This is a genomic window from Streptomyces sp. NPDC003035 (assembly GCF_042888285.1).
In the GTDB taxonomy this organism is placed as follows: domain Bacteria; phylum Actinomycetota; class Actinomycetes; order Streptomycetales; family Streptomycetaceae; genus Streptomyces.
In genome coordinates this window covers 683,805-741,475 of record NZ_JBIAPJ010000002.1, presented here as the reverse complement: position 1 = coordinate 741,475, position 57,671 = coordinate 683,805, and the positions used below count along the sequence as shown (strand labels likewise).

Genomic DNA, 57,671 nt, shown 5'->3' with positions numbered 1-57,671 from the left:
CGATGTGCAGGGGCACGGTGAGCTGGGCCAGTTCGGCCGCTCCGTCCCGGCCGCGCCGCAACAGCCGCCCGGCCACGGAGAGTTGGACGATCTGCGTGCTCATCCAGCGACGCCGCAGGAACAGCACGATCTCCGGGGGGTCCGTGATCCCCGGCTCCTCGCCGCGGCTGTCCAGCCAGCGCGTGGCCCGCCACACCCGCTCCTTGGGCAGCACCGCGAGCGCGCCGCGCAGCACCCGGACCCGGATGCGCTGCGGGCGGGCGACCGGGCCGGGCCCTGACGACAGGAGCGTCAGCGAGCGGAACGCGTCCGGGGCCAGCAGAGCCGCCCCACGGGCCACCACCCCGCCGAACGAGTGCCCCAGCAGATGGACGGGCCCGTCCTCGAGCGCCGCCGCCTGGGCGATGACGTCGAGGGCCAGCGCCCGTCGGCTGTAGGCGGAGCGGTGGCGTGGTCCCGGGCTCTCGTGCTGACCCCGCCCGTCGACCGCGACGGCGCGGTAGCCGGCGTCGCTCAGCGGCCCGAGCAGTGCGAGGAAGTCCTCCTTGCTGCCGGTGTATCCGGGCAGCAGCAGCGCCGTACCGAGGGCCTCGCCCTCCGGTGCGGTGTCCAGGACGGCGAAGGCGCCCCGCGCCGTCATCAGCCGGTAGGCACGCGTGCGCGGCGGCGGTGCCAGGAACCGGGGCTTGCTCATAGAGGGACTGTAACCGCTGATCGGAAGGGGTCCGTCGGTGGTACGACGGGGCCAGGCAGCGCACAGCGGCCCGGCCCCTGGGAAGGGACCGGGCCGCTGAGGGCGGTGCGACGACGCGTCAGCTCTCGGGCTGGGCGGCCGCGGCCTTCTTCGTCGTGCGGCGACGCGGGGCCTTGGGGGCCTCGGCCGTCTCGGTGGCCTCCGCCGGAGCGGCGGCCGCCTTCTTCACCGTACGGCGGCGGGGGGCCGCCTTCGGCTCGGAGGCGTCGGGGGCCTCGGCGGCGACGGCCTTCTTTGTCGTACGGCGACGGGGAGCCTTGGGGGCCTCCTCGACGACCGCGGCGACCTCCACGGCCGGGGCCTCGACGGCCGGAGCCTCGGCGGCGGCCTTCTTGGTCGTGCGGCGACGCGGGGCCTTGGGGGCTTCCTCGACGATCTCGGCGATCTCGGCGGCCGCAGGGGCCGTCTCGACGACCGTGGCGGCGGCCTTCTTGGCCGTCCGGCGGCGGGGGGCCTTCTTGGGCTCCTCGACCGTCTCGGTGACCGTCTCCACGACCACCTCGGCGACCGGCGCGACCTGCTCCACCGCCGCGAGGGCGGCGGCAGCGGTCTCGGGGGTCTGGAAGCCGACCGACTCGGCCGCGGGCTTGAGCACACGGGCACGGCGGCGGCGCGGGGCCTTGGGGGCCTCGTCCACCGGCGAGCCCTGCGCGACCACGGAAGCGACGCGAGCCACCGGAGCCGTAGGCGCCACCGGAGCGGCGGGGGCCGCGGGGGCCTCCTTCACCGGGGCGACAGGGGCCTCGACGACCGGGGCGACAGCGGCCTCCACGACCGCGGTGCCCGACGCGCCACCCGTACGGGTACGGCGACGACGACGCGGGGTGCGCGGCTCGGCGGAGGCGTCCTCCGCGACCGGGGTCGCGACGGCGGCCGTCTCCTCCGGAGCGGAACCACCACGCGTACGGCGACGCTGGCGCGGGGCGCGCGTACGGTCCGGGCGCTCCTCGACCGCGGGGGCGGCCGGCTTGCGGCCGCCACGGCCGTTTCGGCCGCCGGGCTCGCCGAGGTCCTCGAGCTCCTCCGCGCCCAGACCCGCACGGGTCCGCTCGGCGCGCGGCAGGACGCCCTTGGTGCCCGCCGGGATGTCCAGCTCCTCGAAGAGGTGCGCGGACGTGGAGTACGTCTCGAGCGGGTCGTGGAAGTCCAGGCCCAGCGCCTTGTTGATCAGCTGCCAGCGCGGGATGTCGTCCCAGTCGACCAGCGTGACCGCCGTACCCTTCGCCCCGGCGCGGCCGGTGCGGCCCACGCGGTGGAGGAAGGTCTTCTCGTCCTCGGGCGTCTGGTAGTTGATGACGTGCGTGACGCCCTCGACGTCGATACCGCGGGCGGCGACGTCGGTGCAGACGAGCACGTCCACCTTGCCGTTGCGGAAGGCGCGCAGCGCCTGCTCGCGGGCGCCCTGGCCGAGGTCGCCGTGGACCGCGCCGGACGCGAAGCCGCGCCGCTCCAGCTGCTCGGCGATGTCGGCCGCCGTGCGCTTCGTACGGCAGAAGATCATCGCGAGACCGCGACCGTTGGCCTGGAGGATGCGCGAGACGAGCTCGGGCTTGTCCATGGAGTGCGCGCGGTAGACGCGCTGCGTGGTGTTCGCGACCGTCGCGCCCGCGTCGTCCGGGGACGTGGCGCTGATGTGCGTCGGCTGCGACATGTAGCGGCGGGCCAGGCCGATGACCGCGCCCGGCATGGTCGCCGAGAACAGCATGGTCTGGCGCTTCGCCGGAAGCATGTTGATGATCTTCTCGACGTCGGGCAGGAAGCCCAGGTCGAGCATCTCGTCGGCCTCGTCGAGGACCAGGGCCTTGACGTGGGACAGGTCGAGCTTGCGCTGGCCGGCCAGGTCGAGCAGGCGGCCCGGGGTGCCGACGATGACGTCGACGCCCTTCTTGAGCGCCTCGACCTGGGGCTCGTACGCCCGGCCGCCGTAGATGGCGAGCACGCGGACGTTACGGACCTTGCCGGCGGTCAGCAGGTCGTTGGTGACCTGGGTGCACAGCTCGCGGGTCGGGACGACGACCAGGGCCTGCGGCGCGTCGGTCAGCTGCTCGGGCTTCGCCCGGCCGGCCTCGACGTCCGCGGGGACGGTGACGCGCTGCAGGAGCGGCAGGCCGAAGCCGAGCGTCTTACCGGTGCCGGTCTTGGCCTGGCCGATGACGTCGGAGCCGGAGAGCGCGACCGGAAGGGTCATCTCCTGGATGGGGAAGGCGGTGATGATGCCGACGGCTTCGAGCGCCTCGGCCGTCTCGGGAAGGATTCCGAGCTCTCGGAAAGTCGTAGTCAGGGTGCTGCCTCTTCTGTGAGACGCGGCGCGAGGCGAACGCTGGGGGTCGTACCGTGCCGATTCATTCCGGCCGGATCGACGAATGGATCACAGCCGGGTGGCGCGGGACCACTGCCGTCGCTCGAGCGTCGTGCCGCTGAGGGTCCCTCCTGCGGGTGCGCGGGGAGGGCTGTCGGGTCGGAGCCAGTCGGGCCACCGACCGGGCATCCTCATTCATGAGCCGGCCCACCGGGTACGTCCGAACGTGCGAAAGCATGTCCGCATACTCAGCAGGCGCTTTACCACTGTACCCCGGATTCGCGCATGTGTGTTGGGAGAATTCGCGATGAGGGCGCGGTCACAGTGACTGACCAGGGCCTTACGGGGGTCGGGGAGCGGGCTATTGTGCGCTTCATGGAGACGCCTGACAACGCCACGCCCGCCGGAGAGAACGCCGCGGAGACCGCCGCGGAGACCGAGGAGCTCACCGGGATCGCCGCCCAGGACTGGGCCACGGCATCCGCCGAGCCGCAGTACCGCGCCGCGGTCGTCGACCTGCTCGGCGCGCTGGCCTACGGCGAGCTGGCGGCCTTCGAGCGGCTCGCCGAGGACGCCAAGCTCGCGCCGACGCTCGCCGACAAGGCGGAGCTGGCGAAGATGGCCTCCGCGGAGTTCCACCACTTCGAGCAGCTGCGGGACCGGCTGGCCGCCGTGGACGCCGAGCCGACGGCCGCGATGGAGCCGTTCGCCAAGGCGCTCGACGACTTCCACCGGCAGACCGCGCCGTCGGACTGGCTGGAAGGCCTGGTCAAGGCGTACGTCGGCGACTCGATCGCCAGTGACTTCTACCGGGAGGTGGCGGCCCGCCTCGACTCCGACACGCGCGGCCTCGTGCTCTCGGTGCTCGACGACACCGGTCACGGCAACTTCGCCGTGGAGAAGGTCCGCGCCGCGATCGACGCCGACCCGCGCGTCGGGGGCCGGCTGGCGCTCTGGGCCCGCCGTCTGATGGGTGAGGCGCTCTCCCAGGCGCAGCGCGTGGTCGCCGAGCGGGACTCGCTCTCCACCATGCTCGTCGGCGGAGTCGACAGCGTGGCCGCCGGCTTCGACCTGGCGGAGGTCGGCCGGATGTTCTCCCGTATCACCGAGGCCCACACCAAGCGCATGGCCGCGCTGGGTCTCGCGGCGTAACGACTGCGGCGCGCGGGGCGTATCCCGTCGCGAGGCGTGTTCCGGTCGGGGCGGCGCTGTTCACGCCGCCGCTGATCGGCGCAGGCGGCGGGAGGCCGGCCGGATCAGCAGCGAGAGCAGGACCGCCGCGACCGCGACCGCGCCGAGCAGCGTGGCGAGGGCGTGGCCGGGGCCCAGGGCCCCATGGGTCACCAGGGCGCCGAACACGGCACCCGACGAGCCCGTGGTGAGGACGACCCCCCGTGCGGGGAGGCGGTCGGGCAGCCGGTGCACGGCGGCCCAGGCCAGGGCGAGTCCGAGCAGGGCGGAGCCGAGGGCTTCCAGGAACACGGGATCACCTCGCGTGCGGTGCGGGGCGGGCAATCGGTCGTAGGCGGTCCTACCCGGGCCGCCCCGGCCGCAATCCTTCCCGGCGCCCCTCACCAGGACATTCGCCCAGGGCGTAGGCACGCGCCGGCCCCTGGACACACGGAAGGCCCGGCGGATCGGATCCGCCGGGCCTTCACCTGTTCGGTCGTACGTCTCAGAGCGCGCCGAAGCCCACCCGGCGGACGGCGGGCTCGCCGATCTCGACGTACGCGATCTTGTCGGCCGGGATCAGGACCTTGCGGCCCTTCTCGTCCTCGAGGCTGAGCAGCTGCGCCTTGCCGGCCAGCGCGTCGGCCACGGCGCGCTCGACCTCCTCGGCGGACTGCCCGCTCTCCAGAACGATCTCCCGGGGTGCGTGCTGCACGCCGATCTTGACCTCCACGGCTATGTCCCTCCGAACGGTCAGCGTTGCGCGTCTCCCGCGCCGTACGCTGCACACATTAGCCCGGTGAGGGGATCCGTACGGCGCACCGGCGGAACGCCAGGAGCGAACAGCGAGGGCCGCTCGGTCGGCGAGGACCGCTCAGTGCCCCTCGGCGACCGGCTGGCCGTCCGTCGGGTGCAGCGGGAAGCCCGCGATACCGCGCCAGGCCAGCGAGGTCAGCAGCGCCACCGCCTTGTCACGGGGGATGGCGGACTCGCTGGAGAGCCAGTAGCGCGCCACGACCTGCGAGACACCGCCCAGGCCCACGGCCAGCAGCATCGACTCGTCCTTCGACAGGCCGGTGTCCTCGGCGATCACGTCCGAGATCGCCTCGGCGCACTGCAGGCTGACCCGGTCCACCCGCTCACGCACGGCCGGCTCGTTGGTCAGGTCGGACTCGAAGACCAGGCGGAACGCGCCGCCCTCGTCCTCGACGTACGCGAAGTACGCGTCCATCGTCGCCGCGACCCGGAGCTTGTTGTCCGTCGTGGACGCCAGCGCGGTGCGCACGGCCTGGAGAAGCGCCTCACAGTGCTGGTCGAGCAGGGCCAGGTAGAGCTCCAGCTTGCCCGGGAAGTGCTGGTAGAGCACCGGCTTGCTGACGCCCGCCCGTTCGGCGATGTCGTCCATCGCGGCGGAGTGGTACCCCTGCGCGACGAACACCTCCTGGGCCGCACCCAGGAGCTGGTTCCGTCGGGCTCGGCGCGGCAGGCGCGTGCCCCGAGGGCGTGCTGCCTCTGTCTGCTCGATGGCTGTCACGCCGCCTCCCAAATATCGATCCATGCGCGCTGTGGCGCCGCGCCGCCATCGTACTTTTGGGTAACCCGGCTGTGCGCGGTGCGGACGCAGAATTTCACGGACCGGACGCCCCGGGCGACAGGCGATTCAATATTAAACCGAACAAATCAGCGGTAGTCGTCTTCGTCCAGAGTGACGACCCGTGTCTGTTCGGACGCGTCCGCCGGGTTCGCGGAGTCCTGTTCGAGATGAGTGGGTTGCTCGTCCTCCTGGTGAAGCACTTCCGTGTGCTGCTCCGCGGCGTCGGCCTCGGGGATTTCCTCGTCGAGCACAGCGTCCTCTTCCTCGGCGAATGTCTCCGGCTCGCTCGGATCGACAGTCATGCGCTTCCTTCCGGCATGCGGGTCCTCTCCGATTGCCCTCTTTCCGAGCGTAGAAGCACTCTTCGCGCGGCGCACCCCTACCTGTGACGCCACCCACACGCGCCGCCGCGTGATCGTCTCGTAATATTGCGGCCATGTCGTCGACCGAGCTGCCGGAGACCCGGACCGCCGCCGCACCGCCCACGGCGCCGGTCCGCGCCGTACGGGTGGCGGACGGCGAGGTGTTGCGCTCCGTCGCCCTGCCCGGGCTCACGCTGACCGTACGGGCCCGGCCGGGCAACCGGCCGGGGCTCCCGCCCGCGCTCTACGTGCACGGCCTCGGCGGCTCCTCGCTGAACTGGTCGGACATGATGCCGCTGCTCGCGGACCAGGTCGACGGCGAGGCCGTCGACCTTCCCGGCTTCGGCGACTCCCCGCCGCCCGACGACGGCAACTACTCGCTCACCGGACACGCCCGCGCCGTCATCCGGCTGCTCGACTCCGGCGGACGCGGCCCGGTCCATCTGATCGGCAACTCGCTCGGCGGCGCCGTCGCCACCCGCGTCGCCGCCGTCCGCCCCGACCTGGTCCGCACGCTCACCCTGGTCTCCCCGGCCCTGCCCGAACTGCGCGCCCAGCGCAACGCCTGGCCGACCGCGCTGCTCGCCCTGCCGGGCGTGGCGCCCCTGTTCTCGAGGCTGACCAAGGACTGGACGCCGGAACAGCGGGTCCGCGGGGTGCTCTCCCTCTGTTACGGAGACCCCGGCCGGGTCACCGACGAGGGCCTGCGCCACGCGGTGGAGGAGATGGAACGGCGCCTGGAACTCCCGTACTTCTGGGACGCCATGGCCCGGTCCTCGCGCGGCATCGTCGACGCGTACACGCTCGGTGGTCAACACGGGTTGTGGCGGCAGGCGGAACGAGTGCTCGCGCCGACGCTGCTCGTCTACGGCGGCCGTGACCAGCTCGTTTCGTACCGGATGGCGCGCAGGGCGGCCGCCGCGTTCCGCGGCTCGCGCCTCCTGACGCTTCCCGACGCCGGACATGTGGCGATGATGGAGTACCCCGAGACGGTCGCCACGGCCGTCCGGGAGCTGATCGAAGCCTGCGAAGAGCGCGGCACAGACAACAGCGGCGGGAGCTGATCCGGGGCGTGGGACGACATAGTCGGAAGGGGCACGCGCCCGCTCCCCCCGCCGATCCGGGGCAGCGGGAAGCGGCCGAGCCGGGGACGGGACGCCGCAGGCGCGCGCCGGGCCAGGATTCCCCGGACGAGTACGCCGAGGGGGCGTACGGACAGCGGAGCCCGTACGGGCAGAGCGGATACGGCCGCCAGGGCGGGGCCGGACCGAGGCACGGGGCAGGACCGCGGCCGGGCGCCGGGCAGACGGGATACACCCAGGGCCCCGGCGCGCTGGGCGGGTACGGGCAGGGTGCGGGCGGCCAGGGCTCCGGCGCGCTGGGCGGGTACGGGCAGGGTGCGGGCGGCCAGGGCTCCGGCGCGCAGGGTGGGTACGGCCAGGGCCCGAGCGCGCAGGGTGGGTACGGACAGGGCTCCACGCAGGACGGCGGTCGGCCCGTCTGGGACACGCCGATGCACGGTACGCCGATGTACACGGCCGCCGCCGAGGCGTCCGTACGGGGCGGGCATCCCGAACACGCCGAGGCGCCGCGGCGGCCCCAGGGGCATGGCGAACGGCAGGGGGCGGGGGCACGCGGGCCGGCGCAGGAGGAGACCGCCGCGCAGGCTCCGTACATCCCGGGGCAGCGGCGCGAGACCGTCCCCGACGAGCTTCCCGAGGAGCCTCCGGCCCGGGCCGGAGGCAAGGGCCGGACGCTCACCGGCATCGCGGCCGCCGCCGTCACCACCGTCCTCGCCGTCGTCGTGGCCGGTCAGGTGGCCGAGCGCGACTCCGGCAGCCCCCTGGCCCACGCGGCCGAGGGCTCCGCCGACCGGTCCGTCGAGGACGGCGGCGCCTCGCGCTCCGACAGCCGGCCGACTCCCGCGCTGCCCGCACCCGCAGTGCCGGTCGCACCGCCCACGTACGAGCAGCTGATGACCCGCCAGTTCCCCATCGACCCCAAGCTCACGGGCTCGGGCGAGTTCGAGGCCGTGGCGGGCTTCGAGAAGGCGCCGGGCAAGGGCCGCAAGGTCCGCTACCGGGTCGACGTCGAGAAGGGGCTCGGACTCGACGCGGCACTCTTCGCGCAGGCCGTGCAGAAGACCCTCAACGACCCGCGGAGCTGGGCCGGTCGGGGCGCGATGACGTTCGAGCGGATCTCCAGCGGGGAGCCGGAGTTCGTGATCACGCTCGCCAGCCCCGGCACCACCGGCGCCTGGTGCGCGAAGTCGGGTCTGGACACCACCATCGACAACGTCTCCTGCGACTCCGCGTCCACGTCCCGGGTGATGATCAACGCGTTCCGCTGGGCTCAGGGCTCGGAGACCTTCGGCGACAAGGCGATGTTCGCCTATCGCCAGATGCTCATCAACCACGAGGTCGGGCACCGGCTCGGACATAGCCACGTGATCTGCCGTACCCCCGGGGCCCTCGCCCCCGTCATGCAGCAGCAGACCAAGTCGCTGGAGGTCGACGGCATCAAGTGCCGCCCCAACCCCTGGGTGCATCCCGGGAGTTGAGGTCCGCCCTCCGGGATCGGCCTTTCGGGTCCAGGCGTTCTCCCTGTCGCCCCGCCTGGCTGGGGCCCCGGCCTGACACAGCGTAGCCGCATCGCCCCGTAGCGCGACGGAACGCCACCGGGGCGGGAAAGTTACGTGCATTCACCCCTTCCGGTGGCGCGACGGACAACCGTCCATCGCGCCACCGGCATATCCGCTTACGTTCTTCCCGCTGCGAGTCGCCGAGCCACGGCGTCCGCGAGGCAAGGGAGATCGGGGGTGTGCTCATGCGGATCGGACTGCTGACCGAGGGTGGATACCCGTACGCCACGGGTGATTCGAGACTCTGGTGCGACCGGCTCGTGCGCGGGCTCGCGCCGCACGAGTTCGACGTGTACGCCCTCAGCCGCAGCGCCCGTCAGGAGGACGCGGGCTGGATCGACCTGCCCCCCCACGTCCAGCGCGTCCGCACGGCCCCGCTCTGGGCGCCCGAGGACGACGGACACACCTACGGGCGGCGCGAACGGCGCTGGTTCGCCGGCCACTTCGGTGCGCTCGTGACCGGCGTCTGCGCCGACGACGAGGAGTCCGGCGCGCGCTCCTTCGCCGACGGGCTCTACGGACTGGCCGAACTCGCCCGCGAGCGCGGCGGGCTCTACGCCGCCCTCCGCTCCGAACTCGCGGTCCGCACCCTGGAGTCCGCCTGCCGCGCCCCCGGCGCACGCCGGGGCGCGGCAGCCGCCACCGTGCCCGACTACCTCGACTTCGTCGACCAGCTGGAGCGCGCCCTGCGCCCGCTGTCGCTCGACTGGTACGAGGACGACGGCCTCGGTGCCGTCGACCTCTGCCACGCCGCGTCGGGCGGATCGGCGGCGCTTCCCGGCCTTTTGGCCAAACGCTTCTTCGGCACTCCGCTGCTGGTCACCGAGTACGGCGTACACCTGCGCGCGCAGTACCTCGCGGCCACCGACGCTCCTCGGTCCGCGCCCGTGCGTGCCCTGCTCGCCGGCTTCCACGGCCGGCTCGCCGCCGAGGTCTACCGGCAGGCCGCGCTCCTCACCCCCGGCAACACGCACGCGCGCCGCTGGCAGGAGAAGTGCGGGGCCGACCGGGCCAAGCTGCGCACGGTCTACCCCGGTATGGAGTCCGAGCGGTTCACCGAGGTCGGCGAGGACGAGGAAAGCGGCGATCCGGCCACCCTCGTCTGGGTCGGCCGCGTCGAACCGGCCAAGGACCTGATCGCCCTGCTGCACGCCTTCGCGGAGGTGCGCAAGGAGCAGCCCGAGGTCCGGCTGCGGATCATCGCGGCCCCGGTGCGCGAGCCCGGCGCCGACGCGTATGTCGCGCACTGCAGGGCGCTCGCGGCGCAGCTCTTCCCGGACGAGGCCGCCGGCGCGCACGCCGTCGGCGAGAACCCGGTCACCTTCGAGGAGATCGGCGGACCGGAGGCGCCGACGCTCGCCGAGGCGTACGCGGCCGGCGCGGTCGTGGTCCTCTCCAGCGTCGTCGAGGGCTTCCCGATCAGCCTGGTCGAGGCGATGTTCTGCGCCCGGGCGACGGTCTCGACGGACGTGGGCGCCGTCGTCGAGGTCATCGGCGGCACCGGGCTCGTCGTACCCCCGCGCAATCCGCGGGCGCTCGCGGACGCGTGCCTCGCGCTCCTGCGCGACCCCGAGCGCCGGTACCGACTGGGCGCCGCGGCCCGCGCCCGCGCGCTCGAACTCTTCACCGTCGAGCAGAACCTCGCGGCATTTCGCGGCATTTACCTGGAACTCCTCTCCCACTCGCCGGTACGCCGCCGCGCCGTCGAAGGCGTCCCCTTCGCCCATCCGGCCGAGGCGTACGTCCCCGGTACCTGGGCGGACCAGCCCGTGAGCGCCGCCGCCGGAGCGGGAGACCCCGATGCCTGAAGGAGGCACCCCCATGCGCGGCTCCGCCGCCCCCACCAGCCCCGGCCCCTGGGACTCCCACTCCGAGGCGCTCCTCGAGACGACGGCGCTGACGGTGGCCGTGACGGTCTCGGTGACGACCGACGGGCTGCCGTCCGCGAAGCCCGTGAAGCCCTCGGAGTGCGCGAAGTCCTCGGAGTCCTCGAAGTCCGCCACGCTGCCGGACGCGTGGCGCGCCGCGGCCCGTCCGGAGCCGGAGCCTCCCGCACAGGCCCGCGCGGGCCACGGGCCGCAGGCCGAGGCGGCGCCGGGCGAGGGGTCCCGCCCCGGAGCGGCCGGGGTGGCCGACGAGGGCATTCCGGTGGCCGGCGTGCCCGGCCCCGGCGACTCGGCGGCGGCAGGGGGCGTCAGCAAGCCGGCCCGGCGAGGGCCGGCCGATCCCGTCAAAGCGCTCATGCACCGGCACCGGGAACTGTGCGAGCGGGCCGTAGACCCCCTGGAGATCGCCGCCGGACTCGAGGCCCACGGCGTCACCGACCGGACCGCGGCGCGGTTCCGGCACCGGGACGTGTTCTCGCTCGCCGAGGAGCTCTACGCGCGCGTGCCGCGGCAGAACGGGGCGCCCGTACGCCCCGCGGCCGGGGACGGCACGCGTACCGGGTGGGCCGGGTGGACGCTGGCCGCCCTCATGCCCGGGGCCGTCGCCGCCCTCACCGTCAGCGGACTCACCCTCACCGAAGGGCCCGTGCGCCTCGCCGTCGGCGTGGCCGGGGCCCTCGGCCTGGCCGCCGCACTGGCCGTCGCCGTCCGGCGCGGCCCCCTGCGTGCCGCCGGCCGCACCGTCCCCGCCGCCCGCGTCTGGACCCTCTGGCTCCTCGCGTACGCGGTCGGCGGGGACGGTCTCCTCGCACAGGTGCTCGCCGGCGGACCCGACGGAGCCTGGGACATCGCGCCCCAGCCCCTCCTGGGTCTCGCCCTCGCCGTCGCCCCCGCCGCCTGGTGCGCCCGCCTCTTCGCCGTCAGGGCCCGCCGCAAGCTCGCCGCCAGCCGCGGCCTGGAGGACTTCGCCGCCGGCACCCGGCCCCTGCTCCTCGCCACCGTGGCCCTCCATGTGGCCGTCCTCGCGGGCCTGTCGGGCCTGACGGGCTTCGCGCCGGGCGCCCTCGCCCTCGGCACCCTCCTCCTGCTCGCCAGGCTCCTCACGGTCCACGGATTCCCCGAGACCGCCGCGAGCGGCCTCGCCGCCGCCTGCGCCGCCGAGGGCCTCGCGCTCGCGAGCGTCCTGGCGGGCCGGCTCCCCGGCTGCGACCTGCTCGCCGTCCCGGTCCGGGCCCTCGTCGACAGCTGGGGCCCCGGCGCCGTACCCACCGTCGTCTGCGGCGCCGCGGCGCTCGGCCTGCTGGCCCACGCCACCGCCGCCCTCTCCCGGGCCTCGGCCCACGCCAACCCCTAGGGGGTGCCATGCCGAACTTTCCGGGCTCGCGTGCCCTGGCACCACGCTTCACCGCGTCACCGTCGGTCGCCGGTTCCCCGCACCAGGCCCCGCTCCCTGATCCCGCCCGGTCGCCACGCGCGCCACGCCGGCGCCCCTCGTCGCGGCAGCCGCTGACGGCGGCGCGGCCCGGCCGGAACGCCGCCCCCCTGAACCCCGGCGCACCCGCGGAGCCGACGCCGCGGGCGTGCCCGCCACGCAGGACCCCATCCCAAGGAGACGAAAGAGACATGACCTCCCAACACCCAGCAACGGCCGGTCGGCGCGAAGGGGCCGCGCGATGAGGGTGCTGCTGCTCGGAGCCAATGGATTCATCGGCCGCTTCGTCGCCGACCGGCTGCTCGCCGACCCGGCCGTGCACCTCACCGCCCTCGGGCGGGGCGACGACGCCGACGTACGGTTCGACCTCGCCGGCGGCAGCCCCGGCGCCCTGACCCGGTTCCTGGACGCCGTCCACCCCGGAGTCGTCGTCAACTGCGCCGGCGCCACGCGCGGCGGCGCCCGGGAACTGACCCGGCACAACACCGTCGCCGTCGCCACCGTCTGCGAGGCCCTGCGCCGCAGCGGCTGCGGCGCCCGGCTCGTCCAGGTCGGCTGCGCCTCGGAGTACGGGCCCTCCCAGCCGGGATCCTCGACCGCCGAGGACGCCGTGCCCCGCCCCGGTGGTCCGTACGGCGTCTCCAAGCTGGCCGCGACCGAGCTGGTCCTCGGGTCCGGACTCGACGCGGTGGTCCTCCGGGTCTTCTCCCCGGTCGGCCCCGGCACCCCGGCAGGCTCCCCGCTCGGCCGCCTCGCCGAGGCCATGCGCCGCGCCATGCAGGCAGGCGACGGCGAGCTCAAGCTCAGCGGGCTCGGCGTGCAGCGCGACTTCGTCGACGTACGGGACGTGGCCCGCGCCGTCCACGCGGCCTCGCTCTCCGCCGCCCAGGGCGTCGTCAACATCGGCACCGGCCGCGCGGTCAGGCTGCGCGACGCCGCCGCCGTCCTGGCCCGTGTCGCCGGATACGCCGGGACCCTGCACGAACTCGACGGCCCGCACGGCCCGCCCCAGCGGACCGGCATGATCGGGGCGCCGCGCACCGAGACCATCGCCGACCAGCTGGCCGCCGCGCCCTACCCGTACCCCGACGGCTGCGGCAGCTGGCAGCAGGCCGACGTCCGCACCGCCCGCGACCGGCTCGGCTGGCGCCCCCGCATCAACCTGGAGGAGTCGCTCGCCGACATCTGGATGGAGGCGGCATGTCGCATCTGACCACGAGCACGACCGGGGCCGTCCAGGAGATGGGGGTCGGCGTCCCGGGCTACGCCCACCCGCTGCTCGCCCCCGTCGAATGGGCCGAACTGACCCGCCCCGGCACCCCCCTGCACTGGGCCGTGCTCAACGTCGCCGACGGGCCGGGGGAGCGCCCCGATCCGCACTGCCTGGAGGCGGCGGGAAAGCTGCGGAACGCCGGGGTCAGGGTCCTCGGCCACCTGGACATGTGCCACGGCTCGCGCGAGTTCGGCGAGCTCGTCTCGGACGCCCACCGCTTCCTCGACTGGTACAGGGTCGACGGCTTCTATCTGGACCGGTGCCCCACCGACCGGGCCGACCTGCCCGAGGTGAGACGCGTCACGGCCACCCTGGAGGCGGTCCTCGGCGGCGAGGCCCACCTCGTCCTCGGCCATGGCACCCATCCGTACCCCGGCTACGCCGAGACCGCGGACCAGCTGGTCACCTTCTCCGGGCCGTGGACGGACTACCGCTGGTCGCAGGTGGCCGAGTGGACCGCCGAGTATCCGCCGGAGAAGTTCGTCCACCTCGTCCACGGGGTGCCGCGCACGCACCTCGACGAGGCGATGCGGATCGCCCGCTGGCAGGGGGCGGGGACGATCTTCTTCACGGACCATGCGGACCGCACCGGACAAACCGACCCATTCCAAACTCTGCCCGGCTACTGGGACGAAATCGTCTCGCGCATTGGACCAGGTGTCTCGGAATGAGAAGGGCCGTGGCAGTGTTACGGGGAGAACAACCGTACTGACATACCGACCAACGGAGCCCCCGTGTCGCTGCCACCCCTGGTCGAGCCGGCTGCCGAGCTCACCGTAGACGAGGTCCGCAGGTACTCCCGCCACCTGATCATCCCGGATGTCGGGATGGACGGGCAGAAGCGGCTGAAGAACGCCAAGGTGCTGTGTGTGGGCGCCGGTGGCCTCGGTTCGCCGGCCCTGATGTACCTGGCCGCGGCCGGTGTGGGCACGCTCGGCATCGTGGAGTTCGACGAGGTCGACGAGTCGAACCTGCAGCGCCAGATCATCCACAGCCAGGCGGACATCGGCCGGTCCAAGGCGGAGTCCGCGAAGGACTCGGTCCTCGGCATCAACCCGTACGTGAACGTGATCCTCCACGAAGAGCGGCTCGAGGCCGAGAACGTGATGGAGATCTTCAGCCAGTACGACCTGATCGTCGACGGCACGGACAACTTCGCCACGCGCTACCTCGTCAACGACGCGTGCGTGCTGCTGAACAAGCCGTACGTCTGGGGCTCGATCTACCGCTTCGACGGCCAGGCCTCCGTCTTCTGGTCCGAGTACGGCCCCTGCTACCGCTGCCTCTACCCGGAGCCCCCGCCGCCGGGCATGGTCCCCTCCTGCGCCGAGGGCGGCGTCCTGGGCGTGCTCTGCGCGTCCATCGGCTCCATCCAGGTCACCGAGGCGATCAAGGTCCTGGCCGGTGTGGGCGACCCGCTGGTCGGCCGGCTGATGATCTACGACGCCCTGGAGATGCAGTACCGCCAGGTGAAGGTCCGCAAGGACCCGAACTGCGCGGTCTGCGGCGAGAACCCGACCGTCACCGAGCTCATCGACTACGAGGCCTTCTGCGGCGTCGTGTCCGAGGAGGCCCAGGAGGCGGCGCTCGGCTCGACGATCACTCCCAAGCAGCTCAAGGAGTGGATCGACGAGGGCGAGAGCATCGACATCATCGACGTCCGGGAGATCAACGAGTACGAGATCGTCTCGATCCCCGGCGCGCGCCTGATCCCGAAGAACGAGTTCCTGATGGGCAACGCCCTCCAGGACCTCCCGCAGGACAAGCGGATCGTCCTGCACTGCAAGACGGGTGTCCGCAGTGCGGAAGTCCTCGCCGTGCTGAAGTCCGCGGGCTTCGCGGACGCGGTGCACGTCGGCGGCGGCGTCATCGGCTGGGTGCACCAGATCGAGCCGGAGAAGCCCGTCTACTAGTGACATGGGAAAGGGCCCGGACCTGACGTCTCAGGTCCGGGCCCTTTCGCGTGTCCTTCGCGTGTCCTCAAGAGCAGCGCGTGCCGTACGCCGGGACCTTGCCGTCCAGGAAGTAGGCGTCGACCGTCCGCGTCACGCAGGACGACGTGCCGTACGCGCCGTGGCCGTCGCCCTCGTTGCTGATCAGGACGCCGACGCCGGTGCCCAGCTCCTTCGCCATCCGCTCGGCACCCTCGTACGGGGTCGCCGGGTCACCGGTCGTACCGACGACCAGGATCGGGCCCGCGCCCGGCGCGCTGACGTCCGGATCGACCCGCTCGCCCTTCACCGGCCACTGCGCGCACCAGCCGGCCGTGTCCCAGGCCAGGAACGCGCCGAAGACCGGCGAGAGCCTGCGGAACTCCGGCAGCAGCGCCTTCGCCTGCGCGGGCGTCGGCCGCTCGGCGGAGTCGGCGCAGGAGATCGCCCGCTGGGAGTGGGACTGCGTGGAGTAGTGCCCGGACTCGTCACGGTCGTTGTACGAGTCGGCCAGGGCCAGCAGCTCCGCGCCGTTGCCGCTCTGGGCCTGCCGCAGGGCGGAGGTCAGCAGGGGCCAGCTGCTCTCGGAATAGAGCGTGACCGCGATGCCGGTGAGCGCCAGGCCGTCGGTCAGCTTTCGGTCGCCGACCGGCAGCGGATTCCGGTCGAGCCGCTCGAGGAGGCGGGCGATCCGGGCCGTTCCCGCCTTCGGGTCCTCGCCGGTGCTCTTCAGATGGCTGTCCAGGGCTCGCTGGAAGCCGATGGTCTGGTTGCGGGCGTGGTCCATGGTGCCGGCGGTGGGGTCGACGACCGCGTCGAGGACGGTCCGGCCGACGCGCGACGGGAACAAGTGGGCGTAGGCGGCGCCGAGTTGGGTGCCGTAGGAGAAGCCGAGGTAGTTCAGCCTGTCGTCGCCGAGGACGTGCCGGACCAGGTCCAGGTCGCGTGCGGTGTTGGTGGTCGTGGTGTGCGGGATCACCGTGCCGGAGCGGCGGGCGCACCCGGCGCCGAAGGCGGCGCCGTCCGCGACGAGCGCGGCCTCCTCCTCCGCCGTGTCGGGCGTGAGGTCCGTACGGGCCTCGGCCTCGGCGGTCTCCTTGTCGTCCCGGCACACGACACCGGCGCTCCGCCGGACGCCGCGCGGGTCGAAGCCGACGAGGTCGTAGCGGCGGTTCAGGCCGCGGTACTCCTGTGCGGCGCGGGGGAGGATGTCGATTCCGGAGGCGCCCGGCCCGCCGAAGTTGAAGAGGAGGGAGCCGATCCGATCGCTCTTGTCGCGGGCCTCCTTGCGGATCAGCGCGACCGGGATCGTCTCGCCGTCGGGCTTCGCGTGGTCGAGCGGGACCCGGACGCTCGCGCAGCGCCAGTCGGCGCCGGGCCTCTCGCCGCCCTCGGGCGCCTCGCAGGGCTTCCACTCCGGTCGCTGCGCGGTGAGCGCCTCGGGCAGTCCGTTCGCGGCGGGTGCCTTGGGATCCGCGGCCGGTGAGGTCGTACGGGGAGTGCCGGTGGTGGCTCCGGTGTCCGTTCCGGTGCTCGTACAGCCGGCGACCAGGAGCCCGGTGACGGCCAGAACCGCCGCCCGTATCCGTATGGACATAGGTGAGTGACCCCCCCCGGTTGCGGACCGAACAACCATCCTAGGCGGGGGCCTTCCGGCTACCGGCACACGGTCCCCGAGGCCGGCACCTTCCCGTCAAGGAAGTACGCGTCGACCAGGTTCTGTACGCAGGTGCTGCCGCCGTTGTACGCGCCGTGGCCCTCGCCCTCGTACGTCAGCTCCACGCCGACGCCCTTGCCGAGCGCGTCCACCATCGCCCGGGTGCCCGCGTACGGAGTCGCCGGGTCGCCCGTCGTGCCGAGCACCAGGATCGGGGCGGAGCCGGGCGCCGAGACGTCGGGGTGGTCCCAGGCGCCCGGGACCGGCCACTGGGAGCAGCCCGCCAGGGGCCAGGCCATGTAGGAGCCGAAGACCGCGGAGGCCTTCCGGAACTCCGGGATCCGTTCCTTGGCCTGGCCGAGGGTGTAGCGCTCCTTGAAGTCCACGCAGTTGATGGCGGTGTTCGCCGCCTGGATGTTGCTGTACCTGCCGTTCTGGTCGCGCCCGTTCATGGAGTCGGAGAGGGCGAGCAGCAGTGCGCCGTCACCGCCCTCGGCCGAGTCCAGACCCTGCTCCAGGTACTGCCAGAACTCCTTGGAGTACAGGGCCTGCGCGATGCCGTTGGTGGCCTGCGTCTGGGTGAGCTTGCGCTCCCCGATCCCGGCGATCGGCTTCTTGTCGAGCTCGTCGAGGAGGCCGGTGATGAACGACTCGATCTCGGCGACCGTCGATCCGGGCAGCGTGCAGGCGTCGCCGCGGGCCACACAGTCCTTCGCGAAGTTGTCGAGGGCGAGCTGGAACCCTCTGGCCTGGCCGAGCGCGCCGGCCTCCGTGCCGGAGTTCGGGTCGACGACCGCGTCGAAGAGGGCGCGGCCGACGTTCTTCGGGAACAAGTGGGCGTAGACGCCGCCCAGTTGCGTGCCGTAGGAGATGCCGAAGTAGTGCAGCTTGTCGTCGCCGAGAACCTGGCGCATCAGGTCCAGGTCGCGGGCGGCGTTCTCGGTGCCGACGTGGGGGAGCACGGCGCCGGACTCCTTCTCGCAGCCGGCGGCGTACTTCTTCTGCGCGTCGGAGAGCGTCCGCTCCTCCGCCGTGTCGTCCGGGGAGAAGTCCAGGGCGTAGTAGGCGTCCAGCTCCTTGTCGGTCAGGCACTGGACGTCCTCGCTGCGGCCGACGCCCCGTGGGTCGAAGGAGACGAGGTCGTAGCGGGCCCTGAGCTTCTCGTAGTCCGCGGCGAAGGAGGGCAGTCCGGTGATGCCGGAGCCGCCGGGACCGCCGAAGTTGTAGATCAGGGAGCCGATCCGCTTGCTCTGGTCGCGGGCTCGGGCACGGATCAGGGCCAGCTCGATGGTCTCGCCGTCCGGCTTCGCGTAGTCGAGCGGCGCGTCCATGAAGGAGCACTCCCAGGTCGCCCCGCCGGGCAGCGGGGAGGGCGGGAGGCCGCCGCCCTCCGCGGCGGACGGGGGCGGGCAGGGGGCCCACTCCAGCCGCTGCGCGGCGAGCCCGGCGAGGTCGGTGGGTGCGTCCGAGCCCTCGCCCTTGTCCCCGCTGTCCGAACATCCGGCGGCGAGCAACACGGTGGTCGCGGTCAGCAGGGCGGCGCGCTGCGCGGCGGAGATCGGCATAGGGCCATGGTGTGTCGTCCGCGTGGCCCCCGCGCGGGCGAGTGGGCCACGCGGGTGGCGCGGACCGCGCCACCCGTCCCTCCTCCAGCGCTCCGCCCTGGTGACGCCCATCAGGGACGATCGCCCCCCGACGGGGTCTAGAGCGCGCCGCGCTTCGTCAGCCAGTTGAAGCAGAGCCAGCCCGGCAGCACCGGCAGCCACAGGGTCAGGAGCCGGTACAGCAGCACCGCCGGGGTCGCCACCTCGATGGGGAGGCCGACCGCGACCAGACCGAGGGTCAGCGCCGTCTCGACCGCGCCCACGCCGCCGGGCGTCGGCGCCGCCGAGCCGAGCGCGTTGCCCGCGAGGAAGACGACCGCCACGCTCGCGTAACTGATGCCTTGGCTGTCATGCCCGAAGGCGCGGATGGAGGCGTCCAGGCAGAGCACGAAGAAGCCGGTCAGGAGCAGCATGCCGCCGATGCCCGTGAGCAGCTTCATCGGCCGCTGGACCACGTCCAGCATGCGCGGCACCACACCGGCGAAGAGCGAGCGCAGCCGCGTGGAGACGAACTTCCGCATGAACGGGATCGCCGTCACCACCAGGACCAGGACCGCCACCGTCAGCAGCCCGGCGATCACCGTCCTCGACGGGGTGAACGACTGCGACTTCTCCGTACCCGTCAGATAGCCGAAGGAGAGCAGCAGCAGGATGTGCGCCCCCAGGCCGAAGAGCTGCGACGCGCCGACGCTCGCCACCGCGAGCCCCGGCCGCACCCCCGAGCGCTGGAGGAAGCGCGTGTTCAGCGCGACACCGCCGACCGCCGCGGGGGCGACGATCTTCACGAACGACCCGGCCACCTGAGCGACCACCGTCCGCCAGAACCCGACCCGCTCCGGTACGAAGCCGAGCAGGCTCATCGCGGCGGCCACGTAGCTCAGCGCCGAGAACAGCACGGCGGCCGCCACCCACCGCCAGTCCGCCGAGCTGATGGTGGACAGGGGGGTCCGGGCGATCTGGGAGAGCAGGAAGTACGCGGCGATGGCGCCGGCGATCAGACTGACGAGCGTGCGGGGCTTGATCCGCTCCAGGCGGACCGGTTCGACCGGTGCCTGCGGCCGGATCAGCAGCACCTGCTGGCGGATCTGGACCAGCAGATCCTCCTCGCGGGCCTCGTCGAGCGCCGAGTCGAGGGCGCGCTTCTCGGCCTGCTTCTCCGCCTTCTCGATCTTCCGGTCGACCTTGCGGTCGGGCTTGAGATCCGTGGTGCCCCCGGCGGCCTCGGCCCGCGCCCGCTTCGCGACCTCCGAGGCCTCGAGGACGGCCTCGCGTTCCCGCTTCGACCGCTCCCGCGCCAGTTTCCGCAGCGTCGCGCGCGTGGAGCGGCTCAGCGCGATCGGCTGGAGGAGCGGAAGACAGTCGGCGATCGCGTCCGGGCCGAGCACGTCCACGGCCCCGGCCACCGCCCGCTCGGCACCCACCCGCAGACCGAGCGTGGTGAGCAGCTGCGCGATGTCCATCCGCAGGATCAGGTCGCCCGCGGCGATCTCACCGCCCCGCAGGTCGGTCAGGATCACCTTGCCGGAACGATCCACCAGAATCGCGTCTCCCGCGAGCCTGCGGTGCGCGATCCGGCGCGACTGGAGCGCCCGCACCTGTTGCCAGGCGCTGCGCATCAGCTCGTCGGTGATCTCCTTGTCGTCCAGCGAGTCCAGGGTCCGGCCGCCCAGGTGCTCGTACACGAGCATCACGGCGTCCGGGCCGAGCTCGGAGGTGGCGATCAGCTTCGGCGCGTTGGCGCCCGCGGCGATCGCCGCGTACGCGAGGAGGGCCTCCTGCTCCAGCGCCTGGCGCAGCGAGACGATCGAGCGGCGGGTGGTGATCGCCCGCAGGGTGATCCTGCGCCACACGCGGTAGAAGAAACCGTGCGCCTGCTGTTCCCGGTCCACCACCGTGACATCGAGCGGAGGCCCGTCCTCCAGCGTGACGATGTAGCGGCGGCCGCGGTCCCCGCTGTCGGCCGAGTCCGGCACCCCGGCGCCCTCGGCGCGCAGCGCCGTCACCGGTTTGAAGCCGACCCGGCGCAGGCCGGCCAGGAGTGTCTGCCCGGTGGGGCGGACGTTGGGGGAGCCGACCGCGTACAGCGTTCCGTACGCGACGGTCCAGCCGATCAGCACGGTGAGGATGATCGAGAACGCCGTGGTGTACCCGGCGACCAGCATCGTGAACGCGTCGAGCAGCAGCACCGTCCACAGGCCCAGCCGCCAGCGCGGCCGGCGGGCCATGCCGACGGCCGTCATGTACGCGATGACCGGCGCGAGGTAGTTGTGCACCGGGTCGGTGAGACCGCCCCCGGACGCCGGCTGCGTCAGCGCGTCCTGGATGGTGCCCGGCGCGCCCTTGGCGACCCAGAGGTCGGTGGCGAGGGTGACGCCGTGGGCGAGCACCGCGGCGAGGACGCCGTCGGCGATCCGCAGTCCGTCGCGTTTGATCAGCCGCTCGATGGCGAAGGCGACCGGTACGAGCAGGACGGCGATGCTGGAGACCAGCCCGGCGATCTTGACGAAGACGTCGGGCGCGCCGCCGGCGCCCTTGTTGATGTCCTGCTCGAGGCCGGAGGTGGTGGCGTGGGCGAAGGCGGCGATGGCGATGACGAGGGCGATCGCGAGGACGCCGACGAGCAGCCGCATCAGGTCGGAGGGGCGGTGCACACGGGCGGCGAGGAGCGGCTCGTCCTGGGAGACGCGTTCGCTGGGCTCTCCGCCGGGCGCGGGCAGGTCGGGGTGCGCCCCCTCCTCGGGAGGCCGAGCGTCGTACCCCATCACCGTGTCCGTCTCTGCTTGTGCCGCGTGCTCGTCGTGCGACGCGTCCCGCTTCTCGAATTGTTGTTCTTCTCGGTCTTCTTGTCGCTCTTGATCTCGTATCACCAGTCACCGCCCGGACGATGGTGGCACGAAGCGGCGCCCGAGGGAGGCATCAGGGCGTTGTCGGTGGGGTGAGGCAGGATGGGGCGGATGAGCGTGGAGGAGCTTCCGGAATACGCGGAGCGGGTCCTTGAAGTCGCGGAGCTGATCCCGCCCGGCCGGGTGATGACGTACGGGGACGTGGCCGAATGGCTGGGCGAGGGAGGCCCGCGGCAGGTCGGCCGGGTGATGGCCCTGTACGGCGGGGCCGTGCCGTGGTGGCGCGTGGTGCGCTCGGACGGCACGCTGCTGCCCGGCCACGAGCTGCGCGCCCTCGGTCACTACCGGGACGAGGGCACGCCTCTGCGCCAGGCCGGGCGCGCTGCCGAGGGTCACGTACCGAAGCTCGACATGCGGCGGGCGCGGTGGGACGGCGCGGACGGGGCGAGCGGTGCGGAGGGCGCGGGCGGCTTCGAGGGCGCGGACGGCGCGGGTGGCTTCGAGGGCGCGGGCGGCGCGGGCCGGGATCCGCGTGCGGGAACTCACACGTGACAGCTTTGCCCATGGCAGGACGGGCCGGACGGCCCGATGACGGCAGGGAGGCCCGTACGGAGTACGACTCGGGCGCCCTCCGTTTCCCGTAACGTCGTCGTTCGCCCCGTACACGTCTCCACCTCTTCGCTCAGGACCGGTCGATCCACGTGAGTTCCTCCTCCACCACCCGGCGTACGCCGTACCAGGGGCGGACCACGGGCGCGTACCGACTGGTGCGTACCGCCCCGACCCAGGTGGATCCCCCTCTGCTGGACGCAGCGCAGCGGGAAGTGGTTGACCACACGGGCGGACCGCTGCTCGTCCTCGCCGGACCCGGCACCGGCAAGACGACGACGCTGGTGGAGGCGGTCGCGGCCCGCGTCGAGAAGGGGACGGACCCGGAGCGGATCCTCGTCCTCACCTTCAGCCGCAAGGCGGCCGTGGAGCTGCGCGACCGGATGGCGGCGCGCCTGGGAGGTTCACGGCCCCCGCAGGCGACCACCTTCCACTCGTACTGCTACGCCCTGATCCGCGCGCACCAGGACGCCGAACTGTTCGCCGAACCGCTGCGGCTGCTGTCCGGGCCGGAGCAGGACCTCGCGGTACGGGAGCTGCTCGCGGGCCAGCTCGACCTGGAGAAGGCGGGGCTCGCGCGGGTGCGGTGGCCCGACGAGCTGCGGGCCTGTCTGACGACGCGGGGCTTCGCCGACGAGGTGCGGGCGGTGCTCGCGCGGTCCCGGGAACTGGGGCTCGGGCCGCGGGCGCTGGCCGAGTTCGCCCAGCGTGTGGGGCGGCCGGACTGGAAGGCGGCGGCCGGATTCCTGGCGGAGTACCTGGACGTCCTGGACCTGCAAGGGGTCCTGGACTACACGGAGCTGGTGCACAGGGCGGTGCTGCTGTCGGAGAGCGTGACGCTCCCCGACTACGACGCGGTCTTCGTGGACGAGTACCAGGACACCGACCCGGCGCAGGTGCGGCTGCTGCGCGCCCTGGCGGGCCCACCGACAGGGGCCGCCCGAAGGGGGTCCGTGAGGGGTGCCGGCCGGGCGACGGGCGGCCGCACGGTGGTCGCCTTCGGCGACCCGGACCAGTCGATCTACGCGTTCCGGGGTGCCGATGTGAACGGCATCCTCGACTTCCCCGACACCTTCCGGCGGCTCGACGGCCGGCCGGCCGACGTCCGGGTCCTGACCAGCTCCCGCCGCTCGGGCGCGGGGCTGCTCGCCGCGACGCGCGAGCTCACCCGGCGGATGCCCCTGCCACGGCTGCCCGGCGACAAGGTCCGCGCCCACCGGGAGCCGGCCGCGACGCGCGAGGGCGGCCGGGTCGAGGTCTACACCTACCCCACGGCCTCCACCGAGTCCGACAACATCGCCGACCTCCTCCGCCGCGCCCATCTGGAGGACGGCGTCCCCTGGCACGACATGGCGGTCCTGGTCCGCGCGACCGGGACCGTCCCGGCCCTCCGCCGCGCCCTCACCTCCGCGGGCGTCCCTCTGGAGACCGACACCGCCGACATCCCCCTCCGCCACGAGCCGGCGGTGGCCCCTCTCCTCCTGGCCCTCCGCGCGACGGCGACCCCGGGCGTTCAGGAGGACCCGGCCGCTCAGGAGGACCCGGGCGGCCAGGAGGAAGGGAGGGCTCCGGAGGCGGCCCCGGAGACCGCCCTGGGTACCGACGGCACCGGCCCCGACCGGCACCCCGAGGGTGCCGAGGAGACCGCCCCTTGGCTCGACACCGAGACCGCCCTCACCCTGCTCGCCTCGCCCCTCGCCGCCATGGACCCCGCCGATCTGCGCCGCCTCGGCCGCGCGCTGCGCGACGAGGAGCGCGCCGGCGGGAACAAGGTGCCGCCGCCCTCCGACGTACTCCTCGCCCGCGCGCTCGCCGAGCCCGAGCGGCTCGTCGCGCACGACCAGTCGTACGCGCGCGGTGCCAGGCGTCTCGGTGAGCTGCTCCGGCAGGCCCGCAACCGTCTCGCCGCGGGAGGCACCGCCGAAGAGGCCCTCTGGCTGCTCTGGAACGGCACCCCCTGGCCCGGCCGGCTGGAGCGCGCCGCCCTTCGCGGCGGCCCGGCCGGGCGCAACGCCGACCGCGACCTCGACGCCGTCTGCGCCCTCTTCGACGCCGCCGCCCGCGCCGAGGACCGGGTCGGCGGCCGTGGCGTGCTGAACTTCCTCGAAGAGCTCGACGCCCAGGACATCGCCGCCGACACCCTCTCCAAGCGCCAGGCCCGCCCGGACGCCGTCCGCCTCATGACCGCCCACCGCTCCAAGGGCCTCGAATGGAGCCTCGTCGTCGTCGCCGGCGTCCAGGAAGGGCTCTGGCCCGACCTGCGCCGCCGCGGCTCCCTCCTCGAGGCCGACCGCATCGGCCGTGACGGGCTCGCCGAGCCTCTGACCCCCGGCGCCCTCCTCGCCGAGGAGCGCCGGCTCTTCTACGTCGCCGCCACCCGCGCCCGCGACCGCCTCGTCGTGACCGCCGTCAAGACCCCCGCCGACGACGGCGACCAGCCCTCCCGCTTCCTCACCGAGCTCGGCACCGAGCCCAAGGACGTCTCGGGCCGCCCCCGCCGCCCCCTCGCCGTCGCCGCGCTCGTCGCCGAACTGCGGGCCACCACCGTCGACCCCGCCGCCTCCGACGCGCTCCGTGACGCCGCCGCCGAGCGCCTCGCCCAGCTCGCCGCCCTCACCGACGACGAAGGCCAGCCGCTGGTCCCGGCCGCCCACCCCGACCGCTGGTGGGGCCTGTTCGAGCCCACCCGCAGCCGGGTACCGCTCCGCGACCGCGACCACCCCGTCGTCCTGTCCGGCTCCGCCCTCGACCAGCTCGCCAACACCTGCTCCCTCCAGTGGTTCCTCGGCCGCGAGGTCAAGGCCGACGCCCCGGCCTCCGCCGCCCAGGGCTTCGGAAACGTGGTGCACGTCCTCGCCGACGAGGTCGCCTCCGGCCGTACCCCCGCCGATCTCGACGTCCTCATGGCCCGCCTCGACTCGGTCTGGGACGGGCTCGCCTTCGACGCACCCTGGAAGTCCGCCCAGGAGAAGGAGCACGCGCGCGTGGCGCTGGAACGCTTCCTGCGCTGGCACGTCATGGACCGCGGTGGCCGTACCCCCGCGGCCAGCGAGCACGCCTTCGACGTCACTCTGGAGGCGGGCGAGTACGAGGTGCGGATCCGCGGCTCCATGGACCGGGTCGAGGCCGACGAACACGGCCGCGCCTACGTCGTCGACTTCAAGACCGGCAAGTCGGCCCCGACCCGGGACGAGGTCGCGCACCACCCCCAGCTCGCCGTCTACCAGCTCGCGGTACGCGAAGGAGCCCTGGACGAGGTCTTCGACGGCCGCCGCCCCGAACCCGGTGGCGCCGAACTCGTACAGCTGCGCCAGCCCGCTCCCAAGAAGGAGGGCGGCGAGGCCCTCCCGAAGGTCCAGGCCCAGGAGCCCCTGGCGGGGGAGTGGGTCGGCGACCTGCTGGCCACCGCGGCCGGCCGGGTCCTCGACGAGCGCTTCGCCCCCACCACCGGCCAGCACTGCACCCACTGCACCTTCCGGGCCTCGTGCAGCGCGCAGCCGGAGGGCCGCCACATCGTCGAGTGACGCGTCACCGCGCGACGTGACGCGGTGTGACGTGGCCGAGATCACGTTTACGCCGTGCATCCATGAGAGCCTCACAGCAGTCGGACACTCCCGGGGGCAAGAGAACCTATCGAGGAGTGCGAAGAAGATGGCGGCCAACCGCAAGATCTGGGTCGCGGCGATGGTCTGTGCGGCCACCGTCGTCGGCGTGACGGGCTGTTCCAAGGGCGACGACACCAAGGCCGAGGGCGACAAGAAGCCGGTGGCGTCCGCCACCACCTCCCAGGCCCCGGTCGACCCCTTCAAGGGGCTCGACGCCGACGCGATCGCGGACCGGGCCGTCCAGGCCATGAAGGGCGCGACGTCGCTGCACATGGTCGGCGACAGCAAGGCCGACGGCGAGCAGATGAAGATGGACCTCGCCCTGGACAACAAGGGCGCCTGCACCGGCAAGATGACCGTCCAGGGAGCCAACGCGGACCTCCTGCAGGCCGACAAGGTCATGTACATGAAGGGTGACGAGAAGTTCTGGCAGGTCACCGCCGGTGAGGACGGCGCCTCCGCCGAGGAGGGCAAGGCCATGGCCGAGCTCCTCAAGGGCCGCTGGATGAAGATGTCAGGCGGGAACGCCGGCGAGCTGGCCGACCTGTGCGATCTCAATGCCCTGATCAAGGACATGGACAAGGACAAGTCCGACCGGAAGGGCATGACCAAGGGCGCCGACGCCGACGTGGACGGCAAGCCCGCTGTCACCCTGATCAAGAAGAAGAGCACCGGCGAGACGATCACCATGTACGTCGCCAAGGAAGGCGAGCCCTTCATTCTCAAGGTGGTGGAGGCGGGCGGCGACGAGCCGGGCACGATGGCCCTCTCCGACTTCAACAAGCCGGTCACGGCCACCGCGCCGCCGGCCGACCAGGTGGTGGACCCGGAGAAGCTGGGCTAGGGATCCTGACCGGCACCTCCTGATCGACACCTCCCGTACGGCCCGGGCGCCACGCGCGTGTCCGGGCCGTACGGCCGTGTCCCGCGCGTCCGTGCCGTGCGGTAGCGGGAGCGGGCCCCCCGGGGCCACCCTGGTGGACAGGGGAATCCGCGAGGAGGCTCGCATGGCGTCCCATCGAAAGCTCCGTATCGCGACCACCGTGTGCGCGGCCGTGGTCGCCGGCGCAGGACTCACCGGCTGGACCGGGACGGAATCCGCGGCGCGGGACGTACCGGCGGCCGTGGCCGCCGCCCCGATGGCCGCCGCCCCTACACCCTCGCCCGATCCCTTCGAGGACCTGACCGCCGACCAGATCGGCGACCGCGCCGTCACCGCCACCCAGTCCGCGACCTCCCTCCGGATGACCGGCCGGGTCATGTCGGACGGGCAGCCGCTGGACATGGACCTCGCGCTCAACGACAAGCGGGAGTGCACCGGGCGAATGAAGATCGGCGGCGGCACGGCGGAGCTGCGGCAGGCCGACAAGCTCACGTACCTGAAGGGCGACGAGCGGTTCTGGCGGGCGTCCATGACCTCCCAGGGGATGCCGGGGCCCCGGATCGACGCCACGATCGAGCTCCTCAAGGGACGCTGGCTGAAGATCACGCCCGGCCAGGCGGGCAGCAGCGATCTGGGCGCCGTCTGCGACCTCAAGGAACTCCTCGCCGACCTGGACGAGGACAAGGACGAGCGCAAGGGCCTGACCCGGGGACCGGACGCCGAGGTCGAGGGAACCCCCGTCGCGACCCTGGTCAAGAAGAAGACCGGCGAGGAGACGACCACGGTGTCGGTCGCGCGGGAGGGCAAGCCCTACATCCTCAAGATGGTGAAGACGGGGGGCGACGAGCCCGGCACCATGACCTTCTCCGACTACGACAAGCCCGTGAAGGTCGTCGTACCGCCCGCCGACGAGACGGTGGACATCGCCAAGCTCGACCAGGGCACCAGGACCTGACCGAAACGGCGGTCGGCGTTGTCGGTGGTCCCCGTTAGCCTCTTTGGGGTGACCGCACGCATCACCGACCCCGAGCAGCTCAAGGAGCTCCTCGGCATCCCGTTCACCCCGGAGCAGACGGCCTGCATCATCGCGCCGCCCGCCCCGCAGGTCATCGTGGCCGGAGCCGGATCCGGCAAGACGACGGTGATGGCCGCCCGGGTGGTCTGGCTGGTCGGCACGGGCCAGGTCGCGCCCGAGCAGGTCCTCGGTCTCACCTTCACCAACAAGGCCGCCGGCGAGCTCGCCGAGCGCGTCCGCACGGCCCTCGTCCACGCCGGGGTGACGGACCCGGACGTCATCGATCCGGACGACCCCCCGGGCGAGCCGCGCATCTCCACGTACCACGCCTTCGCCGGACAGCTGCTGACCGACCACGGCCTGCGCATCGGTCTGGAGCCCACCTCCCGCCTCCTCGCCGACGCCACCCGCTACCAGCTCGCCGCGCGCGTCCTGCGCGAGGCGCCCGGGCCGTACCCCGCCCTGACCAGGTCCTTCCCGACGCTCGTCAGCGACCTCCTCGCGCTCGACGCCGAGCTCGCCGAGCATCTCGTACGGCCCGAGGAGCTGAGGGCGTACGACTCCGAGCTCCTCGACGCGCTCTCCCGCGCCAAGCTCTCCAACGCCGACCTGCGCAAGGTCCCCGAGACGGCCGCCGCCCGCCGCGAGCTGCTCGACCTCGTCGTCCGCTACCGCGCGGCCAAGCGCTCCCGCGATCTGCTCGACTTCGGCGACCAGATCGCCCTCTCCGCCGAACTCGCCACCACCCGTCCCGAGGTCGGTGCCATCCTCCGGGACGAGTTCCGGGTGGTCCTCCTCGATGAGTACCAGGACACCTCCGTCGCCCAGCGGCTGCTGCTGTCCGGCCTGTTCGGTTCGGGCACCGGCCACGCCGTGACCGCGGTCGGCGACCCCTGCCAGGCGATCTACGGCTGGCGCGGCGCGTCCGTCGCCAACCTGGACGACTTCCCCACGCACTTCCCGTACGAGGACGGCCGCCCCGCCACCCGTCACGCGCTCTCCGAGAACCGGCGCAGCGGCGGCCGCCTCCTCGACCTGGCCAACGGGCTCGCCACCCCTCTCAGGGCCATGCACGCGGGCGTGGAGGCGCTGCGCCCGGCACCCGGCGCGGAGCGGGACGGATCGGTGCGGATCGCGCTGCTGCCCACCCACGCCGAGGAGATCGACTGGCTCGCCGACTCCCTCGCCCACCTGGTCCGCACGGGCAAGGAGCCCGGCGAGATCGCGGTCCTGTGCCGGACGGCGACCGACTTCCCCGCCATCCAGGCCGCCCTGGTCGCCCGTGACGTGCCCGTCGAGGTCGTCGGTCTCTCGGGGCTGCTCCACCTGCCCGAGATCGCCGATCTGGTCGCGGTCTGCGAGGTGCTCCAGGACCCCGGCGCCAACGCCTCCCTGGTCCGTCTCCTGACCGGACCCCGCTGGCGCATCGGCCCGCGCGACCTGGCCCTCCTCGGCCGCCGCGCCCGGCTCCTCGTGCACCGCGAACGGGGCGGCGGCACCGACGCCGACGAGCGCCTCGCCGCCGCCGTCGAGGGCGTCGACCCGGCCGAGGTCATCTCGCTCGCCGACGCGCTCGACACCTTCCTCGACTCCGGCGGCGAGGACGACGGCCTGCCGTTCTCCGCCGAGGCCCGGGTACGCTTCGCCCGGCTCGCCGCCGAGCTGCGCAGCCTGCGTTCCTCGCTCGCCGACCCTTTGATGGACGTCCTGCACCGGGTCCTGGCCACCACCGGCCTGGAGGTCGAACTCTCCGCGTCCCCGCACGCGCTCGCCGCCCGCCGCCGCGAGACCCTGTCGAACTTCCTCGACATAGCGGCCGGCTTCGCCTCCCTGGACGGCGAGGCGACCCTGCTGGCGTTCCTCGGCTTCCTGCGCACGGCCGCGCAGTACGAGAAGGGCCTCGACAACGCGCTCCCGGGCGGCGAGAACACGGTCAAGGTCCTCACCGCGCACAAGTCCAAGGGGCTGGAGTGGGACGTCGTGGCGGTGCCCGGCCTGGTCGCCGCCCAGTTCCCGAGCACCAGGTCACGCGAGTCGTGGACCTCCCAGCCGCAGGTGCTCCCGCACGCGCTGCGCGGTGACGCGGCGACCCTGCCGGAGATCACCACATGGGACGCCAAGTCCCTCACCTCCTTCAAGGAGGCGATGCGCGACCACCAGCACACCGAGGAGCTCCGCCTCGGCTACGTGACCTTCACCCGCCCCCGCTCCCTCCTCCTGGGCTCCGCCCACTGGTGGGGCCCGGCCCAGAAAAAGCCCCGCGGCCCGTCGGCGTTCCTGGACGCCCTCTACGACCAATGCGCGGCGGGCTTCGGCGAGATCGAGGCCTGGGCGGAGGAACCGGAGAAGGACGCGGAAAACCCGTCGCTCCAGGAACGGACGACGGACCGGGCCTGGCCGCTGCCGCTCGACGAGACGTCCCTCCGTCGTCGCCGAAGGGCGGCGGAGCAGGTGATGTCGGCGTTGCGGGCATCTGTTCCGCTGGGGCGATCGGGGTCCCCCCGGACGGAGTCCGGGGGAGGGTGGGCACAACCCACGGACGCGCTGCCCGCGCAAGGGCCCGCACCCCAGGACCCTGAGGACCTCTGGCCCGAGGAGCCCGTCTGGGACGAGGACCCCGTCTGGGATGAGCACCCCCTCTGGGACGAGCAGCCCCCGACCGGCGAGGTCCCGGCGCCCCGGGAGCCCGAGGGCGGCGCCCACGACCCCCTCACCCCTGAGGAACGGAAAACCCTCGCCTCCTGGGACCGCGACCTCACCACCCTCACCACCGAACTCCGCCGCTCCCGCGCCACCACCCGCGACGTCCTCCTGCCCGCCTACCTCTCCGCCTCCCAGGTCCTCCGCCTCGCCGCCGACCCCGACGGCTTCGCCAAGGACCTGGCCCGTCCCATGCCCCGCCCCCCACAGCCGGCGGCCCGTCGCGGCACCCGGTTCCACGCGTGGGTGGAGTCGCGGTTCGAGGAGCTCCCGCTCCCCATGCTCGGACCCGACGAACTCCCCGGCGGCGAGGACTTCGCCGGCGAACCGGAGATCGTCGACGAACGCGACCTCGACGCGCTCAAGGACGCCTTCGCCCGCACCCCGTACGCCCACCGCGCCCCGTACCGCGTCGAGGTCCCCGTCCACCTCTCGCTCGCGGGACGGGTCGTCCGCGGCAGGATCGACGCCGTCTACCGGGACCCGGAATCCGGCGCGTACGAGATCGTCGACTGGAAGACCAGCCACCTGCGCACCGCCGACCCCCTCCAGCTCGCGATCTACCGCCTCGCCTGGGCCGAGCAGCACGGCCTCGACCCCGACGAGGTGGCGGCCGCCTTCGTCTACGTACGGACGGGAGAGGTCGTACGACCCCGCCGTCTGCCCGGCCGCGACGAGCTGGAGGCCGTCCTGCTGGGCAGGCCCGTCCCGGCCGGAGCGGCCCAGGACAGTCCGACCCCGGACAGACCGGCTCCGGGCAATCCGACCCCGGACAGACCGGCTCCGGACGCCGGATAGGCTCAGGAGCATGAGCGAGACCCCGGACAACGCCGTCCAGACCGTCAGTACCCAGGCCGTGCGCACGTACATCCAGCAGCACCGCGCCGCCTTCCTCGACGATCTCGCCCAGTGGCTGCGCATCCCCTCCGTGTCCGCGCAGCCCGCCCACGCCGAGGACGTACGGCGCAGCGCCCGGTGGCTCGCCGACAAGCTGTCCGCCACGGGCTTCACGACGGTCGAGATCTGGGAGACGGAGGGCGCGCCCGCGGTCTTCGCGGAGTGGCCCTCCGGCGACCCGGACGCCCCGACCGTGCTCGTCTACGGCCACCACGACGTCCAGCCCGCCGCCCGCGAGGACGGCTGGCACACCGACCCGTTCGAGCCGCACGTCACCGACGGCCGGATGTACGCGCGCGGTGCCGCCGACGACAAGGGCCAGGTCTTCTTCCACACCCTCGGTGTCCGGGCCCACCTCGCCGCGACCGGACGCACCGCCCCCGCCGTCAACCTCAAGCTGATCGTCGAGGGCGAGGAGGAGTCCGGCTCCCCGCACTTCCGGGCCCTCGTCGAGGCCCACGCGGACCGGCTCGCCGCGGACGCCGTGATCGTCTCCGACACCGGCATGTGGTCCGAGGACACCCCGACCGTCTGCACCGGCATGCGCGGCGTCGCGGACTGCGAGATCGAGCTGTACGGCCCGGACCAGGACATCCACTCCGGTTCCTTCGGCGGTGCCGTGCCCAATCCGGCCACCGTCGCCGGTCGTCTGGTCGCCGCCCTGCACGACGACGACGAGCGCGTCGCCATCCCCGGCTTCTACGACGGTGTCACCGAGCTCTCCGACGCCGAGCGCGCCCTCATCGCCGAGCTCCCGTTCGACGAGGCGGCCTGGCTGGCCACCGCGCAGTCCCACGGCACCCTCGGCGAGGCCGGCTTCTCCACCCTGGAGCGCGTCTGGGCCCGCCCGACCGCCGAGGTCAACGGCATCGGCGGCGGCTACCAGGGCCCCGGCGGCAAGACGATCGTCCCCGCCTCCGCCCAGCTGAAGCTCTCCTTCCGGCTCGTGGCGGGACAGGATCCGGCCAAGATCGAACTCGCCGTACGCGACTGGCTCGCCGCGCGTATCCCCGCCGGCATCCGGTACGAGATCGTCTTCGGCGCCCCGACCCGGCCCTGCCTCACCCCGCTCGACCACCCGGCCCTCGAGGCGGTCGCGGCGGCGATGAGCCGCGCCTTCGACGGCGCCAAGGTCCGCTACACCCGCGAGGGCGGCTCGGGCCCCGCCGCCGACCTCCAGGACGTCCTGGGCGCACCGGTGCTGTTCCTCGGCATCTCGGTGCCGTCGGACGGCTGGCACGCCCCGAACGAGAAGATCGAGCTCGATCTCCTCCTCAAGGGCGTCGAGACCACTGCCCACCTGTGGAGCGACCTGCCCGCCGCCCTCCACACCGCCGCGCGATGAACCCACACAACGATCCGGGGGAGTTGGAAGTACCTGTGTCCACCTTGAACAGCCAGTTCGCGGACCGGCCGATCTCGCTCACCGCCCCGAGCGACATCGACCGTGCCGCCCACCACCGTCTCGACGAGGCATGGCTCGCGGCGGCCTGGAGCCACCCCACGACCCGCGTCTTCGTGGTCTCCGGCGGTCAGGTGCTGATCGACGAGCCCGCGGACGACGCCGAGGGCCGCACCGAGCTCGTCATGACCCCGGCCTTCGAGGCCCCGGTCACCGAGACCCACCGGTACTTCCTGGGCACGGACGCCGACGGCGTCTCCTACTTCGCCCTGCAGAAGGACTCCCTGCCCGGCCGCATGGACCAGTCCGCCCGGCCGGCGGGGCTGCGCGAGGCGGGCATGCTGCTCTCGCCCCGCGAGGCCGGCCTCATGGCGCACGCCGTGGCCCTGGAGAACTGGCAGCGGCTCCACCGCTTCTGCTCCCGCTGCGGCGAGCGCACGGTGATCGCGGCCGCCGGTCACATCCGTCGCTGCCAGGCCTGTGGCGCCGAGCACTACCCGCGGACCGACCCGGCGGTCATCATGGTCGTCACGGACGAGGAGGACCGCATCCTGCTCGGTCGGCAGGTCCACTGGCCCGAAGGCCGCTTCTCGACCCTCGCCGGCTTCGTCGAGCCCGGTGAGTCGATCGAGCAGGCGGTGATCCGGGAGGTCTTCGAGGAGGCCGGTGTCACGGTCGGCGAGGTCGAGTACGTCGCAAGCCAGCCCTGGCCCTTCCCGTCCAGCCTGATGCTGGGCTTCATGGCCCGCGCCACCTCGTCCGAGATCAACGTGGACGGCGAGGAGATCCACGAGGCCCGCTGGTTCTCCCGCGAGGACCTGACCACCGCCTTCGAGACGGGTGAGGTGCTCCCGCCGTACGGCATCTCGATCGCCTCCCGGCTGATCGAGCTCTGGTACGGCAAGCCGCTGCCCAAGCCGGGCGACGTCGCCTGACACGGAACAGCCCCCGCCCGGCATCGCCGGACGGGGGCTGTTTTCGGCCAGGCGGGATCAGACGCCGACCTTCTGCTTGACCTGCGCGAGCGACGGGTTCGTCAGCGTCGTGCCGTCGGCGAACAGCACCGTCGGAACGGTCTGGTTGCCCCCGTTGGCCTTCTCCACGAACGCGGCCGACTCCGGGTCCTGCTCGATGTTGATCTCCGTGTACGCGATGCCCTCGCGGTCCATCTGGCTCTTCAGCCGACGGCAGTAGCCGCACCACGTGGTGCTGTACATCGTCACAGTGCCCTGCATGGCCTGGCGCTCCTCTGTTCGCGGGTGGGTGCCGAGGGAAAGAACGTACGCGCCGCCGCCACCATTCCCATATTCGTACGACCGGCGGCCCCGCCCTGTGGACAACCCGCCGCACCGACCCCCGCGAACCTGGCAGCATGGCGGGGTGACAGCAGCAACGCACTCCACTCTCTTCCCGCAGGTCCCCGAGTCGGCCGACGCGGTGCTCGACGGGCTCGACCCCGAGCAGCGCGAGGTCGCCCTGGCCCTGCACGGCCCGGTGTGCGTGCTGGCGGGAGCCGGCACGGGCAAGACGCGGGCCATCACGCACCGCATCGCGTACGGAGTGCGGGCGGGCATACTCCAGCCCGGCAGCATCCTGGCCGTCACGTTCACCAACCGGGCCGCCGGAGAGATGCGCGGCCGTCTGCGGGAGCTCGGCGCGGGCGGCGTCCAGGCCCGCACCTTCCACTCCGCCGCCCTGCGCCAGCTCCAGTACTTCTGGCCGAAAGTCGTCGGTGGTGATCTTCCCCGGCTCCTGGAGCGCAAGATCCAGCTCGTCGCCGAGTCCGCCGCGCGCTGCCGCGTCCGGCTCGACCGCAACGAGCTGCGTGACGTCACCGGGGAGATCGAGTGGGCCAAGGTCACCCAGACCGTGCCCGCCGACTATCCGGCGGCCGTCGCCAAGTCCGTCCGGGAGGCTCCCCGCGACCCGGCCGAGATCGGCCAGATCTATGCGATGTACGAGCAGCTCAAGCGCGACCGCTCGGTGATCGACTTCGAGGACGTGCTCCTGCTCACGGTCGGCATCCTCCAGGACCGGCACGACATCGCCGACCAGATCCGCCGCCAGTACCAGCACTTCGTGGTGGACGAGTACCAGGACGTCTCCCCGCTCCAGCAGCGGCTCCTCGACCTCTGGCTCGGCGACCGCGACAGCCTCTGCGTCGTGGGCGACGCCAGCCAGACCATCTACTCCTTCACCGGCGCCACCCCCGACCACCTGCTGAACTTCCGCACCCGGCACCCCGACGCCACGGTGGTCAAGCTCGTCCGCGACTACCGCTCCACCCCGCAGGTCGTCCACCTCGCCAACGGACTGCTCAGCCAGGCCCGCGGCCGGGCCGCCGAGCACCGCCTGGAGCTGATCTCCCAGCGCGACCCGGGACCCGAGCCCGCCTACACCGAGTACGCCGACGAACCGGCCGAGGCCGAGGGCACCGCCCGCCGCATCCGCGATCTGATCGCCGCCGGCGTCCCGGCCGGCGAGATCGCCGTGCTCTACCGCATCAACGCCCAGTCCGAGGTCTACGAGCAGGCCCTCGCCGACGCCGGCGTGCCCTACCAGCTGCGCGGCGCCGAGCGCTTCTTCGAGCGCCAGGAGGTACGGGAGGCGGGCATCGCCCTGCGCGGCGCCGCCCGCGCCGGAGGGAACGACTCCCTCCTCGACGACGCCGACGACCTGCCCTCCCAGGTCCGCGCCGTGCTCTCCACCAAGGGCTGGACCACCGAACCGCCCGCCGGCTCGGGTGCCGTCCGCGACCGCTGGGAGTCCCTCGCCGCGCTGGTCCGCCTCGCCGAGGACTTCGCCCGGGCCAAGCCCGGCGCCGGCCTCTCCGACCTGGTCGCCGAGCTCGACGAGCGGGCCGCCGCCCAGCACGCCCCGACCGTGCAGGGCGTCACCCTCGCCTCCCTGCACGCGGCCAAGGGCCTGGAGTGGGACGCCGTCTTCCTGGTCGGTCTCACCGAGGGCATGATGCCGATCACCTACGCCAAGACCGACGAGCAGGTCGAGGAGGAGCGGCGCCTGCTGTACGTCGGCGTCACCCGCGCCCGGCTCCACCTCTCGCTCTCCTGGGCGCTCTCCCGCTCCCCGGGCGGCCGCGCCTCCCGGCGCCCCACCCGTTTCCTCAAGGGGTTGCGCCCCGGCTCCGGCGGCCTCGGCGCGGCCGGAGCGGGCGGCGGCGGCTCCGTCGAGCGGGGCGGCGGCGGCCGGCGCAAGCGCCGGGGACCGGTGCAGTGCCGCGTCTGCGGCGCGACGCTCACCGAAGCCGGTGAGATGAAGCTGATGCGCTGCGAGGACTGCCCCTCCGACATGGACGAGGCGCTCTACGAGCGGCTGCGCGAGTGGCGCTCAGACCAGGCCAAGCAGCTCGGACAGCCCGCGTACTGCGTGTTCACCGACAAGACGCTGATGGCGATCGCCGAGTGCGTGCCGTCCAGCGACGGGGAGCTCGCCGGCATCTCGGGGGTCGGCGCCCGCAAGCTCGACCGCTTCGGTGCCGACGTCCTGGCCATCTGCGCGGGCGAAGAGCCAGGTGAGGAGCCTGGAGGAGAGGACGAGGAGGACTGAGGAAAACTCGTCGAAAAAATAGTTTGCGCACCCCCCGTCAAGCCCCATAGGTTCTTAACCACGGAAACAGCGGCTTCTTCGAAGCCCTGTCTTCGTGCTGTACTTGTCCAAATGAAGATGAGGGTCCGGCTCACCCCGAGCCCTCCGAGACGCCGAGAGGAGGCGATTCCCGTGATCAGCAACATCAACAGCACCAACGTCAGCTTCGTCAGCACCGACAAAATGACCGATCGCTCCGTCGTCTCCACCTGCTCGCTCGGCCTCTCCGGCTCGGCGTTCATTGGCAGCGGCCTTCCCGGCACCGGTCTGTCCGGCGCCGGCGTGGCTCACGTCGCCGCCCTGCGGCCGGCGGCCGCCCCGGCGGGTCTTCCCGTCATGGAGCGCAATGAGCGACCGACCAAGGCACTGGAAGCAGGAGTAGCAGCAGTCAAGGCCGCCCAGGCCTATGGCTTTGCGGCGACCGGTGCCGAAACCAAGCAGCAGACGACGCAGCACCACACGATGTGGGCCTTCCGTGGGCTCGAACCCTGGAGTGATCCAGCCTGATCTCGATCAGGCCGGCGCCTTCAGGGCCGCGGAACCCCACCCGGGATCCGCGGCCCTTCTGTTTGTCCCCGAACGGGGATGACGGAGCGAAGGGGCCTCGGGACCAAGCGACACCCGGTACCAGCCGAAACCCCGGCCAACAGGCCGGAACGACCAGACGAGGAAAGCCACCCGTGCAACTCGAAGCGCACGCCCCGTCCGTACCGCCTTCCGAAACGATCCCCCCGCCCGGCCTCACGGAGGACTCCACCTTGACCCCCCTCACCGCGCTCACCGCGCTCGACGACGCCATCGAGAACCTCGGCGTACCCGTCCCCTGCCGCTCGTACGACCCGGAGGTCTTCTTCGCCGAGTCCCCGGCCGACGTCGAGTACGCCAAGTCCCTCTGCCGTACCTGCCCGCTGATGGAGGCATGCCTCGCCGGCGCGCAGGAGCGGCGTGAGCCGTGGGGCGTCTGGGGCGGCGAGCTGTTCGTCCAGGGTGTGGTCGTGGCCCGCAAGCGGCCGCGTGGTCGCCCGCGCAAGAACCCGGTCGCGGCATGAACGTCACCGGAACCATCGACCGACCCCTCACGCACGATCCCCAGAAGCAGGCCCCGATGACCTCTTCCACGAGCGAGCCCTCCGGCTCCGCGACCCCAGACGTTTCCATCACCGGCGCGAACGCCTCGCGTCAGAACAGGACCCGTGAGATGCAACTCATCCCAGAAGCCCTGGCTCGTGCTCATATGCACGACCGCCTGCGGGAAGCCGACGCGGAACGCCAGGCCGTGCGCCTGGTCGCCGCCCGGCGGATGCAGCGGCGCGCCGAGCGCGTCTCCCTGCGCGCCCGCCGTGCACTGGCCATGGCCGTCATGCACTGACCCGGACAAACTCGCGGGGGCTGGTCCGAACGGACCGGCCCCCGCGGTGCGTTGCGGCGCGGCCGCGCCGCCGCCGGACTATCGTCGTGAGGGTGAACGACGCCCGGCCCCCCGAGGAGCCCATCGTCTGCGCCCGCTGCGGCAGGACCGCCGAGGAACCCCCGGTGACCTGGACCTTCTCCGTGGAGAACGGCGCCCGCCGCTACCTCTGCGAGGCCTGCTCCCGTGAGAACCTTCGCTCCATCGAGGGCCGCCTCGACCCCTCCTGGTGGTGATCCCCTCTAGGCTTCGTCCTCCGCGACGAAGCCGGGCAGCCACTCCTCCAGTTCGTTGCGCAGCCGCACCGTCGCGTTCAGCTGACAGAGCACGCCGATGGTGCTCAGGGTCACGCGGTGTATCAGCAGGTACGACGGCGGCAGGTTCAGCTGCTTGCCCAGCTGGTGCGCGGGGGAGCGGAGGTCGGCGATGCGGGCGGCCTGGGTCCTGATCCAGCCCCGGGTGAACGTGAAGACCTCGGCCTCGGCCGGCTCGATGATCGGCAGCAGGTACGCGAGCACCGCGTCCGGGTCGAGGTCGATGGACTCCTTGACGAACCCCTCCTCGCGCAGCAGCTCGTAGACCGTCTCGGCGTCGCCCTCCAGGGTCAGCCGCAGACAGGTGCCGATCGTCTCCGGCAGCCCGCCCGGCAGCCGGTCCACGGTGCCGAAGTCCAGCACCCCGAGGCGCCAGCTCTCCGGGCCCGCCGCGTCCTCATCGTCGTTCCCGCCCGGAAGCAGCCGGAAGTTGCCGGGGTGCGGATCGGCGTGCAGCAGTCCCGTGCGGGCGGGGCCGGAGAAGAGGAAGCGCGCCAGCAACTGGCCGGCCCGGTCCCGCTGCTCCTCCGTGCCGCCCTCGATCACTTCGGACAGCGGGATGCCGTCGATCCACTCCGTCACCAGGACCTGGTCGCTCTGGTGCACGACCTGAGGAACCACCACATCGGGATCGTCCGCGAACACCTCGGCGTGCTCCCGCTGGGCCTGGGCCTCCAGGCCGTAGTCCAGCTCCTCCGAGACCCGGTCGCGCAACTCGGTGATCAGCGGCTTGATGTCCATGCCGGGGATCAGCGGACCGAGCAGCCGGGCGAACCGGCTCAGCTGCGTCAGATCCGAGAGGAGCGCCTCGCCCGCCCCTGGGTACTGCACCTTCACCGCGACCTCACGGCCGTCGTGCCACACCGCCCGGTGCACCTGGCCGATGGAGGCCGCCGCCGAGGGCTTGTCCTCGAACTCCAGGAACAGCTCCCGCCACTCCTCGCCGAGCCGCTCCTCCAGGACCCCGTGCACCGTGCGGGTCGGCATCGGCGGCGCCGCCTCCTGGAGCTTGGTGAGCGCCGCCCGGTACGGGCCCGCCACCTCCTCCGGCAGCGCCGACTCGAAGACGGACAGCGCCTGCCCGAGCTTCATCGCCCCGCCCTTGAGTTCCCCCAGCACCTTGAACAGCTGCTCGGCCGTGCGCTGTTGCAGCTCGCGCGCGACGATCTCGGCGGACTTGCCACCGATCCGCTTGCCCAGACCCCAAGTGGCCCGTCCTGCGAAGCCCAGGGGCAACGCGGCCAACCTGGCGGTCCGGGTGACCGCCTTCCGGGGTAGATCAGACATAAGCCCCTCCAAATCCCAGACTGCCGTGCCGCACAGGGCGGTTACCCCGCCATTGTGTCCTGCGGGGTCGAAGCCTCCACGTCGCGCTCCCCCTCTGCGCGACGAACCGCGCCGCACGGACACGCCGGATGCGGCCCCATCCGCTCCGCCCGCCACTCCAGAAGCGGCAGCGAGGCCTCGAAACGGCCGCCCGTGCTGGCCGGCAACTCCCCGTCCAGAAAAGCCAGAGCATGGGCCGCGGCCAATCCGGCCACCGCCGTCGCGAGACCCAGATCACAGGCCGGCAGGGCGTCGGGCGCACCCGAGCGCCACTGCGCCAGCATGCGCGGCCACACCGGATCCCGGTCCGTCCGCGCCTCCTGCACGCACCCCGCGCACGCCGTCCCACCCGGCAGCACCAACGGCCCGACGAAGCCCGTGGCCTCCAGCACCCCCGCGTAGAGATGGGGAGTGCCCGTGGTGATCCAGCTCTCGGCGAGGACCGGATCGGGGAGGTAGGCGGCGAGGCCGTCCCTCGGTGTCACCACGACGAGTGAGAGTGCCGGCTCCCGCCCGCCCTCACCCGGCTCGCGCCCTGCCGCCCGTGGTGCGCGTCCGCCCGGGGCCGAGCGCCCCACGAGCCGCCGCGCCGCCACGGCCCGGCGCTCGCCCACCGCCTCGGTCGGCAGCCCGCCCGGCGCCACCTCCCAGGGCTCCACCGATCCCGAGTCCAGCACCTCCACCCGGCCCACCCCGGACGCCGAGAGCAGAGCGGCGACCGAGGCGCCGACCCGTCCCGCGCCCCGGACCTGGACACGCAGCGCCCGCCGGGCGGCCAGCCGCCGCAGCGCGCCGTCCGGCTCCTGGTGGATCACGGAGAGTGAGGCGAGATCCGCGCGGAGCGGGTCGAGCGCGCCGTCCTCGGGTGTGGCGGCACCGGCCTTCCCGGGCCGCCCGGCCGAGCCGTCCGCGATCAGCCCCGCCTGTGCCAGTCTCCCGAGCAGCCGCTCGAGGAGTCCGTCCGGCAGTCCCAGCGCACGGGCCTCGCCCCGCAGCCGTTCCATCCCGCGGGTGCCGTCGAGCAGACCCAGCAGGCTGCCGGTGGCCATGTCGACCGGGCCCACGACCACCGCATGCGCGGGAGTGGCCCCGAACTGCACGCTCTGCAGATTTCGCCAGGCGCGCCGCAACGCCGGTTTCAGCATCGGATGCATTTCCGTCCCCCGTGATCTTGATCGGTCGCCTTCTTCGCGCTCGGCCGTTCCCCTCCGGCCGTTGTCAGATTGCCCGGGTTCCGAGGTGGTCGCCGAAAGTTGTCCACAGGGGCGGGGTATTCATCATTCAAATGGTGCACGGTGTGACGGGATCGCGGCAGAACCGTCCCGGAGGCGGGACTTCCCGTGCTGACAGCGGGTAACGTCGGGGCCGTGCCCGCCGACCCACAGCGCAGCGTGACAAGCAGCCCGCCCCGCGGCTCGGGGACGAGTGCGGTCGAGGTCCGCAGAAGCTCCCGGCGGAGCAGAACCGTCTCCGCCTACCGCGAGGGCGACCGGACCATCGTGCTCATCCCGGCCCGGATGTCCGAGGCCGAGGAGCAGCGCTGGGTGACGGTCATGCTGGACAAGCTGGCCGCGCAGGAGAGCAAGCGGCGCCTCGGTGACAGCGAACTCACCGAGCGGGCCGAGCGGTTGTCGGAGCAGTACTTCGGCGGCCGGGCGCGGCCCACGTCCGTACGCTGGGTGACCAACCAGAACACCCGCTGGGGCTCGTGCACTCCGTCGGAAGGCAGCATCCGCCTCTCGCACCGGCTCCAGGGAATGCCCGAGTACGTCGTCGACTACGTCCTCGTCCACGAACTGGCCCACCTCCTGGTGCCGGGGCACGGCCCCCGCTTCTGGCGGCTCCTGGAGGCGTACCCGCGCACCGAACGGGCCCGGGGGTACCTCGAGGGCGTGGTCGCGGCGGACCGGCTGCCCCATCTGCCCGCAGCCCGCGGCGAGTAGCCACGCTCCTCGTCAAATCTGTACCGAATGCGTACCAGCTTGGCTCAATGTCAGGTTCAGCCGTTAGCCTGGCGCGACGGATTCACCTTTCGGGATGGGGGACGGTCGTTACGCATGGCCAGGGAATTCCAACGCGGCCACAAGGCCAAGATCAGTGATCTGACACCGGGGACCGATCTGTACGTAGGTGTGCAGATCGCCGCGCCCGGGCTGACCTTCGACATCAGCTGTTTCGGTCTCGACGCCAACGAGCAGCTCTCGGACGACCGGTACTTCATCTTCTTCAACCAGCCGAAGTCGCCGGAGGAGTCCATTCAGCTCCTCGGCGCGCAGTCGGGCGACACGGAGTCCTTCCGCGTCACGCTGGACCGCATCCCGGCGAACATCCACAAGCTGTCGTTCACCGCGACCATCGACGGTGCCGGGCAGATGTCGCAGATCGGCCCCGGCTACATCCGCATCGTGGCGGGCGGTGAAGAGGTCGTCCGCTACCCCTTCACGGGCTCCGAGTTCTCCACCGAGCGGGCCGTCATGCTCGGCGACTTCTACCTCAAGGACGTCTGGCGGTTCGCGGCCATCGGGCAGGGCTTCGACGGCGGCCTGGACGCGCTGCTGAAGAACTTCGGCGGCGAGGTCGCCGAGGAGCAGCCCGCGGCCCAGGCCCCGCAGGCGGCCCAGGGCTTCGCCCCACCGGCGTTCGGTGCGCCCGCCGCGCCGGCTCCGGCGCCCGCGCCGCAGGCCCCGGCCCAGCCGGTGCACGCGGCTCCCACCATGGCCGCGCCCATGGCGCCGCCCGCTCCGGCTCCGGCCCCCGCTCCCGGCCCGTACGGCCAGCCGCAGCCTCCGCAGCAGCCGCAGTTCGGTCAGGTCCCGGGCCAGGCCCAGCCCTACGGTCAGCCCGCGCCGGCGCCGTACGGCCAGCCCGCGCCGGCCGCGTACGGTCAGCCCGCGTTCGGCCAGCAGGCCCCCGGTATGCCTCCGGGCATGCCCCCGGGCCAGATGGGCGTCCCCCAAGGGGTGCCTCAGGGCGTTCCGGCCACCGGTGCCGGGCTCGCCGCCGCGCTCGCGCCGTACAAGGAGACCGCGACCGGCGCCCGCTGGACCCCGCAGAATCAGCAGCTCATGCGGGTCGACCTGGCCATGGGCGGCGTTCCCGTCCTCGCCCGCCAGGGCAGCATGGTCATGTACCAGGGCAAGGTCGAATTCGCCCACAAGGGCGCCGGTTTCACCGGCCGGATCGTCGGCAACGCCACCGGCCAGGAGATGCAGCTGATGCGCTGCACGGGCCGCGGCCAGGTCTTCCTCGCGGAAGAGGGCGCCCACCTCCACCCGATCGAGCTCCAGGGCGACGGCATCTGCGTCTCCGCCGAGAACGTGCTCGCCTTCGACGAGTCCCTGCAGTACGAGGTCCGGCGGATCGAGGGCCACGGCATCCCCGGCGGCGCCCTGTTCACCATGCAGTTCCAGGGCACCGGCACGGTCGTCGTCAAGACGCACGGCACGCCGGTCGTCCTGCCCGTCACGCCGACCACCTTCGCCGACTGCAACGCCGTCATCGCCTGGTCGTCCGCGTCCCAGGTGATCCTCTCCACCCAGGTCCGGCTGCGCCGCAACGCGTACCCGGGGCACAGCGGAGAGACGGTCAACCTGCAGTTCCGGGGAGCTCCCGGCAACTTCATCGTCGTCCAGCCGTACGAGGTCTGAGGGAGCCCGAACAATGAACCAGCAACTCGCGGGCTTCGCCCCGACCCCGATGGCGGCCCGGATGGAGAACCACGGGCGCACGATGCTCAAGGTCGCCATGGCCTCCGGCCAGGACCTCTACGCGCGCACCGGCTCGATGGTCGCCTACGAGGGCTTCGTCACCTACGAGCCCAATCCGCCCGCCGCACGCCAGGTCGCCCAGCAGTGGGTCACCGGCGAGGGCGCGCCCATCATGAAGTGCTCCGGAGACGGACTGCTCTACCTCGCCGACTACGGCGCGGACGTCGTCGTGATCAACCTGCAGAACGACTCGCTCTCGGTCAACGGCACCAACCTGCTGGCCTTCGACGCCCACCTCCAGTGGGGCGTCGAGAAGGTCAAGGGCCTCGCCAAGTTCGCCGGACAGGGCCTGTTCAACGTCGAGATCGCCGGAACCGGCTGGGTCGCCCTGACCTCGCGCGGCACGCCGATCGTCGTCGACTGCGGCCGGGGCGAGGACGAGACGTACGTCGACCCCGACGCGCTCGTCGCCTGGTCACCGGCGCTCAAGGTCAAGGGCAAGCGCAGCTTCAAGGCCTCCTCCCTGATCGGGCGGGGCAGCGGCGAGGCGTTCCAGATGGCCTTCTCCGGCCAGGGCATCGTCGTCGTACAGCCGAGCGAGGACAGCACCGACCGCCTGCGGATCCGGGGCTGAGGGGGAGCGAGAACACACCATGCAGAGCCCGCTTTTCAACTACGCCGAGCAGCAGAGCCAGGAACGGTACGTCATCCAGAACCCGCAGCTGCTGCGGGTCGCCCTCACCGGCTCGGACGACGTCCTCGCCCGCAAGGGCGCCATGGTCGCCTACCAGGGGCTCGTCGATTTCGACGGCGAGTACCAGACGCCCAGCCAGCGCCGCGCCCAGGCCCGCACCGGTGAGGGCCTCGACCTGATGCGCTGCTCCGGCCAGGGCACGGTCTACTTCGCCAACCTCGCCCAGTACATCCACGTCGTGGAGGTCGAGCAGGAGGGCATGACCGTCGACAGCTCCTACGTCCTGGCGCTGGACTCGACGCTGCACACCGAGGTCATCGCCGTGGACAGCCAGTACGGCATCTCCGGCTCCGGCAAGTACCAGCTCAACATCTCCGGCCGCGGCAAGGTCGCCCTGATGACCTCCGGTCAGCCGCTGATGATGCACGTCACGCCGGACAAGTACGTCAACGTCGACGCGGACGCGATCGTCGCCTGGTCCACCGGGCTGCGGGTGCAGATGCAGTCGCAGACGCACAGCACGAACATCCGCCGCCGCCGTGGCACCACGGGCGAGGGCTGGGAGCTCAGCTTCCTCGGACAGGGCTTCGCCCTCGTCCAGCCCAGCGAGGTCATGCCGCCGCAGAACGCGGCCATCGGCCAGGGCCTCGCGGCCCAGTTCGGCGCCGGTCAGCAGGGTTCGCACGCCCAGAACCAGAACAACGCCTGGAACTGAGCCCGTTCACGTGTAAGGGGCGGTCGCCAATGGCGACCGCCCCTTACACGTGCCGTGCCGTGCTACAGCCGGGCGCGGGTGCCTTCGAGCAGCCGCACCACCGAGGCGTCGGCCACGGAGGCCACCTCGTCGTACGCGAACCAGCGCAGGTCCAGCGACTCCTCGCTGATGGCCTCCACCGAGCCGACCGGTGCGAGCGCCGCGTACTGCACGTCCAGATGCCAGTGACACGGCGCCGGGATCGGATGCCGGTCGAGACGCACCGGGCCGCCGGGCAGCAGCGTCAGACCGGGGATGCCGGACTCCTCCGTCGCCTCCCGCAGCGCCGCCTCCGCCAGGGTCGTGTCACCCGGCTCGCAGTGGCCGCCCATCTGCAGCCACATACCGAGCTTCTTGTGCAGCGTCAGCAGGACCCTGCCGCGCTCCGGATCGACGACCAGCGCGCTGGCCGTCAGGTGTCCGGCGCCGCACGCCTTCCACATGCCGTCCTCGTGCGCGGCCAGGTGGTCGAGATAGGTCTGACGCAGCTCTTCCTGGTTCTCGTACGCCTTCAGTACGAGAACCGCGTCGTCGTGCAGGCTCACTTGTCGGTGTCGTCCTCGTCGTCCCTGGCGCCCTCGGCGTCCCCTGCGTCCTCGGCGTGCTCCCGCTTGCCGGCCGCCTCGCCCAGCATCTTGTCGATCTCCGAGAAGTCGAGCTGCTCGCGGTGGACGAAGCCGTCCGGGTCGTCCAGGTCGGACGCCGTCGGCAGCATGTCCGGGTGCTCCCACAGGTCGTCACGGCCGTCGACCCCGCGCGCGTCCGTGAGCGAGGCCCACAACCGCGCGGCGTCCCGCAGCCGGCGCGGACGCAGCTCGAGACCGATCAGCGTCGCGAAGGTCTGCTCGGCGGGACCGCCGCTCGCCCGCCGCCTGCGCAGCGTCTCGCGCAGCGCGTCCGCCGAGGTCAGCCGGGACTTCGCGGCCTCGTGGACCACCGCGTCCACCCAGCCCTCGACCAGCGCGAGCGCCGTCTCCAGACGGGCCAGGGCGGCCTTCTGCTCCGGCGTGTCCTCGGGCTGGAACATGCCCTGCTGCAGAGCCTCCTGCAACTGCTCGGGATGCGTCGGGTCCAGCTGACCCACCGCCTCCTCCAGCTTCGAGGTGTCGACCTTGATCCCTCGGGCGTAGCCCTCGACCGCACCGAACAGATGCGAGCGCAGCCACGGCACGTGCGCGAAGAGCCGCTGATGGGCGGCCTCGCGCAGGGCCAGGTACAGCCGCACCTCGTCCTTCGGGACACCGAGGTCCTTGCCGAACGTCTCGATGTTCAGCGGGAGCAGCGCCGCCTTGCCGGCCGGTCCGAGCGGCAGACCGACATCGGTCGAACCGACGACCTCGCCCGCGAGCGCGCCGACGGCCTGCCCGATCTGCTGACCGAACATGGCGCCGCCCATGGAGCGCATCATGCCGATCAGCGGGCCCGCCATGGCCTGCATCTCCTCGGGCAGCACGTCGCCCATCGCCGCGCCGACCCGCTCGGCGACCGGGTCGACCAGCTGCTGCCAGGCCGGCAGCGTCGCCTCGACCCACTCCGCGCGGCTCCACGCCACGGCCGTGTGCGCGCCGGAGGGCAGCGAGGTCACACCGTCCAGCCACAGGTCGGCCAGGCGCACGGCCTCCTCGACCGCGGCCTTCTCCGCCGGACCCACACTGGCGTCCTTGGTGCCGTCGGACGTGCCCTGCGCGACCACCTGACGGGCGATCTGCTTGGCCATGTCCCAGTTCACGGGACCGCCCTCGTAGGAGAGCATCTGGCCGAGCTGCTGGAAGGCGGCGCCCAGGTCGTTGGGGTTCAGCGAGCCGAACATCGCGGCGAACGGATTGTCCGCGCCGCCGGGACCGCCCATGCCCGGCAGACCGCCGAAGCCGAACGGATTGGCCCCGAACGGGTTCGCGCCGCCCTGGTCGCCGGACCCCTGGCCACCTGCGGGGTCCTTCTTCTTGCCTTCGTCGCCGTTCTCCGGCTCCTCCGGCGGAAGGCCGAATCCGAATGGGGAGTCACTCACAGGTTTCCTCGGCTCGTAGGGCCGCCGGCTTCCTGCCGACGGCGACTGCCCGCTACACACCACCAGCGTAGACATCCGGGCCGGATATGGGCTCGGTGCTCCGCCGGGCCGTGGCCTGCGGCAGGATGGACGCCACCTGGTACGTACGCGTCATTCGTGTACGTACTGAAGACAACCGCTGGAGACGCCCGGTGAGTTCCCCAGATCCTCAGGTTCGCGCAGCGCGAAACATCTCGACCCGCTCCACGGGGCGCGGCCCCGTGGTCGCCGTCACCGGTGCCGCTTCCGGGGTCGGCGACCTGCTGACCAGGCGCCTCGCCGCCTCGGAGGAGATCAAGCAGGTCATCGCGATCGACGAGCGCCGGGGCGAGGTCTCGGAGGCGCAGTGGCACATCCTCGACGTCCGCGACCCGGCGATCGCCGAGAAGCTGCGGGGCGCCGACGTGGTCGTGCACCTCGCCGTCGACCTCGACCTCGAGTCCGACGCCGCCGCCCGAACGGCCTACAACGTCCGCGGCGCGCAGACCGTCCTCACGGCGGCCGCGGCCGCCGGTGTGCACCGGGTGGTGCTCATCACCTCCGCGATGGTCTACGGCGCCCTGCCCGACAACGACATCCCGCTCTCCGAGGACGCCGAGCTGCGGGCGACCGCCGAGGCCACCGGCGTCGGCGACCTGCTGGAGATCGAGCGGCTCGCCCGGCGCGCTCCCCGCGCCCATCCGGGCCTGCACGTCACCGTCGTCAGGCCCGCCGTCCTGGTCGGCGGTACGGACACGGCACTGACCCGCTACTTCGAGTCCCCCCGGCTGCTCGTGGTCGCCGGCTCCCGTCCCACCTGGCAGTTCTGCCATGTCGAGGACCTGGTCAGCGCACTGGAGTACGCGGCCCTGGAGAAGGTCGACGGAGAGTTCGCCGTCGGCTGCGACGGATGGCTGGAGCAGGAGGAGGTCGAGGAGCTCTCCGGGATCCGGCGCATGGAGCTGCCCTCCGCGGTCGCCCTCGGCGCCGCGGCCCGGCTGCACCGGATCGGGCTCACCCCGTCCCCGGCGGGAGACCTGGCGTACACGATGCACCCGTGGGTGGTCAGCGTCGGACGGCTGCACGACGCGGGCTGGCGGCCGGCGTGGACCAACGAGGAGGTGCTCGCCGCGCTCCTGGAGGAGGTCGAGGGCCGGCACACGGTCGCGGGCCGCCGGCTCGGCCGCAAGGACGCGACGGCGGCGGGTGCGGCGGGCGCGACGGTGGCGCTGCTCGGCACGGCGGCGCTGGTCCGGCGGGCCCGGCGCCGACGGGGACTGTAGGACCCTCCTACGGAGGGTCCGTCCCACCGGTCGAAAGCGCTATTCCGCGATGTCCGTGCCGTGCGGCACCATGGCCCCATGGCACGAACCAACGACCACCCCGGCGAGCAGGTCGCAGCCGATCCGATCAAGCTGCTCGCGATCCGTGAGACGCCGCTCTCGGTCGACGAGGTCTTCCGGGCGGTCGGCGACGACGCGGCCGGGGGCACGACCCTCTTCGTGGGCACCGTGCGCAATCACGACGGTGGTGCGGACGTCGACGCGCTGGGGTACTCCTGCCACCCGTCCGCCGAGGCCGAGCTGCGCCGGGTCGCCGAGAAGGTCGTCGCCGACTATCCGGTCCGCGCGCTGGCCGCCGTCCACCGGGTGGGCGATCTCCAGGTCGGCGATCTCGCGGTCGTCGTCGCGGTCTCCTGCCCCCACCGCGGCGAGGCCTTCGAGGCCTGCCGCAAGCTCATCGACGACCTCAAGCACGAGGTCCCCATCTGGAAGCACCAGACTTTCTCCGACGGCACCGAGGAGTGGGTGGGGGCCTGCTGAAGGGCTGCTGAATGCCTGATGAGCGGCGGTCGGCAAGCCGACGCGCCGACGTCGTGTAGTCGAACGCCCCGATTTGCGTAACCGGGCCCCCGGCAGCAGCGTTGAAGCTGCAGATCGTTAGTCTGCTGATCGGCCGGGTTCCGGTCGGTTGCGGTCGCTCATTGGGGAGGTCGGGATGGCAGCGCTCGCCTGGTTGCTGATTCCGCTTTTCGCAGTCGTCGGCGCGGCGATATGGGGAAGCTGGGCCCAGCGGAACAAGACCATCGGGGACGTGGCGGAGCTCGCCGGCTACGCACGCTTCCGTGACGCCATGGAGCGTTCCCATTCCGGTATGGACGCCGCCGGTCAGGAGATGACCGCCGCGGCCTCGGCCTCCTCCGTACGCAGCAGCCACGTCTCCGGCTGACCTCCCACCGCCGGCCGCCTCGTACGGACCCGCCCCACAGGTGCACTCATGGACCGGTCCCGTACTGTCGTTCCATGCCACGCCGCACTGCGACGATGCTCGCCTCCACCCTGGTCCTGATCACCCTGCTCTGTGTGGGCGTCCTGGTTCCGGTGCCGTACGCGGAGATGAGCCCCGGCCCCACGGTCAACACCCTGGGGGAGGCCGACGGGGAGCCCGTCCTCCGGATCTCGGGGCACCAGACGTACCCCACCGACGGGCATCTCAACATGACGACCGTCCGCGTCACCAGTGCGGACTACCGGATGAACCTGGTCGAGGCCGTCTACGGCTGGCTCGCCCACGACAACGTGGTCGTCCCCAAGGAGACCCTCTACCCGGACGGCAAGACCGAGGAGCAGTCGAGCCAGGAGAACGCCGAGGAGTTCAGCCAGTCGCAGGAGAGCGCCAAGGTGGCCGCCCTCACCGAGCTGAACATCCCGGTGACCAGCCGGGTCGTCGTCGCCACCGTGGTGAAGGACAGCCCCGCCCAGGGCAAGCTGCACGCCGGGGACGTCATCAAGGCCGTCGACGGCGTCCCCATGAAGGACCCGGGTGACGTCGCCAAGCAGGTGACCAGGCACAAGCCGGGCGAGAAGGTCGAGTTCACGATCGTCCCGGCCAAGGAGGCGGCCGCGGCCGAGAAGGCCCGCAGGGAGCCCACCGCCACCCAGAAGGTCACGATCACCACCGCGGAGTCCAAGGAGGGCGACCGGGCGATCGTCGGCATCCAGGCCGGCACCGACCACGTCTTCCCGTTCACCATCGACATCAAGCTCGCCGACGTCGGCGGGCCCAGCGCCGGTCTGATGTTCGCGCTCGGCATCGTCGACAAGCTGACGCCCGGCAGCCTCACCGACGGCAAGTTCATCGCCGGGACCGGGACCATCGACGACAAGGGCGAGGTCGGCCCGATCGGCGGCATCGAGATGAAGCTGGTCGGCGCGCGTGACGCGGGCGCCCAGTACTTCCTCACCCCGGCCGACAACTGCGAGGCCGCCGCCTCCGACATCCCCGACGGTCTCACCCTCATCAAGGTGAACACCATCGACGATGCGACGAAGTCGCTGGAGAAGCTCCGCAAGGGCGACAGCAAGAACCTGCCGAGCTGCTCGAAGAGCTAGGACGACGAGGAAGGGGCGCCCCGGTCACCGACCGGGGCGCCCCTTATTTTCGTACGTCTCAGGACTCGAACGTCGCCGCCAGGGCGTCCGCAAGACCCGGCACCAGGTCCGACCCGGTCAGCACCTCGTTGGGGGAGTCCTTCTCGCGCAGCCGGATGGCCGCCTCGCGGGCTCCGTTACGGAGGACGGCCACGGTCATGCGGACCTCCTGGCGGTCGGGGTGCCGGGCCACCCACTTCGCCAGACCGGCTTCGTCCAGGCCTTCCGGCACGGACGCCTCGGCCGACGGCGGCAGCATCAGCCGCTCCACCGTCATCGCGCAGCCGGCCACCGCGTCGGGCCAGGCGATGGTGCCGAGGAACTCGTCGAGGGGCTTCCCCTTGGGCAGCTCCTCCTGCTCGATGGGGGTGAAGGCGGCGGCTTCCGTGCCTTCGAGGCCGAGCTGGGAGGCGAGTCCCGGCTCCTGGGCGCGCAGTCGGGCCGTGTCGACGAGGGCGAAGAGCCGGGCCGGGCGGTCCCAGCCGAGGCCGGAGGCGTACTCGTCGATCTCGAGCACCGCGCGGGTGAGGGGGCTCGCGGCCATGGGGGTGCCGGAGGGGGAAACGTTGGACATGACCCATATCCTGCCTCCTTCGCACCCGAAGACGGGAACTAGGTAAAGCTTCAGTAAGTTGCACCAGTGGGCTCTACGATCGCGGGGCCTGCTTATCGACGCATCAACCTCGAGGGGCGCACGTTGGCTTTCCAGATGCCGGACCGCGGAGGCGGCGGAGGCCCGTCCGGGCCAAGGATCAGAGTCGGCCGGCCGTCCCGGCGGGCCCGCACGCTGCTCATGACCCTGGGCGTGCTGGCCGTTCTGGCCATGGTGTTCGTCATGTTCGCCGGGTTCTGGACGGACTGGCTCTGGTACCGCTCGGTCCATTACTCGTCCGTGTTCACCACCACCCTGTGGACCAAGATCAGCCTGTTCGCCGTCTTCGGCCTGCTCATGGGGCTCGCCGTCGGCCTGAACATCTGGCTGGCGCACCGGCTGAGGCCGCCGCTGAGCGCGATGTCGCTCGAACAGCAGAGCCTCGACCGGTACCGGATGGGCCTGGCCCCCTACAAGAAGTGGGTGCTCCTCGCGATCACCGCTCTGGTGGGCCTGATCGCCGGTGCCTCGGCCTCCGGCCAGTGGCGGACCTGGCTGATGTGGGTGAACGGCGTGCCGTTCGGCCAGAAGGACCCGCAGTTCCAGCTGGATGTGGCGTTCTACGCCTTCGACCTGCCCTGGTACCGCTTCCTGCTCGCCTTCGGCTTCGCCGCCACCATCCTGTCGCTGATCGCCGCCGCGCTGACGCACTACCTGTACGGCGGACTGCGCATCACCAGCCCGGGTGCGCGCGCCACCGCCGCGGCGACGGGCCACCTGTCGGTGCTGCTCGGCGTCTTCGTCACGCTGAAGGCCGTGGCGTACTGGCTCGACCGGTACGGCCTCGCCGTGAAGTCCAGCGACTTCAAGGCGGCCGGCAACTGGACGGGTCTGCGGTACGTCGACGCCAACGCCTACCTGCCGGCGAAGACGATCCTCTTCTGCATCGCCGTGATCTGCGCCGTGCTGTTCTTCGCGACGCTGTGGCGCCGCACCTGGCAGCTGCCGGTGATCGGCTTCGGGCTCATGGTCCTCTCGGCGATCCTGATCGGCGGCCTGTACCCGGCCATCGTGCAGAAGTTCCAGGTCCAGCCGAACGAGCAGGCCAAGGAAGCGCCGTACATCCAGAAGAACATCGACGCGACCCGCAAGGCGTACGACATCGACGCCACCGAGCCGGAGAACTACTCGGGCAAGTCCACGGTCAAGGCCAAGGACCAGCTCCGCACGGACTCCGACACGGCGGCCAGCTACCGGCTGATCGACCCGAACATCGTCTCGCCGACGTTCCAGCAGCTGGAGCAGAAGCGGAAGTACTACCAGTTCCCGACCACCCTGGACGTCGACCGCTACAAGGGCCAGGACACCGTCGTCGGCCTGCGTGAGCTCAACATCAAGGGCATCCCGAAGCGGAACTGGATCAACGACCACTTCACGTACACCCACGGCTATGGCGCGATCATGGCCGCGGGCACGCAGACGGACGCCAACGGCTCCCCGGTCTTCACCGAGTCCGGCCTGCCGACCACGGGGCAGCTCGGGCCGTACCAGCAGCGGATCTACTACGGCGAGAAGACCGATCAGTACTCGATCGTCGGCGGCCCGCAGAAGGAGCTGGACTACGAGGAGAACGGCGAGAAGACCACCAGCTACGAGGGTAAGAGCGGGGTCAACCTCTCCAACACCTTCAACCGCGCCGCCTACGCGGTCGCGTTCAGCGAGCCGCAGATCCTCTACTCGGGAGCCATCGGCGAGGGTTCGCGGATCCTCTACAACCGCACCCCCAAGGAGCGCGTCGAGGCGGTCGCACCCTGGCTGACCATCGACGGCGACGCCTACCCGGCGGTCGTCGACAACAAGATCCAGTGGATCGTCGACGCGTACACGACCACCAACGGCTACCCGTACGCCTCGCGCACCACGCTGGGCGAGAGCACGGCCGACGCGCTGACGGTCGGGAACCAGCAGCGCGCGGTGGTCGCCCAGCAGAACCAGGTCAACTACATCCGGAACTCGGTGAAGGCCACCGTCGACGCCTACGACGGCACGGTCACGCTGTACCAGTGGGACACGGAGGACCCGGTCCTCAAGACCTGGATGAAGGCGTTCCCGGACACGGTGCAGCCGCGTGAGGCGATCAAGGACAGCCTCATGCAGCACCTGCGCTACCCGCAGGACATGTTCAAGGTCCAGCGCGAGCTGCTCACCCGGTACCACGTGAAGGACCCGGCGCAGTTCTACAGCGGCTCGGACGCCTGGCAGGTGCCGGACGACCCGACCAACGCGGACCGCAGCGCCGTCCCGCCGTACTACCTGAGCATGAAGATGCCCGGGGACAAGCAGCAGCAGTTCTCGCTGACGACGACGTTCACCCCGAACGGCCGGCCCAACCTGGGCGGTTTCATGGCGGTCGACGCGGACGCCGGCAGCAAGGACTACGGCCGCATAAGGCTGTTGCGCGTCACCTCCGACGTCCCAGGGCCGGAGCAGGTGCAGAACAAGCTCAACAGCCTTCCGTCGGTGGCGACCTTCGTCCGGGACATGAAGGGCGCCGACTCCGACATCCGGTACGGCAACCTGCTGACGGTGCCGCTCGACGGCGGCTTCCTGTACGTCGAGCCGGTGTACGCCCAGGGCCGCAACGCGCACTACCCGCTGCTGAAGAAGGTCGCGGTGTCGTACGTGGACGCGGACCAGCCGGAAGGTGACACGACCAAGGACACCACGGTGTTCGAGGACAACCTCACCGAGGCGCTCAACGCGGTCTTCGGGGTGGAGGGCACCACGCCGCCCCAGCAGCCGGAGCAGCCCGGCACCAAGCCGCCGACGACGCCGACGACCAACGACGCGGCGCTGAAGAAGGCCATCGCCGACGCGCAGAAGGCGTACGACGACGGTGAGGCGGCTCTGCAGAAGGGTGACTGGACCGCCTACGGCAAGGCCCAGGAGGCTCTGCAGAAGGCGCTCCAGGAGGCCGCGGAAGCCGGCGCGAAGCTGACCCCGGCGGACCAGAAGCCGGGCGAGCAGAAGCCGGGGGCGACACCGTCGACCAGCCCGAGCCCGTCGACCGGCGCGAGCCCACCGAGCGGCTGACCGACCTGGTCAGGCACCACCCCCGCGTCGTGATACCTTGAGGACACAACGACGCGGGGTGGAGCAGCTCGGTAGCTCGCTGGGCTCATAACCCAGAGGTCGCAGGTTCAAATCCTGTCCCCGCTACTGAAGACAAGGGCCCGGATCCATCAGGATCCGGGCCCTTGTCGTGTTCGGTGGGACTGTGTCGGGCCTCGAAGCGCCGTGTGGTGGGGGCGAGTTGGGGCCAGACGTGTTTGACTTATCTCTCTGTGGGCATGTCGACAAAACGCTGAAGTGACCTCACTGGCTGCGGTATACCAGGTGTACGCGCGTTGCGGGTGGTGCGACGATGGAATTTATGGGGGACAGGGCAACTCTGTTGGAGACAGGGCGGTTTGTGCAGCGGCATGTCAAGAGTGCCGCAGATGACATCATCGAGGCCGCGGTGGCCGTCGATGCGGCCGTCGACACCACCGCCGAGAACGAGACCGAGACAGAGGCACGCCACCGGCGTGCCGCCGAGCGCGGCGACGCCGCGTCGATGAGCGTGCTGGGCGCGCTGCTGCTGCGCCGCGGTGACCTCGACGGCGCGGAGCCGTACCTGCGCGGCGCCACCGCGGAGGGGGACCGCGCGGCCGCCAACAACCTGGGTGTCCTGCTGCACCAGCGCGGATACGCCGACGAGGCGGCCGGCTGGTGGCGGGTCGCCGCCGTCGCGGGCTCCGCGCCCGCCGCCCACGCGCTCGGCCGCCACCACCGCGAGCGCGGTGACGAGCCCGCCGCCGAGTACTGGCTGCGCCAGGCCGCCGAGCAGGGCCACGCCCTGGGCGCCTACGCCCTCGCCGATCTCCTGGAGCACCGCAGCGACGTCGGTGCCGAGCGGTGGCTGCGCGCCGCCGCCGAGCGGGGCCACCGGGAGGCCGCGTACCGGCTCGCGCTCGCCCTGGAGCGGCGCGCCCAGGAGGCGACCAGGGGCCCGTCCGCCTCCGGCCTCTCGGCACGCGACGCGCTCGCCCACGACACCGCGCAGGCCGGGACGGCCAAGGCCGACGCCACGAAGACCCCCACCGCCAAGGCGAACACCGCCAAGGCCGGCACGGCGCAGGCCGGCACAGGTGCGGTCCGTGCCGCCGCCGTCGCGCCCTCCGGTGAACTCGCCGAGGCGGAGCAGTGGTTCCGCCAGGCCGCCGCGCGCGGGCACCGGCGTGCCGCGCTGCACCTCGGGGCGATCCTGGAGCAGCGGGGCGAGCTCAAGGAGGCCGGGCGCTGGTACCTGAGCTCGGCCAAGGAGGGCGAGGCCAAGGCCGCCTGCGCGCTCGGTTTCCTGCTGCGTGACGCGGGCGACGAGGAGAGCGCCGCGGTGTGGTGGCTGCGCGCCGCCCAGGACGGCGACGGCAACGCCGCCAACGCGCTCGGCGCCCTGCACGCGGCCCGGGGCGAGCAGCAGACCGCCGAGCGCTGGTACCGCGCCGCCATGGACGCGGGCGATGTGAACGGGGCGTACAACCTCGGGCTGCTCTGCGCCGCCCAGGACCGCGTCCAGCAGGCGGAGCAGTGGTATCGCCGTGCCGCCTACGCGGGTCACCGCGAGGCCGCCAACGCGCTCGCCGTGCTCCTGCTCCAGGCCGGGGACACGGGGGGCGCCGAGCCCTGGTTCTCCAAGGCCGCGGAGGCCGGCAGCGTCGACGCCGCCTTCAATCTCGGCATCCTCTACGCGGGTCGCGACGACGACCGTACGGCGCTGAGCTGGTACGAGCGCGCGGCGGCCGCGGGGCACACCGAGGCCGCCCTCCAGGTCGGCATCGCCAGCCTGCGCGACGGCGACGAGCAGACCGCCGAGCGGTATCTGCGGTGCGCGGCGGGCGGCGGCAGCGCCGAGGCCGCGTTCCGGCTCGCCACCGTCCTCGACGCGCGCCGGCCGGAGCCCGGCCCGCCCGCGCTCGGGGCCCCGCGCGAGGAGAAGACCGAGTGCGAGGAGTGGTACGAGCGGGCCGCCCAGCAGGGCCACCGGCGTGCCCAGGTGCGGGTGGGCATGCTCGCCGCCGCGCGCGGTGACGTGGCGGACGCGGCCCACTGGTACCGCGAGGCCGCCGAGGCCGGCAGCCGCAACGGCGCGTTCAACCTCGGCCTCCTCCTCGCCCGCGAGGGCAGCGAGCGGGAGGCCGCCCTGTGGTGGACCCGCGCCGCCCGCGCCGGACACGGGCGCGCCGCGCTGCGGCTCGCGCTGCTCGCGGCCCGGCGGGGGGAGCTGTCGGAGGGGCGGCGCTGGTGCACGCGGGCCGTGGAGCTCGGGCCCGCGGAGGTGGCCGAGCGGGCTGCCCGGCTGAGCGAGGCACTGCACCAGGAGCTCACCGCTTAAGCGATTTGCGCTGGTCGAGGGCGTCCCGTAAGGTTGGGTTCACCGACGCGGGGTGGAGCAGCTCGGTAGCTCGCTGGGCTCATAACCCAGAGGTCGCAGGTTCAAATCCTGTCCCCGCTACTCAGTAGCAACGAAGGCCCGGGTCCAGTCACTGGATCCGGGCCTTCGTCGTATGTCCGCCGGCGCCGTCCCCCGTACGCGCCCGCAGCGTGCGAAAGAGCCCCCACCGTCCGGTGGGGGCTCTTTCATGGGGCGCGGGGAGGTCTCAGGCCGTGGTCGCGCAGTTCGGGCAGATGCCGCGGTAGGTGACCTCGACGTCCGAGATCGTGAAGCCGAAGCGCTCCGTGTCCGGGAGGTCCGCCAGCGGGTTGCCGGAGGGGTGGACGTCACGGATCGCGCCGCAGCTCCCGCAGACCAGGTGCTGGTGCGGGCGGTGGGCGTTCGGGTCGTACCGCTTGGCGCGGCCGTCCGTCGCGACTTCCATGACCTCGCCCAGCGTGACCATCTCGCCCAGCGTGTTGTAGACGGTCGCCCGGGAGATCTCGGGGAGCCTCCGCACGGCGCGGGCGTGGACCTCGTCGGCGGTCAGATGGACGTGATCTCCGTCGAGGACCTCGGCCACGACGCGCCGCTGCGCGGTCATGCGCCAGCCGCGGCCGCGCAGTCGTTCCAACAGGTCACTCATGGGGGTCAGCCTAACAGTGAGGGGCCGACGTCCCGAACTCGTGTGACTTTGGAAGCTTGCTTGACTTAGACAATGTCCATTGTAGGATCGAGTTCGGAAGCCAAGGACAGGGCTTGCAGGAAGCAACGCAGGAGGCGCACGTGACGCAGGGACCGCTCACCACGGAGGCCGGGGCGCCGGTCGCCGACAACCAGAACAGCGAGACGGCGGGCGTCGGCGGGCCCGTCCTCGTCCAGGACCAGCTCCTCCTGGAGAAGCTCGCCCACTTCAACCGCGAGCGCATCCCGGAGCGCGTGGTCCACGCCCGTGGCGCCGGCGCGTACGGCACCTTCACGCTCACCCGTGACGTCTCGCAGTGGACCCGCGCCGCGTTCCTCTCCGAGGTCGGCAAGCAGACCGAGACGTTCCTGCGCTTCTCCACCGTCGCGGGCAACCTCGGTGCGGCCGACGCGGTGCGCGACCCGCGGGGCTGGGCGCTGAAGTTCTACACCGAAGAGGGCAATTACGACCTCGTCGGCAACAACACCCCGGTGTTCTTCATCAGGGACGCCATCAAGTTCCCCGACTTCATCCACACCCAGAAGCGCGACCCGTACACCGGCTCGCAGGAGGCGGACAACGTCTGGGACTTCTGGAGCCTCTCGCCCGAGTCGACCCACCAGGTGACCTGGCTCTTCGGTGACCGCGGCATCCCCGCCTCGTACCGCCACATGGACGGCTTCGGCTCGCACACCTTCCAGTGGAACAACGAGGCCGGCGAGGTCTTCTGGGTCAAGTACCACTTCAAGACCGACCAGGGCATCAAGAACCTCACCCAGGCCGAGGCCAACAAGCTCGCCGGTGAGGACCCCGACTCGCACCAGCGCGACCTGCGGGAGGCCATCGAGCGCGGTGACTTCCCGACCTGGACCGTGCAGGTGCAGATCATGCCGGCGGCCGAGGCGGCGACCTACCGCTTCAACCCGTTCGATCTCACCAAGGTGTGGCCGCACGCGGACTACCCGCCGATCGAGATCGGCAAGCTGGAGCTCAACCGCAACCCGGAGAACATCTTCGCCGAGGTCGAGCAGTCGATCTTCAGCCCCGCGCACTTCGTGCCGGGCATCGGCCCGTCCCCGGACAAGATGCTCCAGGGCC

Annotated in this window: 47 protein-coding genes and 2 tRNA genes (2 of these 49 cut by a window edge); 33 read left to right on the top strand and 16 right to left on the bottom strand. The window is 72.2% G+C overall.

Going from position 1 to position 57,671, the window contains the following annotated elements:
- A protein-coding gene (locus ACFYV5_RS09500) for an alpha/beta hydrolase (protein ID WP_355105879.1) crosses the window boundary here: on the bottom strand, positions 1-694 show its 5' portion. It extends 167 nt beyond the left edge of the window; 694 of the gene's 861 nt are visible here — the first part of the coding sequence; the start codon lies at positions 692-694; the stop codon falls past the left edge of the window.
- Between the two features lie 118 nt (positions 695-812).
- Positions 813-2,942 carry a DEAD/DEAH box helicase gene (locus ACFYV5_RS09495; protein ID WP_389166268.1) on the bottom strand — a complete coding sequence of 710 codons (2,130 nt, stop codon included), beginning with the start codon at positions 2,940-2,942 and terminating at the stop codon, positions 813-815.
- 486 nt (positions 2,943-3,428) lie between these two features.
- On the opposite strand from ACFYV5_RS09495, the gene ACFYV5_RS09490 reads away from it, so the two are divergent.
- Entirely contained in the window at positions 3,429-4,205 is a 777-nt protein-coding gene (locus ACFYV5_RS09490) for a ferritin-like fold-containing protein (RefSeq protein ID WP_389166265.1), read from the top strand.
- A gap of 60 nt (positions 4,206-4,265) precedes the next feature.
- Here ACFYV5_RS09490 and ACFYV5_RS09485 read toward each other — a convergent pair whose 3' ends face one another.
- The 4 genes from ACFYV5_RS09485 to ACFYV5_RS09470 form a co-directional block, all read right to left on the bottom strand.
- Positions 4,266-4,535 carry a hypothetical protein gene (locus tag ACFYV5_RS09485; RefSeq protein WP_355105885.1) on the bottom strand — a complete coding sequence of 90 codons (270 nt, stop codon included), beginning with the start codon at positions 4,533-4,535 and terminating at the stop codon, positions 4,266-4,268.
- A 193-nt stretch (positions 4,536-4,728) separates the two neighbouring features.
- Positions 4,729-4,956 carry a DUF3107 domain-containing protein gene (locus tag ACFYV5_RS09480; RefSeq protein WP_355105887.1) on the bottom strand — a complete coding sequence of 76 codons (228 nt, stop codon included), beginning with the start codon at positions 4,954-4,956 and terminating at the stop codon, positions 4,729-4,731.
- Positions 4,957-5,097: 141 nt separating this feature from the next.
- Positions 5,098-5,757 carry a TetR/AcrR family transcriptional regulator gene (locus ACFYV5_RS09475; RefSeq protein ID WP_355105889.1) on the bottom strand — a complete coding sequence of 220 codons (660 nt, stop codon included), beginning with the start codon at positions 5,755-5,757 and terminating at the stop codon, positions 5,098-5,100.
- Between the two features lie 146 nt (positions 5,758-5,903).
- Complete coding sequence (locus ACFYV5_RS09470; RefSeq protein WP_389166261.1) at positions 5,904-6,119, bottom strand: hypothetical protein; 216 nt, start codon at positions 6,117-6,119, stop codon at positions 5,904-5,906.
- Between the two features lie 134 nt (positions 6,120-6,253).
- Between ACFYV5_RS09470 and ACFYV5_RS09465 the strand changes: the two genes are divergently transcribed.
- The 7 genes from ACFYV5_RS09465 (at position 6,254) to moeZ (ending at position 15,324) form a co-directional block, all read left to right on the top strand.
- Positions 6,254-7,243 carry an alpha/beta fold hydrolase gene (locus ACFYV5_RS09465; RefSeq protein ID WP_389166258.1) on the top strand — a complete coding sequence of 330 codons (990 nt, stop codon included), beginning with the start codon at positions 6,254-6,256 and terminating at the stop codon, positions 7,241-7,243.
- 8 nt (positions 7,244-7,251) lie between these two features.
- Positions 7,252-8,739 (top strand): DUF3152 domain-containing protein, encoded by a 1,488-nt coding sequence (locus ACFYV5_RS09460; protein ID WP_389166256.1) that lies wholly within the window; start codon positions 7,252-7,254, stop codon positions 8,737-8,739.
- Between the two features lie 266 nt (positions 8,740-9,005).
- A complete protein-coding gene (locus ACFYV5_RS09455; RefSeq protein WP_389166253.1) occupies positions 9,006-10,628 on the top strand; it encodes a DUF3492 domain-containing protein in 1,623 nt (540 codons plus the stop codon).
- A 13-nt stretch (positions 10,629-10,641) separates the two neighbouring features.
- Positions 10,642-12,060 carry a hypothetical protein gene (locus ACFYV5_RS09450; protein WP_389166250.1) on the top strand — a complete coding sequence of 473 codons (1,419 nt, stop codon included), beginning with the start codon at positions 10,642-10,644 and terminating at the stop codon, positions 12,058-12,060.
- Positions 12,061-12,379: 319 nt separating this feature from the next.
- The gene (locus ACFYV5_RS09445) at positions 12,380-13,351 is read left to right on the top strand and encodes an NAD-dependent epimerase/dehydratase family protein (protein ID WP_389166248.1); all 972 of its coding nucleotides are present in this window, start codon (positions 12,380-12,382) and stop codon (positions 13,349-13,351) included.
- Positions 13,339-14,082, top strand: a complete 744-nt coding sequence (locus ACFYV5_RS09440) for a spherulation-specific family 4 protein (protein WP_355105903.1) — start codon at positions 13,339-13,341, stop codon at positions 14,080-14,082. The genes ACFYV5_RS09445 and ACFYV5_RS09440 overlap by 13 nt, the downstream gene beginning before the upstream one ends.
- A gap of 63 nt (positions 14,083-14,145) precedes the next feature.
- Complete coding sequence (gene moeZ / locus ACFYV5_RS09435) at positions 14,146-15,324, top strand: adenylyltransferase/sulfurtransferase MoeZ (RefSeq protein ID WP_355105905.1); 1,179 nt, start codon at positions 14,146-14,148, stop codon at positions 15,322-15,324.
- A 67-nt stretch (positions 15,325-15,391) separates the two neighbouring features.
- On the opposite strand, the gene ACFYV5_RS09430 is transcribed toward moeZ, so the two are convergent.
- From ACFYV5_RS09430 to ACFYV5_RS09420, 3 genes are all read right to left on the bottom strand, one after another.
- Positions 15,392-16,939, bottom strand: a complete 1,548-nt coding sequence (locus ACFYV5_RS09430; protein ID WP_389166243.1) for an alpha/beta hydrolase — start codon at positions 16,937-16,939, stop codon at positions 15,392-15,394.
- A gap of 59 nt (positions 16,940-16,998) precedes the next feature.
- Positions 16,999-18,564 (bottom strand): alpha/beta hydrolase, encoded by a 1,566-nt coding sequence (locus tag ACFYV5_RS09425; protein ID WP_389166240.1) that lies wholly within the window; start codon positions 18,562-18,564, stop codon positions 16,999-17,001.
- 137 nt (positions 18,565-18,701) lie between these two features.
- Positions 18,702-21,365 carry a flippase-like domain-containing protein gene (locus tag ACFYV5_RS09420; protein WP_389166237.1) on the bottom strand — a complete coding sequence of 888 codons (2,664 nt, stop codon included), beginning with the start codon at positions 21,363-21,365 and terminating at the stop codon, positions 18,702-18,704.
- Between the two features lie 183 nt (positions 21,366-21,548).
- Here ACFYV5_RS09420 and ACFYV5_RS09415 point away from each other — a divergent pair, with 183 nt between their 5' ends.
- The 7 genes from ACFYV5_RS09415 (at position 21,549) to nudC (ending at position 33,492) form a co-directional block, all read left to right on the top strand.
- Positions 21,549-21,998: an MGMT family protein gene (locus ACFYV5_RS09415; protein ID WP_389166234.1), complete on the top strand. Its 450-nt coding sequence runs from the start codon at positions 21,549-21,551 to the stop codon at positions 21,996-21,998.
- A gap of 149 nt (positions 21,999-22,147) precedes the next feature.
- Positions 22,148-25,579 carry an ATP-dependent helicase gene (locus tag ACFYV5_RS09410; protein ID WP_389166231.1) on the top strand — a complete coding sequence of 1,144 codons (3,432 nt, stop codon included), beginning with the start codon at positions 22,148-22,150 and terminating at the stop codon, positions 25,577-25,579.
- A 127-nt stretch (positions 25,580-25,706) separates the two neighbouring features.
- A complete protein-coding gene (locus ACFYV5_RS09405) occupies positions 25,707-26,504 on the top strand; it encodes a hypothetical protein (protein WP_389166229.1) in 798 nt (265 codons plus the stop codon).
- 163 nt (positions 26,505-26,667) lie between these two features.
- Entirely contained in the window at positions 26,668-27,498 is an 831-nt protein-coding gene (locus tag ACFYV5_RS09400) for a hypothetical protein (RefSeq protein WP_389166227.1), read from the top strand.
- Positions 27,499-27,546: 48 nt separating this feature from the next.
- Complete coding sequence (locus ACFYV5_RS09395) at positions 27,547-31,056, top strand: UvrD-helicase domain-containing protein (protein WP_389166223.1); 3,510 nt, start codon at positions 27,547-27,549, stop codon at positions 31,054-31,056.
- Between the two features lie 10 nt (positions 31,057-31,066).
- Positions 31,067-32,500, top strand: coding sequence for a dipeptidase (locus tag ACFYV5_RS09390; RefSeq protein WP_389166220.1), 1,434 nt, complete (start codon positions 31,067-31,069; stop codon positions 32,498-32,500).
- A gap of 35 nt (positions 32,501-32,535) precedes the next feature.
- A complete protein-coding gene (gene nudC, locus ACFYV5_RS09385) occupies positions 32,536-33,492 on the top strand; it encodes an NAD(+) diphosphatase (RefSeq protein ID WP_355108295.1) in 957 nt (318 codons plus the stop codon).
- A gap of 57 nt (positions 33,493-33,549) precedes the next feature.
- Here the strand turns inward: nudC and ACFYV5_RS09380 are convergent, their stop codons facing one another.
- Positions 33,550-33,792 carry a mycoredoxin gene (locus ACFYV5_RS09380; RefSeq protein WP_355108293.1) on the bottom strand — a complete coding sequence of 81 codons (243 nt, stop codon included), beginning with the start codon at positions 33,790-33,792 and terminating at the stop codon, positions 33,550-33,552.
- Positions 33,793-33,994: 202 nt separating this feature from the next.
- On the opposite strand from ACFYV5_RS09380, the gene ACFYV5_RS09375 reads away from it, so the two are divergent.
- From ACFYV5_RS09375 to ACFYV5_RS09355, 5 genes are all read left to right on the top strand, one after another.
- Positions 33,995-36,124 carry an ATP-dependent DNA helicase UvrD2 gene (locus tag ACFYV5_RS09375; protein ID WP_389166392.1) on the top strand — a complete coding sequence of 710 codons (2,130 nt, stop codon included), beginning with the start codon at positions 33,995-33,997 and terminating at the stop codon, positions 36,122-36,124.
- Positions 36,125-36,307: 183 nt separating this feature from the next.
- Positions 36,308-36,670: a hypothetical protein gene (locus tag ACFYV5_RS09370; RefSeq protein WP_389166389.1), complete on the top strand. Its 363-nt coding sequence runs from the start codon at positions 36,308-36,310 to the stop codon at positions 36,668-36,670.
- Between the two features lie 173 nt (positions 36,671-36,843).
- A complete protein-coding gene (locus ACFYV5_RS09365; RefSeq protein ID WP_260228985.1) occupies positions 36,844-37,212 on the top strand; it encodes a WhiB family transcriptional regulator in 369 nt (122 codons plus the stop codon).
- A complete protein-coding gene (locus ACFYV5_RS09360) occupies positions 37,209-37,532 on the top strand; it encodes a hypothetical protein (RefSeq protein ID WP_329116269.1) in 324 nt (107 codons plus the stop codon). Before ACFYV5_RS09365 ends, ACFYV5_RS09360 begins: the two co-directional genes overlap by 4 nt.
- A gap of 92 nt (positions 37,533-37,624) precedes the next feature.
- On the top strand, positions 37,625-37,807 hold the full coding sequence (locus ACFYV5_RS09355; RefSeq protein ID WP_389166214.1) for a hypothetical protein: 183 nt from the start codon (positions 37,625-37,627) through the stop codon (positions 37,805-37,807).
- A 6-nt stretch (positions 37,808-37,813) separates the two neighbouring features.
- On the opposite strand, the gene ACFYV5_RS09350 is transcribed toward ACFYV5_RS09355, so the two are convergent.
- Positions 37,814-39,172 carry an ABC1 kinase family protein gene (locus ACFYV5_RS09350; protein WP_389166211.1) on the bottom strand — a complete coding sequence of 453 codons (1,359 nt, stop codon included), beginning with the start codon at positions 39,170-39,172 and terminating at the stop codon, positions 37,814-37,816.
- 41 nt (positions 39,173-39,213) lie between these two features.
- Positions 39,214-40,365 carry a ThiF family adenylyltransferase gene (locus tag ACFYV5_RS09345; protein ID WP_389166207.1) on the bottom strand — a complete coding sequence of 384 codons (1,152 nt, stop codon included), beginning with the start codon at positions 40,363-40,365 and terminating at the stop codon, positions 39,214-39,216.
- A 213-nt stretch (positions 40,366-40,578) separates the two neighbouring features.
- Here ACFYV5_RS09345 and ACFYV5_RS09340 point away from each other — a divergent pair, with 213 nt between their 5' ends.
- The 4 genes from ACFYV5_RS09340 (at position 40,579) to ACFYV5_RS09325 (ending at position 44,327) form a co-directional block, all read left to right on the top strand.
- Positions 40,579-41,154, top strand: a complete 576-nt coding sequence (locus tag ACFYV5_RS09340) for a M48 family metallopeptidase (protein WP_355108282.1) — start codon at positions 40,579-40,581, stop codon at positions 41,152-41,154.
- A 114-nt stretch (positions 41,155-41,268) separates the two neighbouring features.
- Positions 41,269-42,858, top strand: a complete 1,590-nt coding sequence (locus tag ACFYV5_RS09335; RefSeq protein WP_389166203.1) for a TerD family protein — start codon at positions 41,269-41,271, stop codon at positions 42,856-42,858.
- 13 nt (positions 42,859-42,871) lie between these two features.
- On the top strand, positions 42,872-43,552 hold the full coding sequence (locus ACFYV5_RS09330; protein WP_355108278.1) for an AIM24 family protein: 681 nt from the start codon (positions 42,872-42,874) through the stop codon (positions 43,550-43,552).
- Between the two features lie 19 nt (positions 43,553-43,571).
- On the top strand, positions 43,572-44,327 hold the full coding sequence (locus tag ACFYV5_RS09325; protein ID WP_355108276.1) for an AIM24 family protein: 756 nt from the start codon (positions 43,572-43,574) through the stop codon (positions 44,325-44,327).
- Between the two features lie 62 nt (positions 44,328-44,389).
- On the opposite strand, the gene ACFYV5_RS09320 is transcribed toward ACFYV5_RS09325, so the two are convergent.
- Positions 44,390-44,911, bottom strand: coding sequence for an NUDIX hydrolase (locus ACFYV5_RS09320; protein WP_355108274.1), 522 nt, complete (start codon positions 44,909-44,911; stop codon positions 44,390-44,392).
- A complete protein-coding gene (locus ACFYV5_RS09315; protein ID WP_389166198.1) occupies positions 44,908-46,374 on the bottom strand; it encodes a zinc-dependent metalloprotease in 1,467 nt (488 codons plus the stop codon). Before ACFYV5_RS09315 ends, ACFYV5_RS09320 begins: the two co-directional genes overlap by 4 nt.
- Before the next feature lie 191 nt (positions 46,375-46,565).
- Here ACFYV5_RS09315 and ACFYV5_RS09310 point away from each other — a divergent pair, with 191 nt between their 5' ends.
- The 4 genes from ACFYV5_RS09310 to ACFYV5_RS09295 all read left to right on the top strand — a co-directional run bounded on the left by ACFYV5_RS09310 (position 46,566) and on the right by ACFYV5_RS09295 (position 49,784).
- Positions 46,566-47,675: an SDR family oxidoreductase gene (locus tag ACFYV5_RS09310; protein WP_355108270.1), complete on the top strand. Its 1,110-nt coding sequence runs from the start codon at positions 46,566-46,568 to the stop codon at positions 47,673-47,675.
- A 78-nt stretch (positions 47,676-47,753) separates the two neighbouring features.
- Positions 47,754-48,215 carry a molybdenum cofactor biosynthesis protein MoaE gene (locus ACFYV5_RS09305; protein ID WP_355108268.1) on the top strand — a complete coding sequence of 154 codons (462 nt, stop codon included), beginning with the start codon at positions 47,754-47,756 and terminating at the stop codon, positions 48,213-48,215.
- Between the two features lie 175 nt (positions 48,216-48,390).
- Positions 48,391-48,621: a hypothetical protein gene (locus tag ACFYV5_RS09300; protein ID WP_355108266.1), complete on the top strand. Its 231-nt coding sequence runs from the start codon at positions 48,391-48,393 to the stop codon at positions 48,619-48,621.
- A 74-nt stretch (positions 48,622-48,695) separates the two neighbouring features.
- Complete coding sequence (locus ACFYV5_RS09295; RefSeq protein ID WP_389166193.1) at positions 48,696-49,784, top strand: PDZ domain-containing protein; 1,089 nt, start codon at positions 48,696-48,698, stop codon at positions 49,782-49,784.
- A gap of 58 nt (positions 49,785-49,842) precedes the next feature.
- On the opposite strand, the gene ACFYV5_RS09290 is transcribed toward ACFYV5_RS09295, so the two are convergent.
- Complete coding sequence (locus ACFYV5_RS09290) at positions 49,843-50,397, bottom strand: PPA1309 family protein (protein ID WP_355108262.1); 555 nt, start codon at positions 50,395-50,397, stop codon at positions 49,843-49,845.
- Positions 50,398-50,532: 135 nt separating this feature from the next.
- Here ACFYV5_RS09290 and ACFYV5_RS09285 point away from each other — a divergent pair, with 135 nt between their 5' ends.
- The 4 genes from ACFYV5_RS09285 to ACFYV5_RS09270 all read left to right on the top strand — a co-directional run bounded on the left by ACFYV5_RS09285 (position 50,533) and on the right by ACFYV5_RS09270 (position 55,969).
- Positions 50,533-53,508, top strand: coding sequence for a UPF0182 family protein (locus ACFYV5_RS09285; RefSeq protein WP_389166189.1), 2,976 nt, complete (start codon positions 50,533-50,535; stop codon positions 53,506-53,508).
- Between the two features lie 52 nt (positions 53,509-53,560).
- Positions 53,561-53,634 (top strand) — tRNA-Met (locus tag ACFYV5_RS09280).
- A 205-nt stretch (positions 53,635-53,839) separates the two neighbouring features.
- Positions 53,840-55,849: a tetratricopeptide repeat protein gene (locus ACFYV5_RS09275; RefSeq protein ID WP_389166187.1), complete on the top strand. Its 2,010-nt coding sequence runs from the start codon at positions 53,840-53,842 to the stop codon at positions 55,847-55,849.
- A gap of 46 nt (positions 55,850-55,895) precedes the next feature.
- Positions 55,896-55,969: transfer RNA gene (locus tag ACFYV5_RS09270), tRNA-Met, on the top strand.
- Between the two features lie 145 nt (positions 55,970-56,114).
- Here ACFYV5_RS09270 and ACFYV5_RS09265 read toward each other — a convergent pair.
- Positions 56,115-56,534, bottom strand: coding sequence for a Fur family transcriptional regulator (locus tag ACFYV5_RS09265; protein ID WP_355108256.1), 420 nt, complete (start codon positions 56,532-56,534; stop codon positions 56,115-56,117).
- A 140-nt stretch (positions 56,535-56,674) separates the two neighbouring features.
- Here ACFYV5_RS09265 and ACFYV5_RS09260 point away from each other — a divergent pair, with 140 nt between their 5' ends.
- A protein-coding gene (locus tag ACFYV5_RS09260) for a catalase (RefSeq protein WP_389166184.1) crosses the window boundary here: on the top strand, positions 56,675-57,671 show its 5' portion. Its footprint extends 455 nt past the window's final position; 997 of the gene's 1,452 nt are visible here — the first part of the coding sequence; its start codon is at positions 56,675-56,677; its stop codon lies beyond the right edge, outside the window.

What these genes read in the sequence shown, in the direction of transcription:
- ACFYV5_RS09425 (WP_389166240.1), bottom strand. Translation starts at nt 18,564, where the DNA reads ATGCCGATCTCCGCCGCGCAGCGCGCCGCCCTGCTGACCGCGACCACC.
- ACFYV5_RS09380 (WP_355108293.1), bottom strand. Translation starts at nt 33,792, where the DNA reads ATGCAGGGCACTGTGACGATGTACAGCACCACGTGGTGCGGCTACTGC.
- ACFYV5_RS09290 (WP_355108262.1), bottom strand. Translation starts at nt 50,397, where the DNA reads ATGTCCAACGTTTCCCCCTCCGGCACCCCCATGGCCGCGAGCCCCCTC.
- ACFYV5_RS09295 (WP_389166193.1), top strand. Translation starts at nt 48,696, where the DNA reads ATGCCACGCCGCACTGCGACGATGCTCGCCTCCACCCTGGTCCTGATC.
- ACFYV5_RS09345 (WP_389166207.1), bottom strand. Translation starts at nt 40,365, where the DNA reads ATGCATCCGATGCTGAAACCGGCGTTGCGGCGCGCCTGGCGAAATCTG.
- ACFYV5_RS09330 (WP_355108278.1), top strand. Translation starts at nt 42,872, where the DNA reads ATGAACCAGCAACTCGCGGGCTTCGCCCCGACCCCGATGGCGGCCCGG.
- ACFYV5_RS09350 (WP_389166211.1), bottom strand. Translation starts at nt 39,172, where the DNA reads ATGTCTGATCTACCCCGGAAGGCGGTCACCCGGACCGCCAGGTTGGCC.
- ACFYV5_RS09265 (WP_355108256.1), bottom strand. Translation starts at nt 56,534, where the DNA reads ATGAGTGACCTGTTGGAACGACTGCGCGGCCGCGGCTGGCGCATGACC.
- ACFYV5_RS09420 (WP_389166237.1), bottom strand. Translation starts at nt 21,365, where the DNA reads ATGGGGTACGACGCTCGGCCTCCCGAGGAGGGGGCGCACCCCGACCTG.
- ACFYV5_RS09305 (WP_355108268.1), top strand. Translation starts at nt 47,754, where the DNA reads ATGGCACGAACCAACGACCACCCCGGCGAGCAGGTCGCAGCCGATCCG.
- ACFYV5_RS09445 (WP_389166248.1), top strand. Translation starts at nt 12,380, where the DNA reads ATGAGGGTGCTGCTGCTCGGAGCCAATGGATTCATCGGCCGCTTCGTC.
- ACFYV5_RS09470 (WP_389166261.1), bottom strand. Translation starts at nt 6,119, where the DNA reads ATGACTGTCGATCCGAGCGAGCCGGAGACATTCGCCGAGGAAGAGGAC.
- ACFYV5_RS09450 (WP_389166250.1), top strand. Translation starts at nt 10,642, where the DNA reads ATGCGCGGCTCCGCCGCCCCCACCAGCCCCGGCCCCTGGGACTCCCAC.
- ACFYV5_RS09360 (WP_329116269.1), top strand. Translation starts at nt 37,209, where the DNA reads ATGAACGTCACCGGAACCATCGACCGACCCCTCACGCACGATCCCCAG.
- ACFYV5_RS09490 (WP_389166265.1), top strand. Translation starts at nt 3,429, where the DNA reads ATGGAGACGCCTGACAACGCCACGCCCGCCGGAGAGAACGCCGCGGAG.
- ACFYV5_RS09400 (WP_389166227.1), top strand. Translation starts at nt 26,668, where the DNA reads ATGGCGTCCCATCGAAAGCTCCGTATCGCGACCACCGTGTGCGCGGCC.
- ACFYV5_RS09415 (WP_389166234.1), top strand. Translation starts at nt 21,549, where the DNA reads ATGGGGCGGATGAGCGTGGAGGAGCTTCCGGAATACGCGGAGCGGGTC.
- ACFYV5_RS09405 (WP_389166229.1), top strand. Translation starts at nt 25,707, where the DNA reads ATGGCGGCCAACCGCAAGATCTGGGTCGCGGCGATGGTCTGTGCGGCC.
- ACFYV5_RS09465 (WP_389166258.1), top strand. Translation starts at nt 6,254, where the DNA reads ATGTCGTCGACCGAGCTGCCGGAGACCCGGACCGCCGCCGCACCGCCC.
- ACFYV5_RS09275 (WP_389166187.1), top strand. Translation starts at nt 53,840, where the DNA reads ATGGAATTTATGGGGGACAGGGCAACTCTGTTGGAGACAGGGCGGTTT.
- ACFYV5_RS09430 (WP_389166243.1), bottom strand. Translation starts at nt 16,939, where the DNA reads ATGTCCATACGGATACGGGCGGCGGTTCTGGCCGTCACCGGGCTCCTG.
- ACFYV5_RS09495 (WP_389166268.1), bottom strand. Translation starts at nt 2,942, where the DNA reads ATGACCCTTCCGGTCGCGCTCTCCGGCTCCGACGTCATCGGCCAGGCC.
- ACFYV5_RS09390 (WP_389166220.1), top strand. Translation starts at nt 31,067, where the DNA reads ATGAGCGAGACCCCGGACAACGCCGTCCAGACCGTCAGTACCCAGGCC.
- ACFYV5_RS09300 (WP_355108266.1), top strand. Translation starts at nt 48,391, where the DNA reads ATGGCAGCGCTCGCCTGGTTGCTGATTCCGCTTTTCGCAGTCGTCGGC.
- ACFYV5_RS09455 (WP_389166253.1), top strand. Translation starts at nt 9,006, where the DNA reads ATGCGGATCGGACTGCTGACCGAGGGTGGATACCCGTACGCCACGGGT.
- ACFYV5_RS09440 (WP_355105903.1), top strand. Translation starts at nt 13,339, where the DNA reads ATGTCGCATCTGACCACGAGCACGACCGGGGCCGTCCAGGAGATGGGG.
- ACFYV5_RS09325 (WP_355108276.1), top strand. Translation starts at nt 43,572, where the DNA reads ATGCAGAGCCCGCTTTTCAACTACGCCGAGCAGCAGAGCCAGGAACGG.
- ACFYV5_RS09285 (WP_389166189.1), top strand. Translation starts at nt 50,533, where the DNA reads ATGCCGGACCGCGGAGGCGGCGGAGGCCCGTCCGGGCCAAGGATCAGA.
- ACFYV5_RS09335 (WP_389166203.1), top strand. Translation starts at nt 41,269, where the DNA reads ATGGCCAGGGAATTCCAACGCGGCCACAAGGCCAAGATCAGTGATCTG.